The organism is Schaedlerella sp. (genome assembly GCF_056796775.1).
This window is the reverse complement of record NZ_JBQIKP010000033.1, coordinates 1-54,213: the sequence shown is the minus strand read 5'-3', so window position 1 is coordinate 54,213 and position 54,213 is coordinate 1. Positions and strand designations below refer to the sequence as shown.

The following is a 54,213-nucleotide window of genomic DNA, read 5'->3' as shown; positions in this document are numbered from 1 at the left end:
TTCACATACAACATTTATTTACAAGGAAAAATCCGATAACCCCAGTATTTATAAGGATTATCGGATTTTTTTAGTTCACAAGTGTCGAAAACGGGATTATAACCTATTTGCAGAAAAAATACAACTACTATCCTCAGAAATTCTTACAGGAATCCTGAGGATCCATGGTTAAAAAATCAATTTTTTCCAAAAATCCAGTTTGCGGACGCGAACCGTTCCTGCTCCCCCGCAATCGCCTTCTGGTCGAGCTCCTGCATTTCCATCCGTACTGCCCTCAGCCCATATATTTCTTCACATGCCTCCAGTACGTTTCTTTTCAGGCTACCTGTGGTCAGCTCCGGAACCAGGTCTTTCAGATTCATCACCCGCGCCCGAACCGAATCAATGCCTTTTAATCTCAGCTTCTCTTCAGATACCGTCAGGTAGCGGGACAATCGATCCAGATCCACACAGACCATCAGCGTCCCATGGTGATAACAGGAATCCCCGCATTCATAATACGCATGTCCGGAAAACTTTTTCCCTTCGGCAAGGATATCATTCCGTCCGGACTTGGAGGCATGGACGCCAAGCCGCTCCGACGCATTCAGAATCACCCGGGTCTGACGCTCCACATCATAATCCTCTCTTTTCATCAGAAACGTGAAGTTCAGATTTCCCAGATCCTGATAGACCGCGCCGCCCCCCGACAATCTGCGGGCCAGGCAGACATCCTCTTCCTCCAGCAGCTCAACCCGGCATTCCTTCCATACGTTCTGGTTTCTGCCCACCACTACGGTACACCGGTTCCTCCACAGGTACAGGATGCACTCCCCCTTCCGGCAGTGAAGGAGCAGATACTTCTCCAATGCCAGATTGTAATAGGGCGATATATCCCCGCTCTCAATATAAGTCAGCTTTTCCACCATACCGGCCTCCCGATCCGCGTCCCTTATCCCGGGACAAAAAACTCACACTTTTTTCCCATGCAGCCCTTATTTCCCGGGTAGAATGTACAGTCCAGCATGGCAGCAGGAAGCCGGCAGCCCATATACCGGTTCATTCCCTGTACCGCCTCGTATACGGAGATCCGCACGGCTCTTTTACAGCACCGCGGGCCCCCGTACTCTGCCAGCCGGCTCTGGATGTCTGCCGTAATCTGATTCACCGTTCGCAGGTCTCCCGCGGAAAATGGATGTGCTAAGAGAAGGATTCCGGCCGCAGCCCCTGCTCCCATCAATGCTCCGCAGCAGCCGTACATCGCACAGACTCCTACCGGGATGATATTGGTTCTGACATATGCCTTTACCAGAATGCTTTTCTTTTCCATATGATAAAAATTACAGTATGCCGTCAGGATCGCGGCCGCTGTCAGATAATGATGCTCCGGCCCGTGCATGCGGACCTCTTCCAGTTCCATGAGCCGGTCTGCAATACGCACCGCATCCGTGCTTTCACATCCCCTGCAGCAATCCGTGATCGCGTCTACGATCTCCCGGGGTATTACTCCTGCCATATTTCTACCGCCCTCCCGATCTCCTGGATATGCTTCTTTTCAAAACAAAATTTCCTCAGCGTCCCGGAGGGAAGCAGCTCGATCCGGGGGCGTTCCATGCCGCTCAGCTCCGGAAGCGTTTCCAGCCGTTCCATAAGCCGCTCTCTGACAGATTCGCTTTCCCTGCTGAGCTCTGCATACAGGACCAGCTGATTTCCGTCTATATAGGGCCTGTAATCCTCAATTTCATCGACGGAATAGATCACCTCTTCCAGCATGGCCGGATACACCAGGTTTCCCGCCTTCGTCTCGAACGCACCCTCAAGCCTTCTCATGATCGGTCCAATGACCCGCAGCCTCTGGCCGCATCCGGAGTCCCTGCAGTATGCCATATCCCCGCTTCGATAACGGATCAGCGGCATGGCATCTCTTCCGATGGTGGTATATGTCAATTCCCCTACTGTTCCGTCCTGGACCCTGCTTCCGGTTATCGGATCGATCACCTCCGTATAGACGTCCAGCTCATTGTAATGGTATCCGCCGCATCTCCCGCACTCAATGGCAAATCCCCAGCCCACCTCCGTCAGCCCGTAGTGGGCGATCACCTTACACGCAAATGTACGCTCCATATACATTCTCATGGGCTTCGATATATGTCCCATTGTCACAAACAGAAGCTTCATGCCCAGGCTTCCCAGATCTGCCTGATCCTCCATCTCTTTTGCGATGCGGTACATGGTCGTGATATCTCCGAACCAGACATTGCACCGATGGGAAACAGATAAGGCCAGCAAGTCCTCCGACGATGCCGCCATATCCCCCACGACCGCATCCATTCCCCGGGAACGCACACTCCTTGCAAAGAGCTCTGAGGCCCCTCTTCCCTCGGAATTTGTGATCATGCTCAGAATCCTGGTATTCTCCGTATCCGCAATGGTATTCATGGCTATTCCGATAAAGTCTGTAATATGCCGTATATCTGACTTCGAAAAATAGATCCTTTTCCGGATGCCGGTGGTGCCCGAGCTGTAAAATGTAACCGGACGTTCTACATCCCGCTGTGAAACGCACAGAAGGCCATAGCCCGATCCCCTTAGATCCTCCGGCCGGGTAAACGGAAGTCTTTCCAGATCCCGGAACTCCCGGATCTCATCCGGTATGATCCCATATCGGTCAAATTGTTTTCTGTAAAATGGACTGTGTTCATAGACATGCCGGATCGTCCTTTGAAGCTGAAATGTCCTGTATTCCTGAAATATGTTTTCATCCGCTTCACCGTCCCGGCCCGGATGGAGCCTCCGATACTCCTCATCCTGTCCGATCCTTCCGGCACAGAGCTCATACAGTCCTTGTTCAAATGTAATGATCATCTCTTTCTCCTTTAGCGCTCTCCCCAAAACTTCCCTGCCCCTGTCTTTGCAGATGGGTTTCCGGGAATACTCCTCTACGCAATCCCAGGACACAGCTTATTCCCGTATATATCGCTCAGATATTTTGTACAGAGCGGGCGCATCTGCCGATCCCTTCCAATGATCTGTACGGAACATCTTCTGATCCTCAGAAGATCCAGATTCCATGCGTCCTGAAACGCCATCCCCCCAATACTGATCATCCTCTGATCCCCTGGAAGCCACAGCAATTTCGTAGATTTTCGAATACTCCTGTATCCGTCCGTCCTTTTTTCCCGTCTCATCCTTCGGTTTAAAGAACGCATCCTTCCATCTCCGTCACACAGAAAGATTCCCTGGAAGGTGCATGCCGCATGTTCGTATGCCCCGGGCAGAAAGTCCTGGTTCTTCACCTCGCCTTCTGTCTGCGCTTCCAGCCTGCGGATCACTTCTGGGATCGTGATCCTGGGATTTTCCCCTTCCGGATAGATTCCAAAATAACTGACCGGCTGAAAATATACGCCCCGCACCGCAGGCATATAGCCTTTCGCAAAACGGATGATCTCTCCCAGCTGATCGTCATTGCTCCCCGGGATCACGCAGGGCACCAGCACCACCGCCAGCCCTGCTTTTGCACAGTTTTCAACGGCCCTTCTCTTTTCGTCAAACAGATTTCTTCCGTATTTCGTCGTATAAGCCCCTTCCCGAATCCCGTCAAAGCCAAGGTATACCGTTGTCACCCCGCTGTCCTTCAATACCTGGCAGTACTCCGTGCTTTCACTCAGCCGCAGCCCGTTCGTATTCAGCTGCACATAAGAAAAGCCCAGTGCCCTGGCCGCCTCCGCGATCTCCGGCAGGTCCTCCCGCACCGTAGGCTCCCCGCCGCAAAGCTCCACCAGCCCGTCCTCTCCTGCATGGGCCCGGTAAAACGCAAGCTGCGCTCTGCAAGCATCAACCGTGGGCTCATAGCATGGATCTCCTTTCTTTCTGGTAAAGCAGACCGGACAGTTCATATTGCAGCGGTTTGTGGTCATCAGAGCGGCGGAACAAGGCTGCACCTGAGCACATCCGGCAAACTCTCCCTCGCGCATCTGCTCATAGACTTCCTCCTCGGACCTGGGAAGGTCCTCCGTGCGGATTCCGCCGTCTTCCAGCCATTTCAGATAGTTTTCCGGGGAATCCTCCCAGATGAGCGTCTTCATGCTTCCGTGCTCCGGACAGGATTTCTCCATATAGACCGCCCCCTGCTCTGCTGTCATCTTCGCCGGGATCTCTTTCAGGCAGTAAGGACAGACACTGAGTGTATAACTCAATAGTTTACTCATTTTTATACAACCGCCTTCCTTTCAGGCTTGTCAGGTGAAATGCGCACAGCGGAACGGCCCGCCCGTCAGATGTGATCACATGCACGCAGCAGCCCTTCAGCCTTCCGATGTCGATATTATATGCGTCCTGAAATCCCATTCCGCTGATCGACAGTGTATAATGCTTCAGACGTCTGATAAAATCCTTCATGGATCTTCTCCCAGTCTGTCCCGGCGCCGCATCTGAGCTTCTGTCCGCAGGCAGTGATCCCTCATCCTGGAGCTTCCAGTGCTGATTCGTATATGCATTGGCCCTCCTGGCAAAATCGGTGCCCTCCGGAATCTGCTGATTCTGCACATTTTCCGTGATCGGCTTTAGCCGCCCATCCTCCTCCAGATAGTACAGTGCGCTGAATGCACAGTGTGCATCGTATCGTTTCCTCGGCACAAAATCCTTTTCCTTCATCTCACCGCCCGTCTGGCTGATCAGGCAGTGGAGCACATCCGACAGGTTCATGCGGTCCCAGATCAGGCTTCCATGATCGTTGGGATATCTTCCAAAATAACTGATGGGCTGGAAATGGACTCCTTTCACGATCGGCATATGCTTCCTGGCATACACGATCAGGTCTCCGGCCTCCCTGTCATTGAGCCCTTTTACCAGAACCGGCACCAGGATGACCCCGATGCTTGCCTGCTCACAATTGGCAACCGCCTGCAGCTTGACATCCAACAAATTTTTTCCCCGTATCTCCCGGTATACCTCATCCCTCAGGCTGTCAAACTGCAGATAGATCAAATCAGCGCCCGCTGCTTTCAACTCCCGCAGGTATTCCAGGTCTTTTGCGATCCGGATCCCGTTGGTATTCACCTGGATATGGGAAAATCCCATCCCTTTCCCCATCCGCAGGATCTCCGGGAGATCCGCTCTGACTGTAGGCTCCCCTCCGCTGAGCTGAATGGAGCAGTCCCCGCCGTTTCGGTATGCGGTCTCGTACATCCTTTTGATTTCCGCAAGCCCCGGTTCATACCTCGCCTTTTTTGTATCCGCAAAACAGACTTCGCATTCCATATTGCAGCGATACGTGATCTCCAATACAGCCGTGCAGGTCTTTCCTTCATGCTCCCTGCACAATCCGCAGTCCAGTGGGCAGTCCATTTTCATCTCCGGACCGGTTCGGCACGGTTCCGCATGTACGGACTGCTCCATCCATTCCCTGTACTGCTCTGCGTCGCTCCATACCAGCACCTGATAGCTTCCATGTTCCGGGCATTCCTTTTCCAGAAATACCTTCCCATCCTCTTCGATATGCCGGGCCGGAATTTTTCTCAGACATTCCGGGCACAGGCTCTGTGTCTCATTTATGATCGTTTTCATAACAGCCTTTTCATATCCTCTTATACGTCCCTGCTCAACACCAGTGTCTCAACCACGCTCTCCATCCTGTCTCCCGTGAAAACCTCCTGATTCCAGAAATCCGTTTCATACATCAGCACATGCTTCCCTGTCCGTTCTTCCACCACCTTCTGCAGGAGGTTCTGCAGCGCCCCCATCCAGCGGTCGAATGGAAACATGCCCAGGACCAGTCCGTCCAGGCTTTTTTTTTCAATGATCTCACAGATCTTTTCGGCTTCCTCCATAAGATCCTTTCCGATCAGCATCCCCATACATTCCATCGCCATGTCTTCCAGGGCATCCCTTCCCCGGATAGCCACCGCTGTACTTGCAAAAGCCGTATGGTTCAGAAGTCCGATCCCATAGTCCTCCATAAGTTTTGCGTATTCCGGATTGCATACCGGCGTATAATAAACCGCATACCGGTATTTCATGGGCCGACAGGCTTTCTTTGCGGATACGCTCTCCTGCATTTCCTTCAGAAGCTCCGCCAGAAGCTCCGCGATCTCTTCCATATCGGTTCTAAAAGATGCCAGAAGCAGAGTTTCGATCAGTCCTACCTCTTCGTTTCCGATCACAAACTCTGCCGTTCGATTGAGAGATCTTAAGATCTGCTCCCTGCGCATTGCCAGCATAAAGCGCTTCATTTTTATCTTCTTGTAGAGCGCTTCATTTTCCCCGATCGGATACCGCTCCCTGATCTGCGCAAATCCGTACTTCAGCTGCCGTTGCAGATGCTCCTTCTGGCATCCGCTTTTTGTGGGCTTTTGGATAAGGATATGCATGGTTTCCGGCTCCTCATCCTCCAGCATTGCATCCTGCTTGGGCGCCTCGTTGCACAGCAGGCCGTAGGACCAGCGGATATCCGGACGGGGAACCAGCTGTTTTTCACTCAAAAGCCCCCGCATCAGATTCACCCCGCAATGCCGGCAGCCGTTGGATACCGCCAGCTTTTCCTCCAGACCAATGATCCCGTACAGGACGACCATCACAACCAGATCCGGCGTACAGACTTCCGCCTGCAGCCCGGCCTCCCGCAGGGAATCTCTCAGCCAGTACATCCCCGTATTGGTCCCGGGGACATTATAATAGATTTTCACGCAAGGCTCCTCCCGCAGATGCTCATAGCCGATCCATTCCCTGACATACAGACGCAGAAGCGACCTGACGCCGGATAACTCCATGTGAAAATATTTTGGGAGATGCTCCTCACAGCACCTTCCAAGAGCCTCCTCTGTCACGCCGAACCTTTCGCATACCCGGACCAGATACGGCCGCTCCTTATCTGCGTCCGGGAACTGCAGCAGTGTTAAAAATTCCAGATAACGATCTTTTGTATCCATTTTGCTTTCCCCTTATCCGCCGGACAGGCCCGTCCTGGTTCTCTGCTCTTTCTCTTTTATTCCTGCCGCAGAATGTATCCCAGAATATCCTGATATCCTACAATGCTTTCGTCTTCATAACAGATTTCCCGCAGGATTCCCGTGCAGGGCGCATGAATCTCCAGCACCCTCTTCTGCACTTCAAAGGAGCACAATGTGTCCCCTTCCTCTACCAGATCCCCTTCCTCTGCATTCCAGAACACCATCAGGGATTCTGCCGCCGTGTCCACTGGACGGTTCTGACATTCACACTCGAATCCCGGAATCTTACAGGGCATCAATTCTCTTGGCACGACGATCGGTACCAGCATCCTGTGCCTCCTTTCTTCGAAAACGCATGTGCTGACACTCAAAAAAGCTTTCTATTGAGGGAAGAACGGACACGCTTCTTTCTTACAGTCCAGATTTCTGTCACTGTACCTGCAGCGGATCTGCTCCGGCATTGAAAGCCGGATCCCCAGCTTTTCCCGGGCGGTCTTCTGCGCGGAATACAGGGCCAGAAAGCAGCAGCGCTTACAGCAGCGCGGCCCTTCCACTCCTGCAATAGCGGCCAATGCGTCTGCCGTTGCCTGGTTGGCTGCTGCCCATCCCTCCTTGGCCAAGGGGGTGATCCCGCGAAAAACGCTGTAAAAGATTCCAACGCCTACGCCTGCCCCGCAGGCTCCGTAGAATCCGCAGAAGCCGCCCAGGATATTTCTGGCCCGCTGCTCTGCGGTATCCAGTCTTTTGACCAGCTCCTCACGCTCTCCTCCCACAGCCGTATGGCAGGCCGTGAGAAGGACCGCAGGCACAATATAATGATGGTAGGGATAATGCATCGGGATTTCCCTGATATCCATCAGCTCTGTGGCCATCTCGTATAGATCCGTCTTTTTTTCATCAAACAGGGCCAGACATTTTTCTTTGACTGCCCCGAAAATTTCATCCTTCAGTACGATATTTCCCATCTCCGCCATCCTCTGCTTTACTTGTGAAATGCCTTGCCCAACGCATTTTTACAGGTTTCCATGACGATCTCCGAAAGCGTCGGATGCGCATGGATGCTGTCCGCCACATCATCCAGGGTCAGTCCATTCTGGATCGCAGTCGCAATCTCCTCGATCAGGACAGAGGCATCCTCTCCGAAGATATGTCCTCCGATGATCTTATGATCCTCTTTTCTGGCGGTCACTTTGATCAGCCCTGTGGTCTTCTGCATCGCCATTGCCTTCTCATTGCTGGAAAACCGCATTTTCCCGACCAGGGTCTCGATTCCCTGCTCTTTTGCCTCATCCGCCGTGATCCCGACCATTGCGATCTCCGGATGGATAAAGATGGCCGAGGGGATCACATCGTACCGCATATGCGCGTCATTGCCTGCGATCACCTCCGCGGCGATCAATCCCTGTTTCTGCGCCTTATGGGACAGCTGCGGCCCTGCCGTGATGTCTCCCACCGCATAGATGCCGGGGACGGATGTGCGCATCTGATCGTCTGTTATGATCTGACCCCTGGGAGTCATTTCCACACCAAGCTCCTCCAGGTTCAGCTCCTTCGTATTCAGACTCCGCCCGATCGCGACCAGTGCCTTGTCCGCTTCAATCTTTTCTCCATTGGCAAGCTCGCAGCACACTCTTCCGTTCTCCAGTGTCTGGATCGTCTGGATGCCGGATCCGCATTTTAATGTAATTCTATTCTTTTCCATATATTTACTGACCGCACCGGTAATCTCGGAATCCTTCAGGGTCGGCACGACATGGGGCATCATTTCCACGATCGTGACCTTGGACCCAAAGGTGGAAAAAATATCCGCAAATTCCAGTCCCAGCGCCCCGGCTCCGACTATGATCAGTTCTTCCGGCATTTCCTGCAGATTCAGTGCCTCGTCGCTGGTGATAATGTTCTTTCTGTCAATATGAAACGCCGGGATCATGGCCGGCTCGCTTCCGGTGGCAATGATGATATTTTCCGCCGTAACGGTTTTCTTCTCCTCTCCGTTCACAAGCTCTACCGTGTGCGCGTCGATCAGCCTTGCCTTTCCCTGCAGCCTGTCAATGCCCCTTGGTTTGATCAGCATATTGTCCAGTCCGAATTTGAGGCTGTTGACAGCCATCATCTTTTTCTGATGGATCACCCTCATATCCGGTTTTGCGTCCGAGACGGCAATCCCATATTCCTTTGCCCCCAGGACCTCCGAATAGACCTTTGCCGACTGCAGCAATACCTTGGTCGGAATACACCCCCTGGATACACAAGTGCCTCCCGTTCCATTTTTGCGGTACTCTACCAGCCCTGTTTTCTTTCCCAAATCCGCGCTCCGCATCGCAGACGCACATCCCCCGGAACCAGCCCCAATACTTAACACATCATAGTCATACATCCCGCAGCCCTCCTTCTATTTTTGAAACTGCCCAGGATCGCAGACGGGTCTAAGGTCCGCTGTCCTGAGCCGTTATATTTTTTCATAGATCATCTGACAGTAAGACAGATCCGCCCTTTGAAAAAAGGTATCTGTCTTCTGCGCTGTTTCGCCGCATCCTCCGCATCCGGGTACCCCGCTGTGAAAATACGTACTGAGGTATCCGCCAATCTCCTCGACCCCCACCCCGTAGACCTTGCACAGCCACAGGGTGACCCGGATCAGCTCCCCGTATTCTTCCTGATAGCGGAGTCTCCGGAACCCTGCCCTCTGCATCATATCCTCGTAGCACTCTCTTGTCTGGACACCGGCAAAACAGGGGATATGCACCACCTCTTCCCTGAGAAGCTCCTCCCCGCCGTTTCGGATCACAAAATCGTGGATCAAAAGCCTCCCGCCCGGCCGCAATACCCGGCAGTATTCCCGCAGTGCTTCTCTCTTTTTCGGCACCGGTGAGAAAGCGGATTCACTGAACAGCCCGTCAAAACTCCCGTCCGCAAACGGGAGCTCTGCGGCATCCGCACAGAGAAACCTGAGCTTCCTGTTTTTTCCTCCTCCATGCTTCTCCTCTGCCTGGCGGATCAGTTCCCCGGAGATATCGAATGCCGTCATATCCAGTTTTTTTCCTGAAGCAAGATATGCCGACGCATCGCCCACAGAGCATCCTGCTTCCAATATTTTCATGCCCGGCTTCCATGCAGTATGCGGCAGCCCCTTTTCCAGAAGCCGGTACCTTTCGGGTCTGATTTCAAATGCTTTGGCAAGTGGCAGTTTGTGTTCCATCTTTATTTTCCTTCCAGCATCTGCTCTGCCGATGCCAGTTCATTTACCACATAATCCCCGTCCAGGTATTCCACACCGCACTGGGGGCATCTGAAGCCGGTTCCCGGAGGAAGGTCTACCTCCCCATAGATCAGCGCAATATCAAAGACTTCTTCCATATCTATATTACATTTACTACATTTCCAATGAGCCATGGTCCTTCCTCCTATTCCCCGTCTTCCGTAAGCTTCACTCTGTGGCTGTATGCATTCTCTACAGTGATCTTTCCGCTGTCGTCCTTTGTATACTCCGCATATACCGTAAATTCACCGAGCCGTTTCTTTCCAAGGCTGCGGCCGCTGTCATCATCATACAGCTTCTGCTCTGTCTCCGCATATTCCAGAACCTCTGTCACATCCGCCTCCTGGATTCCTCTTTCCTCCATCAGCGCTTTTACCTCATCATTGAACTCAATGGCCATATTTTTTTCCTCCATATGATTTTTAAATTCCTCACTACCCACCGGGAGGCAACCACACTGCATGCGGTTGCCTCCCCTTTCAGTAAATTCAGTATTATTTCATCTCTTTCTTCATATACAGAAGCTGAGAAATACTTTCGATACGGGTACGCAGCGCCTCTTCACTATAATCACGGTCATCCCAGAAATCGGATTCCATATAGAAATGCGGAACGCCGGTTTTCTTTTCTACCAGGTCTGCACACATCTTCTGGTGTGCCCCCAGCCATCTGTCAAAGTCAAAGAAGCCCATCAGCATTCCATCAGGCTGATTTGCATTTACCTTTTCCACCATGGATTCTACTTCGCATCCCATATTCTGTCCCATCGGGAACCGCAGCCACTCTTCCGCAAAGCTGGAGTAAATGTCCGTCGCATACTTATGCGGCGACATCTGGCTCTTGCTCGGAGTCATGGTCTCGCTGAATGTAGTCGCAACGCCGTTTTCACGGAACAGTCTGTCTACCCACGGAATACAGAACGGTACAAAATAGCTTCCTAGCTTCGGAGCGCCCTTCGGGGTCACGCCGTTGCCAGCCTTGATCTCTGCGCGGATCTCCTGCAGCAGAACATCGATTGCAGGCTCCATATAGGTATATCCGTTATTGAACGCGGTTACCATCGGCATTGCGAACTGGGTCAGCGCATTTCCTCCGATCGGAACCGGATCCGCCTTACATACAAGGGATACAAGCTGTCCGTATTTAAACGAATACTTCAGGTTCTTCGCCTGGGCATCCTTCAAAGCCGTTTCATTGATCTCGATTCCCGTAAGCTCGTGGATCTGGCGGATACCGTCTTTAAATACACCTGACAGATATTTGATTCGTTCCTCATCCTCATAGTCTGTCTCGTCGATCTTGGTATCATGGGCAATACGTGATACGACGGCTGTCCACTCTTCTCCCACCAGGCACTGGATAAATTCATCGGTCTTCGGTCCTTCATCGCAGTTCATTCCCCAGCTCCAGATGACATTCGGCGCTACCAGGATCTTTTTCGCAAACGCGGATACACGCATCTTGTTCAGCGGGCAGTGGCGGCATCCATATGTAAAACCGATCTCCTCCGCATAATTGATATACGGAGCCGCATTATGGAAGAAGGAATTGATGGTATTTACAAGCAGGAAATCCGGAAATCCCACATACATATCCGGACGTGCGGATTTCATGGTGTAATAGGAAAGGGGCACGCAGGGGATGATTCCATACACAACCGGCTTTCCTTCTTTCTTTTTCTCTCTCGCACCGACCACAAGATCCACGATCTCCCGCAAGAAAGCGCCGATCATCATCCGCAGGCCCTTGAACTTAATATCCCAGTTCGTCGGAATAAATTCATTGATCGCAAACTCTACATTTTCATCGGACAGTCCGATGATCTCTGTCGCTTCCATCCATCTGGGGAGAAATGCATCCAGCTCTTCCCCGTGAAACTCTGCAAGTTCCAAAAGCTTTTTATTCAGTTCTACACACTTAGACATTTATTTTCCCTCCTTAACACTTTCCACGAAGCTCTCAATTCTTGTTGTAAGAGGTCCTGTAGACTCTCTCGAATACTCATAAGAAGACTCCAGCTTGAGCATAGGAACCTTACTCTCCTCCAGCCATTTTGCAAGGCAGGTACATTCCATATCATAGATTTCATCAAAGCAGAGCTGATACCATACTACTCCTTCGATCCTGTAGTCTTCGATCATCTGTTTGAAATATGCGTACCTCTCCTTCCATCCGGGCTGCATTACGGACAGCGGCAGTGTATCTACATAGCGGTTCTTTGCAAAGTTATGCACCAGATCTCCTTCCATATCCACATCCTTCTGCAGTACACGGTAGCCCTCGTCAAAGTACTCTGCAACAATGGCTCCGCCGCTCTGCTCAAAGATTCTCGGAACCGTGTAATCCCCGATAGCAACCGCACGGCCGATAAACAGAAGCCTGGGCGCATTGGCGTCAAAGATGCCTTCCGCGTCGGCCAGCTTGCCGTAAATAGCCTCCAGCTTCTCCAGCATCACATCCGGATCCACGATAAAGGAATAGTGATGAAGATGGATCACATCATCCAGACCGATGGGCGGATTGTCTTTTTTCCGAAGGTCATTGATCTTCCTCAGCCATTCATTGATCTGATTGGACTTTTCAAAATTCGCCTTCGCCTCATCCCAGTCCACTTTCTTTCCTGTGATTTCCTCTACTTCCGCAATCATCTCACGCAGAGACCTCTCATAATAAGCGTCCGCACCGTCTGTTTTCCAGTCTGCCGGGATGCCAACCTTATTTACTTTGATTCCCTTAAATTCCAGCAACTCCGTAATACGTCCGATGTGATTGTCGGTCTGCTGTGTGACCAGCAGGTCGCTGATCGGCATGATCGGATCCAGCCCAAGCTGCATAAATCCGGCCAGTGACCGTGCCAGAGGATTCATGAAACGAAGCATATAGTCCAGAACCGCATCCGTAGGCTCCGGTTCCCCGCCTCTCAATGCGAGATAGGTCTGGGCGCCTGCCGCGCGGATGATTTCTTCCGGAATATAGGTTCCGTTGTACTCGATGATCTTCGCTCCGTCCTTCTTTGCCTGAATCAGTTCTTTTACTCTTCCTCTTGAAAGAGCGTCCAATTCTTTCATAATTTCTCTCACTTGTGTCTGCCTCCTTTTTCTTAAGTGATTTTATCGCCACGCAGAATCAACTGCGCAGGTTTCACATCTAACCGTACATGGCCCGAACCGAAAGAGCCTGTATTTGAATAATTCTCCGGTTACGCCTTCTGATACTCCTTGCGTGCACGAAGCGCTGCCCCCAGAGCCGCTGTGGACTGGGGCTTTTCGATTGCATGGACCTCTTTTTCCAGAAGCCTTGCAAAGATCCGCTCTATCCCCTTATTATTTGCGACTCCGCCGGAAAAAACGATGGGCTCCAGAAATGAGATTCTCGCCGCCTTGCCCTGAGCAATGATCCTTCTTGCAATAGACATCCCCGTTCCGGCCGCAATATCCTCAACCGGAATATTCTGGGACAGATGAGATATGATCTCCGACTCTGCGAAAATGGTACACATACTGCTGATCTCCACCGGCTTTGTTGCCTTCAGGATCAGATCGGAAAGCTCCTCCATCTCTACCCCCAGCAGCCGATGTGTCAGCACTTCAAAAAATCGTCCCGTTCCGGCCGCGCACTTGTCATTCATCCCGAACTTATCCACATTGCCGCCCGCGTCCAATTCAATGACCTTGCTGTCCTGTCCGCCAATATCTATGATCGTCCTGGCGCCGGGATATACATACTCGGTTCCCACCGCATGCGCAATGATCTCAGGAATATTTTTATCCGCCCGCTCAAATGCTTTTCTTCCATAGCCGGTGGACACGATATACGCAACGTCCTCTATGGAAGCGTCCGCCTTCTCCAATACGTCCTGCAGGACCTTCTCCCCGCTTGCATTGCGGTTGAACTCCGTCATGATCGTGGTAAACATCACTTCCCGGCCATCCTCATCTACAAGAGCGGCCTTTGAAGTGGTAGACCCTATATCAACTCCTGCGTACAGCATACTGTTCTCCTTTCCCATATATTTACATCGTAAATAATTCTGTAAAATAGAAGCACACCTCTGTGCGCTCATTTATTTACATCGTAAATTTTATAGTATAAAAATAACATGTATTGCACTTTTTGTCAATCAGCCACACATGTTCTTTTTATTTTTTGTGTATATTGCACAAAACCAAATATTCTCTTTTTCGTCTTTTACTGCCTGCAGCCGAATACACGCTCCACGCAAAACTCGACCTGATATAAGAACTCTTCCTTGGACAGAGGATTGATTCCGTTGATATATTTTTTCAGCTCGCTGTACAGCATATCCTCACAGATCCTACATGCTAGCTTGTAGTCCCGTTCTTTACTGTACTTATAATAAGACTGGAGCGGATTGACAAACAGCCGGAGCTCTGCGTCCGCATAAAACTTCGTATACCCTTCTCCCAGCATAAACTTCATTAAATTTCTGTGTTTTTCTCCGTATTCGTAAAACTGCTCTGCGTAAATCTTAATAAATGCGGCCACACCGCTTCTGTCCTTTTTCTCTTTCAGAGCCAGCTTCTGTATAATATTGTGAAACAGTTCATTGTATCCCCGGATCATCAGTTCACGCTTCACTTCATCAATATTGCTCACATAATTATACATGGTCATGGAGGAAACCCCAAGCTCGGAAGCGATCCGGCGTGCGGACAGCACTTCGATCCCCTCCTCTTCCACAATCATGACTGCAATATCTATAATCTGCTGTTTGTCATACAGAACCTTATTTCTTCCCATAGTCTGCCCTTACCATCTGACGAATTCTTGTATGGTAGGAGATATTCTGAATTCGAGACAGTCTGTCCTCCTTTGTAAATGTTGCGTCATTCCAGAAATTTCCTTCCAGATAATAGTGCGGAATTTCCGTACTCTCCTCGATGATCTGAATCGTAGTCTTATGCATACCCTCTATCCAGCAGTCAAAAGAGAAAAAGCCGTACAATACGCCGTCCACCGGTTTTTCATTCAAAATGCGGATCACCATGTTCGCCTCATCTCCGGAATTGACCGATGACGGATGGGACAGCCACTGCTTTGCCATGATCCTGTAAATATCCGAATCATCTTCCCACTGCTTCTGGATCGATGAGGTTGCAAAGTACATGTCATATGCAATATTGATCCCCTGACTTTCAAAAACCTGTCCCACCCACGGGATGCAATACGGCGTAAAAAAGCATGCAAACTTCGGCGCTCCTGCCGGAAGCCGTCCTTGCTTTCTCCTGATCCGCTCCCGCAGCTCTTCAAGGAATACATCAATGGCTTCCAGAAAATACGTCCACCCCGTATCAAACGGCGTATGCTGTATGGAGCTGAACAGCGTAAACTCATTGCAGGAAACCGGCTGCGGATCAGCCTCGTAGATCAGCCGGGTCATTTCCTCCAGCTTTGATACATATTCCTGATAGAGCTCCTCTGCTTTTAGAATATGCTGCTGATTCACAACAATACCAGTATAACCCGAAATCTCTTTTTGTGCAAATGCTATCCGCTCAGACAGATATGCGACCCTTTTGTCATCCAGCGCTTCCCGGACTCCCATTTTCACATCATGAGGCATGATAGTGACTACGGAATGTCCTTCCGACTCCATGTTCAGACACTTCATATACTCGTCTGTTTTGGGACCTTCATTGCAGAGCATCCCCCAATTCCATTCAACGGTCGGTGCCGCAATGATCCCCTCACACTGGGCATTGATCCTCATCCGGTTTTTTCCGCAATGCTGCCCGTTCTTATTCAGACAGGAAAAATCCTTTCCCTGCATCAATTCTGTCTTTCCAAATAATACCCGGATCACAGAGATCAGAAGAAAGTCGGGCTGTGAGATATGGATTCGATCTCCGCCTGCCACCTTATTTGCATAAACTGCTGCTGGATGCACAGGCAGGTTGCAGTATATGATCCGATCCCCCCCTTCCTTGAACTCCGCCAGCCTGGAAAACTGGATCAGCTCTCGGATATAGGCCCCGATACACTTTCTGACACCCTGAAGAGAGATGTCCCAGTATTGCGGAATCCATTGTTCCAATGAATAACGCACATCCTCCTCTGAAACATTGAGTAGATCACACACATGTTTCCAAAAAGGAAGGTTTTCCTCCGCTTCCTCCTCCGAAAATTCAAACGCCGCTAAATATTGCCTGTATATATCGCCCATCAAACATATCCCTTCCCGAATCCACATAAACTTTTTAGTATTATACATCACTTCCATTCATTTTTAAAGATATACACAGTAAATTTATTCAAATTGAATTTCAGGAGTTACTGTTCACGGTGCCTTACACACCGCTGCAAGGCATCCGGCCAATAAAGCTGCGGCTTCAGGCATCCAGCCCCTCGCTGTCAGGCGACTTTTTAATGGGCTGGATGCGTTACAGTTTGCGGCCGGTTAGGCCGTGAACTGTAACTTTCAGTTACATGTCACACACTGACCAATCACTACGCTGATTGGTCAGGAGGATGCACATAAAAGCTGGGATTCAGGCCGTCCATTGCCGTAGGCAATTTTAAATGACGGCCTGAGTTACAGGGCACGCCTGGTCAAGGTGTGACCTGTAACAACTTTCAGGAGTTTTTAAGGAAATCTCTCAGGATTCCAATGCAAATTCAATCGTTCCGTGTTATAATTAATTTAAATGCAAAATGGATAAAGGAGTTTTTACTTATGAAGATGAACGAATTAAAGCTGGTTTATTTCAGCCCCACAGGAACCACCCGGAAGGTCATTATGGAGGCAGCGGCAAATATCGACCTCAAGTCCGTCTCCTACGACCTGACGGTACATAAGGAAAAGAAACCTTCCCTGAAATTTAAGAGCAATGATCTTGTGCTCTTCGGGATCCCGGTCTATGCGGGCCGTGTGCCCGCCGTCTTCCTGGAATATTTCGAGACTCTGTCCGGGCAAGGAACGCCGGCGGCTCTGATCGCCACCTACGGCTGCCGGGAATACGAGGATGCGCTGCTGGAACTGAAAAATGAAGTAGAAAGCCGGGGCTTCAAGGTGATCGGCGCAGCCGCGTTTCCCACCGAGCACTCCATTGTCCGCTCCATTGGTCTCGGCCGTCCCAACAAGCAGGATCTGAAAGAGATCGCAGATTTCGGCAAGCAGCTGAGCCGCCGAATCCACACCGAATCTTCTTTTGAGCCATTCAATATCTCAGTTCCGGGCAATACCCCCTATCGGAAGGCCGGCGCGGCATCACTGACTCCAAAGGTTGATGTTACCATGTGTACGGAGTGCGGCGCCTGCGCCAAGAGCTGCCCGGCAGGGGCCATAGACACCAAGGATCCGAAAAAGACAAACAAAAAGAAATGTATCAGCTGCCAGAAATGCCTCCGAAGCTGTAAGCAGAAGGCCCGTTATGTCAGCTCAACAAAAATGAAGCTGCTGACCGGGAAGCTGAACAAAGTCTGTCAGAGCGACAAGAAGGCGGATATCTTTTTCTAAATCCCACAAAAAAACAGACTAATCTTTTCAGATAGTCTGTTTTTTCTTATTTAGCCATTCAGAATGAAATAAATCATCCTCCAAGCTGCCTTTTTTCTATATCCATTGAAACAGATTTTTTCTGTATCATAAATGTTTATTTTGTCAGCAGCATCATAATCTCGTTGCTTCTCTGCACAAACGCTGTCATTTCTTCCGGGTTCAGCGGCTTATGGGCGATCATCGCCAGGTCGTAAAGCTGCTTGCAGATCATGGAGGTATGTGTATCCTCCTTGTTCTCTGTCACAAACTTCACCAGCGGATGGTTTGCGTTCAGTACCAGCGTCGCCTGTCCGCCGAGTCCCATATCCATGCCGCCGCCCATGCTGTACATGCGCATCATTTCTTCCATACGCCTGGACTGCTCGGAAAGGACTGCCATGGAAGCAATGCTTTCGTCCTTAAGCTTCTCTACCTTCACTTCCAGCTTTTCATTGTTCAGCTCCTTGCGGAACAGCTCTACCAGTTCATCGGAAAGCTTCTGGAATTCTTCCTTGTCGCCCTCGTCCACTTCATCCTTCAGGGAATCATGCACCTCCGCATCGATCCTCTGGAACCTTACGTCCTCATTGCGCTGCTCCAGATAGGTGATAAACGCGGAATCAATGTTGTGCGTCAGGATCACCGCATCCTGTCCCTGTTCCTTGAACATCTTGATATACTGGCTCTGCTGCTGTTCGTCCGTCACATAGTAGACATTGAGAGGCTCTTTTTTCTTCTCTTCTCCATCGGAATCTTCCACGACCTCTGCTTCTACGGATTCCGCTTTGCTGTCCTCTGTCTCGTTGGAAGAGGCTTCTGCTTTGCTGTCTGCGGCATCGTCAGAACCGGCCTCTGCCTTCGCTTCCTCGTCTGCCGTTGTCTCTGCTTCTACGGTCTCCGGATTCTCCACAACCTCTACATTGTCCTCTTCCCCGGCAGCCTTCTTCGCATTCTCAATATATTCTTCCAGAGTCAGGTACTTATGCTCCAGGTTCTTATAGAGGATCGAGCCCTTGATCTTGTCTCCGAACTTCTCATCCTTTAAGCAGCCGAACTTGATGAAGGGGCTGATATCATCCCAGTACTTCTCGTAGTTTTCCTTGTCGGTCTTGAACATGCCGTTCAGCTTGTCCGCAACCTTCTTAGAAATATAGTCCGCAACCTTATTCACAAAGCCGTCGTTCTGCAGCGCGCTTCTGGATACGTTCAGCGGCAGGTCCGGACAGTCGATAACGCCCTTTAATACCATCAGAAATTCCGGGATCACTTCCTTGATATTGTCTGCGATAAATACCTGGTTGTTGTACAGCTTGATGGTTCCTTCGATGGAATCGTATTCCGTATTGATCTTCGGGAAATACAGGATTCCCTTCAAATTAAACGGATAGTCCATATTCAGGTGGATCCAGAACAACGGCTCCTTATAATCCAAAAATACCTTGCGGTAAAATTCAATATATTCTTCCTTCGTACAGTCGCTTGGGTTCTTGCCCCACAGCGGATGGGTATCACTGAGGGAAACCGGACGCTTCACGATCTTCGCCTTCTTCTTCGGCTCGCCCTCTTCGCCTTCCTTCGGCTCCTCCGTGATATGCTCTACCACTTCGTCTGTCTCCAGCACGTCCGCCTCGTCGATAGTCTCATACTCCGTCTCCGCATTCGCCTTGGACAGGAAGATCTCCACCGGCATGAAGGAACAGTACTTTTCCAGCACTTCTCTTGCGCGGTATTCATTGGCAAATTCCAGGCTGTCATCATTCAAGAACAGGGTGATCTCCGTCCCCACCTCCTGCTTGCTGCCGTCCTGCATCTCATACTCTGTGCCGCCGTTGCTGACCCAGTGTACCGGTACGGCATCCTTACGGTAGGACAGGGAATCAATGTGTACCTCATCGGCAACCATGAACGCGGAATAGAATCCCAGTCCGAAGTGTCCGATCATCTCATCTTCCGTCGTCTTATCCTTATACTTCTCCAGGAACTGGGTCGCTCCGGAGAACGCGATCTGCGTAATATACTCTTCTACTTCATCCGCGGTCATTCCAAGACCGTTGTCAATGAACTTTAATGTCTTCTCTTCCGGGTTGACGATCACCTGGATCTTCGCCTTGTAATCCTCCGGCATCTCATATTCGCCCATCATATCCAGCTTTTTCAGTTTCGTGATGGCGTCACATCCATTGGAGATCAGCTCTCTCATAAAAATATCATGGTCAGAATACACCCACTTCTTGATTATTGGAAATATATTCTCACTGTCAATGGATAAATTGCCTTTTTTTGTTCCCATGTAAAACACTCCTTTTCTATGATCTTTATGATTCGACATATACCTTGTGAACCTGTGTCCTTTTTCTTGACCTAGATGATATTCTAATACAGGAATTTTAAAAAGTCAACATAAAATTAGCACTCTTTTGAAGTGAGTGCTAATAAATTCATAAAGTAAATATAAAAACTATATAAAGCTGAACGTTCAGTCTCCGTCCTCCAGCATAAGCTGGAAAATCGCCTTTAATTCCTGCAATTCTTTATTATCCGGCGTAGCACTTAAAGCCCTTTCGATCTGAGCTAACGCAAGCCTGATAAATCCCTGAAATTGCTTATTCGTCATACCCATAGTAACACCTCCCTTTTAAGAATAGAAATCGTGTACGAGATATCCTCATTATATCAAAGGGGATTTTGAGTGTAAAGTCCTTATTTCATTATCAAAATAGCCTTGTTTTATCCCAGCATTTCCCGAAGCATCTGATTCACCATACCGGGATTGGCCTTTCCTTTCATCGCCTTCATTGTCTGTCCGACCAGAGCGCCCAGAGCCTTTTCCTTTCCGCCTCTGTAATCCGAGACCGCCTGCGGATTGTCCGCGATCACCTGTTCCAGCACCGCTTTCAGAGCGCCTTCGTCATGGACCGTTTTCAGCCCATGCTCCTCCACGTACTGCTCCGGATCCACATCCTCCGAAAAGACCTTCTCGAATACCTCTTTCGCCACGGAGCTATTGACCACCCCCGCATCAGCCAGATTGATCAGCTTCGCCAGGTTTTCCGGAGAAAATTTCAGATCCTCCGGCTCCATCCCATGTTCCTTCATCAGCCGCATGGTTTCCACCATCAGCCAGTTAGAGACCTTTTTCGGCTTTTTGCAGATTGAGGTGGCTGCTTCAAACAGATCCGCCATGCTCTTGGATTCCGTAATGATCTCCGCATCATACCGGGGAATGTCGAATTCTTTTTTATACCGTTCCAGCTTCTCCGCGCGCAGCTCCGGCTGGCGGCTTTTCACCGCTTCGATCCATTCATCGCTGATCACAATGGGCACCAGATCCGGCTCTGGAAAGTACCTGTAATCCTGGGCATCCTCCTTGGAGCGCATGGCATAGGAGCTTTCCTTATTGTCATCCCAGCGGCGGGTCTCCTGGATCACAGCCTTTCCTTCCTCCAGAAGCTCGATCTGCCGCTCCCGCTCTCCTTCGATCGCATGGGAGATTGCCTTGAAGGAGTTCAGATTCTTCATCTCCGTCCGGGTTCCGAACTGAGAACTTCCCGCTTCCCGCACGGACAGGTTCACATCCGCGCGCATGGAACCCTCCTGGAGCTTGCAGTCTGACGCCCCCAGATACTGGATAATCTGGCGGAGCTTCTCCAGGTATGCGATGACCTCTTCCGCAGAACGCATATCCGGCTCCGACACGATCTCTACCAGGGGCACACCGCTCCGGTTATAATCCACCAGAGAGGTATCATCCCATTCGTCGTGGATCAGCTTCCCCGCATCCTCCTCCATGTGCATCTCATGGATCCGCACCTTCTTTTTCGTATCTCCCGCTTCAATCTCCACATAGCCGTCTCTGGCAATGGGGAGATAGAGCTGGGAGATCTGGTAGTTCTGGGGATTATCCGGGTAAAAATAGTTTTTCCGGTCAAACTTACATACCCGGGTGATCCTGCAGTTTGTGGCAAGCCCGATCGCCATGGCATATTCTACCACCTGTCTATTGAGAACCGGAAGGGAACCCGGCATACCGGTGCATACCGGGCAGGTATGGGTATTGGGCGCGGCCCCGAAAGCCGTACTGCATCCGCAGAAAATCTTTGTCCTGGTAGCCAGCTCCACATGGACCTCAAGCCCGATCACTGTCTCATACTGTTTTGCCATCCCGCTTACGCCTCCCTTCCTGATTTTGCCTGTACATCCGGCATCTCTGATTTTTCCTGAAATGCCGAGTCCCCGGGGTCTCCGGTCTGCCTGCAGGCTCTGCCGCAATCTCCGGCCCGGCCGGCAGCCATTCCTGCTCCTGCCCTCACATCCGCCGACACCTCGAATTGCTTCTCTGTCGCGCATTCGTAGGTATATGCCGCCCGGATCAGCGTTTTCTCCTGAAAGCTGTTCCCGATCAGCTGCATGCCTACAGGAAGCCCTTTACGGTCCCTTCCAATCGGGACGCTCATCCCCGGCAATCCCGCCAGATTTACAGAAATCGTATAGATATCCCCCAAGTACATTTTCAGAGGATCCTGCAGGCTCTTTCCCAGCTCCGGCGCCGTAGTGGGCGCCGCCGGTCCCAGGATCAGATCATAGCTTTCAAACGCCCTGTCAAATGCCTGTTTGATCAGCGCCTTGACGCGCAGCGCTTTCAGATAATATGCATCATAATATCCGGAGCTGAGTACAAAGGAGCCCAGCATGATCCGGCGTTTCACCTCCGCTCCAAAACCTTCGGAACGGGTCTTTTTATACATATTGTGAAGTCCCTCATAGTCCGCCGCGCGGTAGCCATATTTGACACCGTCAAAGCGCTCCAGGTTTGAGCTGGCCTCTGCGGACGCAATCACATAATATGCCGGGATCGCGTATTTTACCAGGCTCAGATCAAATTCCTCAATCACGGCCCCCTGTTCCTCCAATACCCTAGCCGCTTTCCAGACAGCATCAGCCACCTCCGGATTCAGCCCTTCCCGCATATAATCCCTGGGAATCCCGATCTTCATTCCCTTCACGTCGCGCGCCAGCGCGGAGGTAAAATCATAATCCTTCCGCTGTATGGAGGTGCTGTCCTTCTCGTCATGAGACGCAATAGCCTCCAGGACGGCCGCGCAGTCCGATACATCCCTTGCCACCGGCCCGATCTGATCCAGGGAGGAGCCGTATGCGATCAGCCCGTAACGTGAAACCGTGCCGTAGGTTGGTTTCAATCCTACCACTCCGCAAAAGGAACTGGGCTGCCGGATGGAACCGCCTGTGTCAGACCCCAGCGCGTACCAGCATTCCTGAGCCGCCACCGCCGCACAGGAGCCTCCTGAGGAGCCCCCCGGCACATGCATCAGATTATGAGGATTTTTCGTCGGCCCATAGTAGGAAGTCTCCGTCGTGCTCCCCATGGCAAATTCATCCATATTGGTCTTTCCGACGATCACCGCCCCGGCTTTCTGCAGATTCTTGACTGCCTCCGCCGTAAATGCAGGATGAAAATTGGAAAGGATTTTTGAACTGCATGTAGTCAGCTTCCCTTCGATACACATGTTGTCTTTGACAGCCGCCGGAACGCCCGCCAGAGGCCCGGTCAATTCTCCGCTGTCGATCCGCTTCTGTACCGCCTCTGCCTGCATCAGCGCTCCCGCCTCATCTAGTGTTACATAGCTGTTGATCTCCGGTTCCATTTCCTTTGCCTGCTCCAAAACCGCTTTCACGGCCTCCGTCACGGACACTTCCCGGGTTTTAATCTTTCTGCCCAGCTCTATCGCTGTCAGGTGTAATAAATCCATTGCCTTCACCGCCCTTTATGTTTTAGTACAAACCAGCCTTTGCAGACTGCCTTCCGAATCATCCGATTGTCTTCGGCACTTCGAAGCTGTCCTCTTTCCTGAGAGGCGCGTTCGCCAGCGTCTGCTCCTTATTATCGCCGTTGGTGACCACATCCTCCCGGAACACATTGCAGACCGGAAATACATGGGACATGGGCTCCACCGCCGAAGTATCCAGCTCATTCAATGTATCGATATAGTCCAGCATCTTTTCCATATCCGCCTTTGCGGCCTCTTTTTCCTCCCCGGACAATTCCAGCTTCGCCAGAATCCCCACATACTCCATCGTTTCGTCAGATATTTGATTCGCCATATATACACCTCTTCTTTGTGATATATCTAATTGCATTAATAGTATTGATAATATTCTTCGTAGTCTCCGGTCCCGATCACCTCGCTGGGCGTCAGCTCGAACGAAATGTCCTCCGCCGTGATCTCCATGTCTTCCTTCAGATACAGATTCCGGTAAGTATCGTCCATTTCTTCCCCGCTCAGCCAGTACGACACTTCATAATACCCGTCCTCATAGGCATCGTCCGATATTCTGCACCGAAGGGTCCCCCAGTCGGCTTCCTCAGAAGTTACCGCATGAAGATCATACACTCCCGGGACAATGCCTTCTCCTGCTTCCAGGGTTTCATCCTTTTCAAGGGAAACGGATTCCGTCATCGGGTTCTCCACAAACTCCATATCTTCTGTCTGTCCGTTTTCCGTAGTCATTCTCAGGAGCATGGCGTCCTTAATCGTAACATGTGCCCCCTTATAAAGGCGGACATCCTCCAAAACCTGCAGCTCGTCATACTCTGCCTGGGTTCCGAAAGCCTGCCAGATATAGATTCCGTTTTCCATATCCTCCAGGCTCAGCCCGCCTCTGCCGTCCAGAAGCTCTGCGGTAAAACTTCCCTCCGGCAGATGGACTCCTACCAGGTATTCCCCCTGGCCAAGCTCTGTCTCATAGTGCTCCCCCGTCTCGGACAGCTCTCGCTCCACGTATTCATAGGGTCCCACATATTCCGGTTCTCCCAGGCCTCCAAAATGCCGGCCATTTTCATCGAAATAATTTTTGCCCACCTTGATCACAAAAAGCGCCAGCAGGAACAGCGTCACTCCCACCTTGGCTCTTCCGGATGTCAGTTTCCTCTGCGCCTTATTCCCGCCTGTATTCCTGAACTTTTTATTCGCAAACTGATAGCTGTATTTTTGCCCAGGGCTTCCCTTTCCCTGCCGCGAAATGTCTTTCTTATTGTCCTTTTTCTCCGTATCGAAACTGCTCTTATCCCAAGTGTCCTGACCGGCTTTATGATCACATGGATCCGTGGCCTGGCTTTCATCCCCGTTCATGCTCTCTACCGCATAGCTTTCATTCAGATGATAATGCTTCTTTCGGATCTTTGTATTATCCAGTCCGCAGTCAGGACAGTATCCGTCGCACAGCTTACCCCCGCACAAATAGCATTCATTTTTCTTTGCCATTCTTCCTCACCTTCGCTTTCCGAGCAGAAGCCTCCTCAGGGGCTGCATCCGGATATGCCGCCGAATCCTTTACGGTTCCAGTCTGCTCAAGTCTCTCGGGAACAATGTCGTCTCCCGCACATTGTCCTCATCCATCAGTTTCATGGTCAGACGCTCCATACCGATTCCCAGTCCGCCATGGGGAGGCATCCCGTGCTTGAAGGCGCTCAGATACTGCTCCATGCCTTCCCCGGTCATCCCCCTGGCTTCCATCTTTTCCAGCAGCCTGCTGTAATCATGGATCCTCTGGCCTCCGGTGGTGATCTCCATTCCCCGGAACAACAGATCAAAGCTCAGTGTAAAGGTGGGATTCTCCGGATCATCCATTGCATAGAACGGACGCTTTTTTGACGGATAATGTGTCACGAACACAAAATCCGCATCCCACTCTTCTTTTGCGTAGCGGCTGATCAGGCTTTCCTCTTCCGGCTCCAGATCGAACGGATTCTTTATCCTCCGGTCATATTTTTCGGACACCAGACGCTTGATCTCGTCAAACCTCACAGCCGGAATCCGGTCCATCCCCGGCAGTTCCACGTCCAGAAGCTTTAATTCCCCCGCATACTCCTGCTTCAAAAGCTTCATGGTATACTGCAGGAATCCGGTTTCCATGGCCATGATCTCTTCGAACCCGTCGATGTAGCCCATCTCAAAGTCCAGGCTGGTATATTCATTCAAATGCCGTTTCGTGTTGTGCTTTTCCGCACGGAATACCGGCGCTGTCTCGAATACCCGGTCATAGACCCCCACCATCATCTGCTTGTAGAACTGAGGGCTCTGCTGAAGGATCGCCGGCCTGTGGAAATAATCCAGCTTAAACACATTGGCCCCGCCTTCCGCGCTCTTTGCCCCGATCTTCGGCGTGTGGATCTCCGTAAATCCTTCTCCGTAGAGGAAATCTCGGAATCCTCTTACAATTCCCTCCTGGAGCTTGAACTTGGCACGCTCCCTGAGGTTTCTCAGGGCAATGGGGCGGTAGTTCAGTTTTGCCTCCAATGAGGTAGACAGCTTCCATTTCCCGATTGCCAGCGGCATCGGCTCCGCCGGTTCGCTTAAGACCTCCACGGCCGAAATCCGGATCTCGATTCCATGGGGCGCTTTCTCTGAACTGATCAATGTTCCTGTTACCTCTACTGTAGCCGCTTCTTTCAAATCTTTCAAGAAAAAGTTTGTAATTTCTTCATCTGATACACACTGTACAAGTCCCTCCCGTTTTCTGAGGATGATAAAAGCCACATTGCCCATGTCACGGATCGTATGGATGGCGCCGTTCACCTTTACAGTTTTCCCTGCCATATCTTCTGCCAGCAATTCACGCAATTCCAATGTTTCTTTTTCTTTGACTCCGGTTACAAATTCCATGCTCTTTCTCTCCTTTCATTCCTGCTACGGATCACGCAAAAAGTCCCGGGATGCCATCTGCGCATCCCGGGACGGAATTTATTTCGATATAAAATCCGCGGTACCACCCGCATTGAACAGTCCTGCCTGCCCCCTTGCAGCTCAGAACTATCCCTCTCAACAATGCATATAACGCCTGCCCCGCGTACCGGCCTACTCTTCCTTCAGCCGGTCAGCTCCCAAGTGTTCCCTTACGGAGCCGCCGGAATCAATCTCATCCGCGGCAGCTCCTGACCGTCTTCCCTGTCTGGCGCTCTCAGTCGGTGACGCCGCTTTCCTGTCAGGTTCTGATGATCAGAGTCTTGTTCTCTGCCTTTGCTAATTTCGCACTTCATTGCGCTAAAATTATTTTTCAATGATAGCACAATCTTTTCTCCTTTGCAAGGTCTTTTTTTCGAAATTTCCAACTAGCTCATTCATTCGAAAAAGCCGTGCTGTCACACTCTTATGCCCGCTAATGAAGCCGCACATCTGAAAATATCTCATTCCAGCTCCTTTCGGACCACTTCCAGAGCCTTGTCGAGCTGGTTATCCGCATCCTCATTCTCCTCGTCCCGCTCATATTCTACTTCCACATCCGGGACGATCCCCACTTCGTTGATGCTTCTCCCGGAAGGCAGAAAATACTCGGACGTAGTGAGCTTGATATAGGATCCGTCCAAAAGACTGATGACCTCCTGGACCACCCCTTTTCCGTAAGTGGTCGTCCCTACGATCTTCCCTTTTTTATAATCCTGTACCGCACCCGAGAAGATCTCAGACGCGCTGGCACTGTATCCGTTCACCAGGACAGCCAGCGGACGTTGAAATTCCTGCTTGCCGTCACAGATATACTCCTCGGCCTCGCCCTCTCTATCCTCCGTGGACACGATGGTCCCCTTCGGAAGGATCAGCCTCAGCATATCCAGAACCGTATCCAGATCCCCTCCGGGATTGCTCCGCAGATCAATCACCAGTCCCTGCATTCCCTGACTGTCCAATTCATCCAGCGCCTCACGGAACTGCTCAAGAGTAACCTTGTCAAATTCTGTCACCCGGATATATCCTACCTGGGAATCTTTCATCTCATACTCCACGGTCTGCGCTTCCACAATACCGCGTACCGCGATCAGTTCCAGTTCTTCGGAATCCCGGATCACATGGAGGGTCACTTCGGTTCCCTCCTCCCCTTTGATCCAGGCGACCACCTGATTCAGGTCTTCATCCGTGATCTCATGCTCATCCACCTGATAGAGAATATCACCGGACTTGACGCCGGCCTTTTCCGCCGGAGAATCCCGGAACACATTGGTAATCGTCACTGCTTTTGTCTCATAGCTCTGGGAAAGCACTGCTCCGACCCCCGAGTATTCCCCGGAGATTCCCTGTACCAGTTCCTTAGCCTCCTCTTCCGTAAAATAGACGGAATACGGATCTCCCAGGGCGCGCACATATCCTTCATACATGCCCTCCGTAAGGGCCGCTTCATCAATCTCGTCCTCCCGGAGATAGACACTGTCGATCACTGCCCGGATCCGTTTCAGCTTTTCCTCCGAAAACTTCCCGTCCCCGCTCTCCTCCTTCATCACCGAGAGCTGGGGCACAGCGCTGACCACCGTCTTTTTAATCCCGCTTACGGCCGTCATAATACATAACATAGCAAGGGCGCCGCACAGCGCCCCTTTTAAAAATCTATACTTTTCGTTCATTCTCCGCTCCATGTCTTTTTGCTGTGATCAAAGCAGCAGAACACAGTCCTGTCCGCCGTTTGAAATCATTTTCAATTCTTTCCGCCCGCACATCTGGAATAATTTTACAAATATATCTGCGGGTTTACAGGGGATCCGTTCATCTCCACCTGAAAATGGAGGTGCGGACCGCTGGAATACCCGGTAGAACCCACATATCCGACCTGCTGTCCCTTGCTCACCGACTGCCCGGCAGTCACTGCCAGCGCGGAATGATGCATATACTTTGTCACCATTCCATTGCCGTGATCTATGACGACCCAGTTTCCTGCGCTGTCGCTCCATCCCGCAATCAGCACGGTTCCCGAATCAGCCGCATATGTAGGCGCCCCGCTTGACGCCGCAAGATCCAGTCCGTTGTGGAAGGAGTTGTCGAATGTCCGGTATCCGAAGGTACTGGAAACGGATCCGCTGGGACATGGATTCGTAAGCTGCCCGTTTCCGCTTATCACAACATCAGTGCTCGGAATGTAGGTGCTTCCTCCGCCCAAACCCGCCGCAGCCGCCGCTGCCGCCGCTTCTTCTGCTGCCTTCGCCGCGGCCGCTGCAGCCGCGGCCGCCGCTGCCTGTTCCTCTTGCTTCCTCTTCTCTTCCTCCGCCTGCCGGATCAATTCCTCCAGAAGGGCCGCGTTTTCACCGATCTGTCCTTCCAGGTCCGCAATCTGCAGATTCTTATCTTCCAGTAACTGCTCAACTTCTGCCTGCTTTGCGATCAGGGCATCCTGAAGATTTCTCAGGACCACGTATTCTTCCTGCAGGGCCTTTTCCTTTTCTTCGACTTCTCTGCATATATTCTGGAAATCCACCAGCTTATCCCTGTCGTATTCGGAAAGCTGGTTGACATACTCCACATTATTCAGAAATTCCCCCATATTCTGGCTGTTCAGCAAGACCTCAATGAACTGGGTATTTCCCACCTCATACATGAAACGAATACGTTTTTTCATGCTTTGGTATTGTGTATTTTCATCTACCTTCGCCTTCACAAGATCATCCTCGGCCTGCCTGATCTCTTCCTGCTTTTGCGCCAGCTTTTCCTGCGCCACGTTCATCTCCCCGATGATCTGATTCAACTGTTCCGTCAGCGCATTCTTCTCTGCCTCCGCAGCTTCCTTCTCTTCATCAAGCTGATCCGCCTTTTCCTGTGCTTCTTCAATCGTAGTCGCATGTACATTTGTCACTGGTCCCATGCACAGCGCGACTGCAAGTACCCCACTTATTATACTCCTCTTACATTTTTTCATACAACCCACCTTATCATTTACATCTTTTGAGATCACACAGTGGTTACGGTTCACGGCCTGACCGGCCGCAAACTGTAACGCATACAGCCCATTGAAAAGTCGCCTGCCGGCGTGGGACTGGATGTCCGCCCCATCACTGAATTGGCCGGATGCCGCGCAGCAAGCGCACGACACCGTGTGAGCAGTAACCACAGTGCCGCGCGCTCGCCGCGTGGCTGCGTGGCACCATGAATCGTAACTTCAGACCTTCAGATGCTTGCGTACGGTAAAGTAACTTCCAAGGAAACCGATTCCTACTCCGAGCCCCAGTCCGATGGGCAGCAGATAGCGGTATACGGTGATCACAGGGAGGAAGTCGATAATATTCGTCAATATACTGAACTTCTCCATAATATATGCAACTGCCCTTCCATAAAGCACATACAGAAGCGCAAGCGGCAGCACCGCGCCTACCAGTCCGATGATCAGACCTTCGATCACGAACGGGGAACGGACCACGAAGTCCTTGGCGCCGATATATTTCATGATCGCGATCTCTTCCTTCCGAACCGTGATACCCATGGCAACCGTGTTGCTGATCAGGAAAATGGAAACTCCGAACAGCAGCAGGATAATCGCGACGGAAATGTACGCCACCAGCACATTCACACTGGAGAGCATATTCGCAACCAGGTCGGACTTCTTCACGCTTCGTACTCCGTCCAGGCTTCCCGCAAACCTTACCAGATCCTGCTGGGTAGAGGAAAGCGATTTGCCGCCGCCCATCAGGGTGATATCCTTGTCGTCATCCAGCGTCTTCATATAAACCTCGTAGTTGCTGGAATTTGCCAGAGGATTGTCATTGCGGAAGCCGTCCGCAAGTTCCTCATTCTCTCCGAAATACTTGGTTCTGAACTCTTCCCACGCATCATCCGCAGATACATACTTCACGTCGGACACATCGTCTCTCCCTCTCAACGCCTGTCCGATATTGTCAATCTGCGCCTGGGTAATGCCGTCTTCAAAGAATACGGTGATCGCTACCCCTTCTTCCGCGCTCTTGATAATATACTGAAAGTTGAATAATATCGAAAAAAACAGTCCAAACAAAAAAATACAAGCAGACATCGTGGCAATAGACGCAAGTGAAAACATCATGTTCCTTCCGATATTCTTAACCCCTTGTTTTATCACATATCCTATCGTACTAATCCTCATCTATATACCCACCTTTTTGTTCATCACTGACGATCACGCCATGCTTCATGGTGATCACCCGTTCATTCATCTCGTTAACGATCTCCTGGTTATGTGTTACCACAAGAACCGTAGTCCCCCTCTCATTGGCCTCCTTCAGAAGGCTCATGATCTCCCAGGAATTGGTCGGATCCAGGTTACCAGTCGGCTCATCGGCCAGCAGGATCGCCGGCTCGTTCACGATCGCCCTCGCGATCGCCACACGCTGCTGCTCCCCGCCCGATAATTCCTTGGGATGGGATTTGTACTTCTGGGCAAGCCCTACCAGTGAAAGCGCGGCAGGAACCTTCTTTTTGATCACTCTGGTCGGCGTCTCGGTAACACGCAGGGCAAACGCGATATTTTCATAGATATTCCGGTCCTTTAACAGGCGGAAATCCTGGAATACCACGCCCAGCCCTCTTCGGTACTTCGCAATGTGCCGATGCTTCATTCGGTTCAGGTTCCGGCCATTGACGATGATCGTCCCCTCTGTCGGATCCAGTTCCTTCATGATCAGACGGATCAATGTAGACTTGCCTGATCCGCTGTCTCCTACAATGAAAACAAATTCACCCTTTTCAATCTTGACGGATACTCCATTGAGGGCGGCATTGCCCTTTGTGTATTCCTTCGTTACGTTCTTTAGTTCAATCATATGCTCCTCCTGAACACCATACTTTATCGGACGTACTTTGTCCGCCTCGCCGGCTGTTTCTAATACTCCAGTGTTTCCATATACTTCATGTACTTCACGACCATCAGCGCGATCTTGAATGTAATTGCGTCCTCAAACACGCGCAGATCCAGCCCTGTACTCTTCTGCAGCTTATCAAGCCGGTAAACCAGAGTATTTCTGTGGATATAAAGCTGCCTGGACGTCTCTGATACATTCAGGCTGTTCTCAAAAAATTTATTGATCGTCGCAAGCGTCTCTTCATCAAATTCATCCGGAGACTTCCCTTCGAAAATCTCTTTTATGAACATCTTGCACAGCGGAAGCGGAAGCTGATAGATCAGACGCCCGATCCCCAGGCTGCTGTATGCCACAATATCCTTCTCCACATAAAATATCTTACCCACATCCAGCGCCAGCTTTGCCTCTTTGTAAGACTTGGAGACTTCCTTGATATCGTTCACGACCGTACCGTAGGCAATATGCATCTGCTCATCTCCGCTGTCCTCCCGCAGGATCGTCAGCATTTCCTTTGCCATCCTGGCAAGCTCCCTGCTGCCGTCCTTCTCAGACAACTCCTTTACGACGATGATATTCCTCTCATCCACAGCCGTAACAAAATCCTTTGCCTTTCCGCCCAGAAGGTTGCGCACATTATCCAGGGCAGCGCTGTCCTTCTCGTGCGAAGTCTCAATAATAAAGATAACACGTTTTACTTCTGTGTCAATATGTAATTTTTTGGCGCGGTTATAAATGTCCACCAGAAGCAGATTATCCATCAGCAGATTTTTTATAAAATTATCCTTGTCAAACCGCTCTTTATATGCCACCAGGAGATTCTGGATCTGGAACGCGGCGATCTTGCCCACCATATAGGCGTCATCGCTCTCCCCGCCTGCCAGCAGGATATATTCCAGCTGCTGCTCGTCGAAAATCTTGAAAAACTGGCAGCCCTGGATCACCTGGCTGTCCGCCGGAGAAGCACCAAATGATAAAATTGCATCCTCAAAATCTTTACTCTCGCCAAATGTACTTGCCAGCACCTTTGCTTCCGTGTCAAATACACAGAAATCAATTCTGGAAATACTCTTCAAACCCTCAATCGTATTCAGAAGCACCTGATTCGTTATCATAATTTATCTCCTCCGCTCATCTCCACTTGTCCATGTGCATTTTTCACAAATTCCGTTCTCCTGTTTCAAATAAGAACACACACATATCGTATATATGTTAATACAAAACGCCCAAAAAATAAAGAGGAAATCCATGATATTTATGCATTCCCCCATATATTTAACAAAAAATTCATTTTTTGCCGTTGTATCGTAATTATGCATTCTGCCGAATTTACAGATTTTTCCTTTTTTTCCTGCCGGCGCCCGCGGTGTTCACGGCAGCCCTTTTCCTATTCTTTTATGTGTCTGCTTTTCTGTTGATCGACCAGGTGGATGAATGCTCGTTTCAATAAAAACTTTTTCAGCTTCCCGGCAGGTTTCTTTTTCCTGTCCTCCTGCAGCAGAGACAGGCTGCAGCCGATCCAGACACGCGCATTCAAAAGCGCCTTTGCCTCAGAGATAAAATTCTCCTGTTCCGGATAGCCAAGCACGGACAGGATGCAGTCCGGTTCCACGCCGTTGATCTCGTTGATCACACTGTCCTTCCTGCCTCCGTCCGGCAGTACGGCCTGTCCTGCCGGCAAAAAGCCTTTTGCGCAGCTTCGGAGCTTCTCCAGAAGAAGAAGTAAGTCCGTCTCCTGTTCCGCCAGAAGAAAGACCTTCTTCCGGGTCCTCTGGAGATACTTGAAGAACATCTTTAAAAATACCCGCTTTTCCAGCTCCTTCATCAAATGTCCGTTGAGCTGGGAAGCCCCCTCCGAAAGCCCGGCCGCCTTCTCCGAAGCCTCCAGGATCTCCTTCTCCCCAGGCAGGACCAAATCCATCTTCTGCATCTTCTCCCGCCACTTTGGATCATCCTGCCCCTGTACCAGCAGTTCCAGGGTCACAATCTCAACGGTGCTGACCGTTTCACTTTCCATAAACTGTACGATTCTTTTGAGCGTGTCCTTCGCAGTCAGTGCATCGATGTCTATCTCAAAGATATCTATCTTGTTTTCCATGACAACTCACCCGTTTCTTTTCCCGATTCGTTACTGTCCGCCGCCTGTCAAGCCATGAACAGAAGCCCCGATTCGTACAATTGTATCAAAAATGTCCTCTTTTTTCAACCATCTGGATTTAATTTCACACTTTTATAACAGTTTGCCGGTCATGCAGGCAAACTCCCCGCGGGATATGCGCCTCTGGGCATCCTACCGTTTCATTCTGTTTCTTTACTGTGCTTCCGAAGCCTTCCCGCCGTTTTCCTCTGCCCGCATCCGCTTTCTGCGGGTGATCATTCCGCCGATCCGCCCCGTTTCCTTGGAGGACAGGGAACGCCATCCATCCTGCATGACCCGGTCAAGCAGCCCCAGCTCCTCCGCAATCTCATATTTTAACTTTTCCTCCGGCTCCAGATTCTTCAAGTCGATCTTCTTATTCTTCTTTCCAGACATGACAGCCTCCTTCTTTTATATAAAACATAATACGCTGGGTCCGCGCATCTTTACGCGCCGCGCTGATGCCGTTTCCCGCCGTACACAAGGAGTATTGCCAGAAAGTAAAAAGGCATTCACAAAAGAATGCCTTTTCTCAGCAGCCCGGGTATATGACTGTGAGCCGTAATTGAGTTTTACATTTCATCCGGTATGATCACTGCCGCAGCAAAATATGCCAGCCCGCAGGTGCCGAAGCTGCACACCCCGGCCAGCGCCACACCCAGCCGGATCAGCGTCGGATCGATATTAAAATATTCTCCCACGCCTCCGCACACTCCGCAGATCATCCGATTCTGCCTTGAACGATATAATTTCTTTCCATCCATGATTCATTTCTCCCTTCTGCTTCGATTGACTTTTTCATTGTTCTGAATCTAAAGGCAGGCATTCCGCCGGCTGCCGTCAGCCGTCAAAGGACACATCCACCACGCCGATGCCGCATTCGATCTCCATCTTTCTGCTTCCGCCGTTATTGATCTTGCGTTCGCTGCCCAGCCCGCTATAGGTATCGTCTCCCACAGTCACGGAGCCGATCCCGCATTCCACTTCATAATCATAATCCTCCCTGCTTCCCGCTGTCGAGTATCTGACGGTTCCTACCCCGCATTCGATCTTCACCTTTTTCAGGGCATCTCCGTACAGATCGGCTTCTCCGGCGCCGCATTCCAGATCCAGTTCGTTTGCCGTAAAGGAATCCAGATACACCTGTCCTGCTCCGACCTCAATCTTGAGTTCCTCTGCCTGAAAGTGATCGGCTGTCAGGCGGCCTTCCCCGACCATGACCGAAGCCTCCCGAAAACGCTGGCCCGCGGGAATCTGAATGAGCAGGGTTCCTTCGGGTTCATATACGCTGTACACCAGGTTTTCCCATTTCTTTTTATTTTTCAGTTCAATCTTAAGTTCCCCATCCTTGTGGGATATCTCCAGATCATCCAGGATATCCTGCTCCATATCACCGGTATCTACGAGGATTTCTCCGCCGTCCCATTCCAAGATCTCCACGTCCAGACGGGTCACATCAATCTCCAATTCCCGGATATCCGAAAATTGCTGTTCCGCCTGTGGAGCGGTGTGTTCTCTGTCATTTGCGTCATCATAACTCTCTGCTTCCCCATCATAGTCTTCGGAAAACTCTCTGTCTTCACGGACAGAGTTTTCATAATGATCCTCCAAAAAGCGCGCGTCCACATCCCGGAGACCGAATGCGCTCCGGACCGTTTCCATGGTCGCTCCCAGCAGCCATCCGGAAATGCACAGCGCGATCCCCAGGATGCCAAGAGAAACGCACATGATCCAAAATACCTTCCAACGTTTTTTCATCTTCTACACCCCTGCCTTTCTATGGAATGGCTTCCGGCAGATCCCCACCAGAAACCGGAACAATGCCGGATAGACCAGCATACACAGGCGTACCGCCGCCACTGCCGCCACCAGGCCGATCACAAAGATCAGAAGCCCGATCCCCGTTGTCAGAAGCGCCACGGAAGGCAGAAGGATCAGCTTGGAAAGCCCCACGCAGGTGATCACGATCCCGGCGATCACGACTGCCGCGGCGCCGATCACCAGCGCAAAGAATATGGATATCGCGGCAACGGCAATCCCGAAAATAACCGCGGCTACAGCAATCACAGCCGGAAATGCCACCGGCAGCGCGCAAAAGACGATCAGCACGACCAGCAGGATCTTTAGACCACGGTTCGTCCATGGCCCGCCTTTCTGCTGATAGGAAGTATTCCCCTGATTCCCGTTTCCATATGCATTTCCATACGTATCCTTTCCATTATTATATGCGCCGGCGCCGCTTTCATACGCCTTGCTTCCGTTTCCATAGGAATAGTCGCTTCCTTCCGGCTTCCCATATGCGCTCCCGCTATAGGAGCTTTTCTCCTGCCCCTGGTAGGAATACCTGTTCTGGGACTTCTTCTCCTTCTTCGGCTCCCGGCGCATCAGATCATCTTTCTTCGCAAAGCGTTCATCCGTGTATCCGTATTCCGTAAACTCTCCGCCGTCCATTCCGCCGTTTCTCAGGCCGGCCTTGATTAGCTCGGCAACCTTCCGCGGACTTCCAAGCTCCGAAAGCACCTGGTTCTCGTTCTCCCTGCCCGCATCCGCAAAGTAGTCCGAATAGTACTGCAGCGCCTCCTCCTTCTCTTCCTCCGGGACTCCTGCAAGCAGTCCTCCCAGTTCTTTCATAAATTCCTCATAGCTCATACAGTCATCCCTCCTTCAAATATATCCGAAATCTTTTTAGAATAATTCTTCCATTCTGTCTTGTACAGATTCAATTGTACCGCACCCTTTTCCGTCACCTTATAGTACCGTCTGTTTCTTCCGTCAAACTGCCTGTCGTAGACCTCCAGGCATTCATCCTTCTGCAGCCGCCTCAGAACGGGATACAGCGTCGATTCTGATACATCAATCGCCTTGCGCACGTCCTGCGTGATCCTATATCCGTAGGTCCCTTCCGCCTCCCGGGTCACCACCGCAAGGACGATCGCGTCCAACAGCGCCGCGCCAGTATTAAATACCATTCAATCACCTCTTTACTGTCTTAGAGCATTCTCGGAAACTCTTTGTGCCCAGATTTGCGAGAATGCTCTTTTAAGATTAGTATGAGATAAACTTTCACGGCTAATCCATATGATGATACACTCTTCACAATCCAAATAATATTACATTTTTCTTTATATTGTTTCTTTTTTCATATTATATTCAATATAATATTGTTTGTCAATATTATTTTATATTTTTTATGCAAAACGCGCGTAAGAACTTGTTTAGCAATTCTTTACGCGCGGCACATATCCGATCGTCAGCGAAATCCTTTTCCGCTTCGTTTTTCAAACCCGGATCTCTTCTCCTAATGTAAAAGAATAAATCAGCTTTTCCTTCACCTTTTTTCCAAGTAACAGCTCCAGCGCTTCCGCATAATATTCTAACTGGGCATGGTATTTTTCTTGCAGATCCTCGGCCCTTTTTACCTTGTCCGTCTTATAGTCCAGCACCACCAGCTCTCCGTCCTCTTCAAAGTATACGTCTATGATTCCCTGGATCAGGATTGCTTCCCCGCCGGTCTCCTCCGGGTAGATCTCTTTCGCGTCCACCCCCAGAACAAAGGGCTGTTCCCTGTAAAGCCGGGACTGCCGGGCAGCCCGGTGCATCCGCGCTCCGGAGGCGCAGCGCAGAAATCCAAGGATATCCCGGATCCGGATGCAGTCCGCCATTTCTTCGGACAGCTTATTTTCCTCACAGAGCCTTTTGATGACCTGCTTCAAGCTCTCTTCCTCATATTCTGCCGTAAAATCCAGAAGCTCCAGCAGCTTATGATACGCGCTTCCCCGGGAAGCCCCCGCAAGCTCCTCCTGTTCCTGCAGAAATTGGGGAATCAGAGGGATCACGTCCGGCTCCTCAAAAATCTGCTCCCCGCTCTCTTCTGAGAGGTAGGCCCGTTTTTTCAGCTCCGACACCGTGAATTTCATTTTCATCTTCCGGTCATTCTCATAGGGATAGGAAAATCCGGCCTGCTCCTCCAGGCGTGCCTTCAATTCCGGCGCATAGACCCGGCTGGTATCCCAGTGCTCCAGCACATCTCTTGCCAGCATGTCTCCTTTTTCCTCGGCCGCGTCCAGGAGCGCCGCGTCCCGGCTGCTTCGGATCTGGATGCGGATAGGAGCCTCTCTCCCGCAGACAGCCGGGAGCACCCAATCCAGACAGCATCTCGCGCCGGCCAGCCGGTAAAAGGGGAGCGCCCCTTCCCGGTTGGCTCCTTCCCCCTGCCGGGCAGCTTCTTCCAGCACCTTTTCCGCTTCCGGAAGCTGCCCGGTGAGGATCAGCTTTTCCTTTGCACGGGTCATGGCCACATAGAGCACCCGCAGCTCCTCCCCCAGATTTTCCAGCATGACCTCCCGCTGGATGATCTTTTTCAAAAGGGTGGGGATCCTGGTCCTCCGTTTCAGATCCACCGCGTCGATCCCTACGCCCCATTCCGGATGGATGATCATGCTGCCCCTCACATCCTGGGTGTTGAACCGCTTGCCCATGCCTGCCACAAACACGATCGGAAATTCCAGGCCCTTACTCTTATGGATGCTCATGATCCGCACCGTATCAGACTGTTCGTCCGCAATATTGGCCTCCCCGTAGTCCACATTGTATTTTTGAAGCTGCTCGATATAACGCACAAAATTGAACAGTCCTTTGTAGCTGCTCCCTTCAAATGCCGCCGCCTTTTCCACCAGCATCTCCAGGTTGGCCGAACGCTGTTCGCCCCCCGGCATTGCGGCAATATACAGACCGTACCCGGTGTCCTCCATGATCTTCCAGAGCAGCTCATGGATTGCCGTAAAGGGAACCATATCCCGAAAATGCTCCAGCTGCCGGTAAAATGCGTCCAGACGCCTCCACAGCTCCTGCCCCTGGTTTTCTTCCCCGGGATCCTGCATCCGCCCCGCATTCACATATTGCTCCGCGGCTTCATAAAATGTCCCTTCCGGAGCCGCCGCGCGGAGCTCCGCCATCTGCCCCGCGTCCAGACCCGCAAAAGGAGACGCCAGCACCGCCGCTAGGGGCACATCCTGTCTCTGGTTGTCCAGAAGCCGCAGGTAATCCAGCAGTACGCTGACCTCATAGGCCTCAAAATATCCCTCCCTGCTGCCTGCATAGGCCGGGATCCCTTCCTCCATCAGAACCGCCGAAAATACATCTGCCCAGCCCCGGATGCTCCGGGTGAGGATCACCATATCCTGATATCTGGCTTTCCGGTACTCCCCGGTCTTTTTATCTTTCACCTGCCCGTTCCGGACCAACTCATGGATCCGCTTTGCCACCATCCGGGCTTCCAGCTGCCGGTCCGTCCCTTTGGCATACTCTGCGCCGTCCTCTTCTTCCGGCAGTTCCGATTCCGAGGTATCCAGAAGAAGCAGCTCTGTTTCATTGACCGAAGTTCCATCCTCTCTGAGGAGAGGTTCAAAGTCCGCGCCGGGATAGAGCGCCGCCTGACCGTCATACACGATTCCGCCCAGCTCTTTGCGCATGATCCGCCGGAACACGTCATTTACACTGTCCAGCACCTCCGCCCTGCTTCGGAAATTCCGGTGCAGATCAATCCTCTGCCTGTCGCTGTCTCCGGTATCATAGGTATCATATTTTTCCATGAACAACTCCGGCCTGGACAGACGGAAGCGGTAGATGCTCTGCTTCACGTCCCCAACCATGAAAATGTTGTTCTTCCCCCGGCCCACCGTGGAAACGCTGGTCAAGATCGCCTCCTGGATCAGGTTGCTGTCCTGGTACTCATCAATCATGACCTCCGCGAACTGCTCCTGATATTCCCGGGCCGCCAGGGACGGAATCAGCTCCCCTTCCTGCTCCTCCGTCAGGATCCTCAGCGCAAACTGCTCCATATCGCTGAAATCGATCATATTTTTTCTCTGCTTTTGTTCCGCGAATGCCTCTCCGAACCGGATCACCAGCTCCGTAAACACCTTCATGACACCGTAGGAAGATTCCATGTCCTCCAGCAATTCCTCCGGTCTCTCATAGAAATAGGTTGCCGCCAGGTCCTTCACCAGCTTTTTCATCTGGTCCCGGAGCGCCTTAACCTGGTCCCGTTTTTCCGGAGACACGCTTTCGTCCTTTTTCGCAGACAGCCGTTTCCAATTGGCAGACAAGATCCGTTCATACAATCCGGCAAATGTATCCGCAGCCAGGATCCCCTCCAGCATCTCCCGGTCTGATTCCAGCATATCCCCATACATATAAGGCCCGTCCGGCTCCTCGCAGATCCGGATTCCCTGAGTCAGAAGCTCCCGGACATCCGCAAGATACTGCTTCACCTGCGCCATGGCTTTCCGGAAATACACCGGCTCCGGCGCGCCATTGCTCACGGCTTCCGCTGCATCCTGCGCGTCTGCCGCTTCTGATCTTTCCGGCGCGTCCTGCGCGTCTGCCGCATCCGGCGTGTTCGGTAGATTCTGCCCGCCTGCGCCTTCCGGCTGCCCCTGCGCGCAGGGCGCATACATCTGCGCGCACTGCCTAAGCCACTTCTCGGGCTGGGGATAGCTTCTGGAATACTCGTAGAGCTGCAGGATCAGTTCCTCCAGCTTCCGGTCATTTCTCCCGCTCCCCAGCTTTTCCACAAACTCCAGAAAACCTTCCGTCCTCTCCTCATAGCATTCCTCCAGCAGATCCTCCAGGACATCCTGCTTCAAAAGCTTTAATTCCCCCTCCTCCGCGATCCGAAACCCGGGATCAATGTCAATAACATGAAAATGCTCCCGAATCACCGAAAGGCAGAAGCTGTGGATGGTGGTGATCTGCGCGCTGTGGATCAGGGTCGCCTGACGCTGCAGATGCACGTCCTCCGGCCTGTTTTCCAGCTCCTTTTCAATGGCTCCCCGGATCCGTTCCTTCATCTCCGCGGCCGCGGCCTCTGTAAATGTAACGATCAGGAGACGGTCCACATCCACCGGATGGTCCGCATCTGTCAGGATCCGGATGATCCGCTCCACCAGCACCGCTGTTTTTCCCGAGCCTGCTGCCGCGGATACCAGGATATTCCGGTTCCGCAGTTCGATCACCTTTTTCTGTTCCTCGGTCCATTGTACTCCCATTTACAGCTCCCCTCCTTTCCCTGCATCCGCAATTATTTCTTCATTCTCCTCTTTCTGTAGCCGCCTTGCGCGGTATGTTTCCTCTGCTTCCTCCCGGATATGCTCCAGGACCTCTTCCTTTGAGTAATTCTCCAGGCTTCGGTAAGCATACCCGTCCAGCCGCGGATCAAAGCCGCAGATCCCGCGGTAGGCACAGTAATCGCAGCCTGTACTCCCGTTCAGCTCATAAGGCGCGGCCTCCGCATGTCCCTCTCCCATCCGGGCTTTCAGCTCCTGTTCCTTCTTCCTTGCAAAGGCCAGAAACAGCGCAAAGTCCTCCGGCGGCAGGGCGCGGGAGCTTTTGCTCAGGCTTCCGTCCTTATTTCTCCCCACCGGGATCAGATTGGAGCTGCCGCTCAACCCCCGTTCCAGATGTTCGATCACTGTATCATCCGCGTTCACCAGACCGTCCAGCCGGAGCTCCTTCAAAAGCTTCCCTTCCAGGACCCGGTCATTTGATTCCTTCTCCACAAAAGGATCCTGCATACGATAGTAAAAGATTCCCGCCGGAACCACTTCCTTCCCCGAATCCTTTCCCTTTTCGTTTTTCTTTTTTTCCAGCTCAAGGGCCGCGTTGAGATACACCGGAAGCTGCATCTGAAGTCCATGATAAAATGCAGTGATGTCAAAGCTTTTCATCCCGGTCTTATAATCCGTCACTTTGACATAGACATTTCCATCATCCTCGCAGGTATCAATCCTGTCAATCTTCCCGCTGCCGAATTTCAGCTCAAAACCGCTGGGACGGAAATCCCCCTGAGCCATCTGCTTCGTCAGCGCCCACACGGAGCGCCGGATCAGATTCGTGATCCGTGTGATCATATACTCATTGCGGGCGCTGCTGAACAGCACTGTATTGCCGTAGTCCGCAATGCTCTCCTCCACGCTCTCCCGAATCAGCCGCTCCCGAAGCTCCTCTGTCAGCTCCGTCCAGTCCATCCGGTACTCCTCCGCCTTCCGCGCAAACCGCTCCATGGACTGGTGGGCGATGTTTCCCAGATCCAGTGATTCGAACTGGTACTGCTCCCGCTCTGACAGTCGAAGCCCATAGGTCAGGAAATGAGCATAGGCGCAGGAGGCGAACTGCTCCAGCCGGGTCACGCTCACCCGGGAAGCCTCTCCGAACAGCCGATCCGCCGCTGCCTTTGCCAGAAGGTCCGGCTCCTTCCTGTAAAATGCCGCGTCCAGGATCCGATCCATTCCCTCCGGCTCCTGCTTCCGATACCAGGTATACAGCTCCTTCCATTCTCCGTCCAGTCCCTGCCTCCTGCCGCGAAGGCCCCTGGCAACAAAAGCCGCGCCCCTATCCCGGGTCAGTTCCTGTTCCGAAAGGGTGCGCATTTCCTCATCTGACACCGGAATCTCTGGGAACAGACGGCGGATATCCTGGATCAGATAGGCCGGCCGCAGAGCCTTTCCGTCGGAGGATACCTTGCTGAAAGAAAGATACAGCTTTTGAGACGGCTTCGTCAGATTCATATAGAGATAAAATTTCTGGATATAGGTCTTTTCCTTTGCTCCCGGAGACAGGGACAGCTTTTGTTTGGTAAATTTTTCCCTGTCCCGTTCCGACAGAAGTCCCCCCTGCCCCAGATTTCCCGGAAGGAAGGTGTCGTTGGCCCCCATGAAAAACAGGACCTTCAGGTTATTCAGCCGGGTCCTCTCCACATCCCCAATGACCACCTGGTCCAGGCTGGGAGGAATGACCCCCACCTTGGCCTCCTCCAGCCCGGCATCCAAAAGCTCCCGGTATTCCTGCAGGGACACCGGCTCCTCCCCCAAAAGCTCCACAAATTTGTCAAACAGCTCGATCACAATGCGGTAAACCTGGGAGTACTCCTTTGCCAGCGCCAGCTCTCCCATGGACTGGAACAAAAGCTCCTGCTTCCGGATCTGTTCCTGGAGCTTCTCCTGCACAAAATATTCATACACGGCAAGCGTAATGTCCCCCACCGTCTTCTTTCGTTTCCGCAAAATAAACAGCAGATTTTCCAGCTTTTCCACAAACCGGACCCGAAGGCTGTTGAGAAGCTGAAGCTCCTCCTCCGTGCATCCCCTGGCCGGCCTCAGCCAGGGCTCCTGCCACTTTTTATGGCCCCGGATCCCCAGTGCGATCACATAATTCTCCAGCCGGTCCGTCTCATCCCTTGTAAACCCGGATATCCCGGTGCGCAGAAAGCGGAATACGCTTTCATAGGAAAAATTTTCATCCGCCATTGCCAGAAGACTCCGCAAATACTCCACAAAGGCATTCAGGAGGATGCTTTTCTTGTGATCCATAAATTCCGGGATTCCAAAGGTATCGAATGCCTTTTCCAGATGCGCCGCATAGGTGTTCATATCGCTGGCGATTACCGCCACGTCCCGGTAGCGGTATCCATTTTCCCGCACCAGACGCCGAATCTGGGACGCCACAAATTCCGCTTCCTCTTTCGGGTTGCGCACAGCATGGAGGGAAACCGAGTCTGCCGCAAAATTCTTTCCACAGTCTGCAGATCCCATACCAGAGGTTCCATGCTTTTTTGCGTCTGCCGTCTCCGCGCTGCTGGTTCGATCTTTCCCTTCTTCCGCAGAAACTGCATCCAAAGCCGTCTTCCGTCCTTTCCCCGCATACCGAAACAGCCGTTCTTCCAGCAGCCCCAGCGCCGGATTTTCCTGAAAACGCCGCACCGGTTTCCCATACAGGTATACCGGATCCTCCACCATGGTCTTCTGCTCCCCTGCGATCTTCACCAGCCCGGTCACCATCTGCTTGCTGATGGCGAACAGCTGATAGGGATGCAGATACACAAACGGATCCTCCCTCTCATCCATGACAACCGTGACTACCACCTTTTTACACGCCTTCATCAATTCTCCCAGCAGCTTATTCTGCACTGGGGTAAATCCGGTGAATCCGTCCAATGCCACGACGCTGTTTTTCAAAAGGGCCGACTCCGGAACCAGATCGCTCAGGACGTCCAGCAATTCCTCCTTTGTGATATATTTGTCCGCCAGATACTCCTCAAAACCTTCGTATACCGTCCGGATATCCGATAATTTGTAATACAGATAGCTCTCCGGCTCCAGCGTTTCCAGAAACGCGTCCAGCTCCTCCAGCCCGATCCCATACTGGGTAAACTCGGAGATCACGGACTTCACCTCGCTGATATACCCCTGCTTTTTCAAATTCCCCTTCAGGATTTTCAGGTCTTTTTCAAACTTCCCAGCAATTTTACGCAGGATCAGATTCTTCCCCTCATCGTCCAGCACCCGGTGGTCCTCCTTCCCCAGCTCCTCAAAGATCCGGTGGGAAAGGCGTACAAAGCTGAGCACATCAATGTTCATGATCCCATGCCGGGGATGGGCCATGCACAGATCCTTCTGGGTCTGCATGGTAAACTGCTCCGGCACCAGCACCAGATAATTTGTTTCTGGGTGCTCTATGGAATCCTTTACGATCTGCTCATATAAATAGTGAGACTTCCCAGCCCCTGAATTTCCGAAAATAAACTGTAACGACATGATCATTCCCCCTTGCTTTCTGTTTGCGGCGAATCATTCAGCAGTGCTTTGATTAATTCATTTTTACTTTTCACATTGACCTTCGAATAAATATTGTGGGTATGCGTTTTCACCGTTCCCATAGATATATACAGCTCTTCACAGATTTCCGCGGTGCTTTTGTGGTCCGCCATGCATCTCAAGATTTCCGCCTCACGCGGGGTCAGCTTGTACCGTTGGGTAAATACCGGAACCCCTTCCCGAAGGTTCGTCCCGGCAAAGTCTGAGACCGTCGGCGGTATGGACGGCTCCTCCGGGGCTTCACGGACGGACGGCGCCTTATCAATCTGCGGAATGCATCTGCCCATGGAATAAATACAGAGAAACATCCACAAAAAATTCTCTGAAAAATTCCGTTCCGAGATATACGGGATATCCGACAAAAAGAAATCAATATGAGAAATGACCAGACTATCCTCCAGCAGGATGCAGATGTTCAGCAAAAATACTCCGAAAACAGGAAGGGTATGCCTGCCCATCTCTTCCCTTCTCTCAGGCTCCTGTTCCAGAAACAGGCAGATCCCGAACCAGGCACAATACCCCATCCTGTAAAACTGGCGTACGGAATAGAACAGCCAGACCACCAGCTCAGTCTGAGGCTGAAACACCAGATATATGCAGGCCGCAAGCATGGGCAGGATGGTCAGCACATCCCTGTTTTTCCATTTCCGCCCGGTGATCCAAAGCAGGATCAGCAAATCCAGCAGGAGGATTCCCGCGGAGATTCCGATTCTGAGTGCCGGATAGCTGATGTGGTTCAGATCCTCTGGGTGGATCAGACCTGTCGGAAGCCCGACAAATACGATGTAATGCAGTTCCACTAATTCGATCAGCCAGCAGACGAACAGCAGGATCAGATACAGGTATTGCGGTTTCTTTGTCCGCAGATAGAGAATCCCTGCCGGGGAGATGGATGCCGCGCAAACGCTGATCAATATTACACTGTAAAAAAATATCACCTTTTCCAAATCTTCTACCTCTTTTTATTGGAGAGCACTCACAGGAACTCCGTTGTGCAGCCGATTTCCGAGAATACTCCAGAAAAAATCAACGCTGCCATCTTCTGGATTGAATCCTCTATCTCGTCTTTGTCAGGGCACGGATCAATTCCTGCCTGCTTTTCACATTGGCCTTCATATAAATGTTATGGGTATGGGTTTTCACGGTTCCGGTTGAAATGTTCAGCTCTTCACAGATTTCCGCAGTTGTCTTATATTGAAGGATACAATCCAGAATCTGTATTTCACGGGGTGTAAACTTATACTCCTCCGACACAGTCGCCAGGTATCCGAACCTCGCCGCTTCCGATGCCATCCCTATACCGCTGTTTTGTTCGGCCCCTGCGGCCGCAGGCATCAATCCGGATGTGCGCCCAGGGCCGGATCTGCCTATAGCCCCGGATATCGGCACAGAAGCGGATATACCTGCGGCTCCGGGTGCCGGCATGGAATCGGATACTCGCATGCCTCCGGGTGCCGGCGCAGCACCGGATACTCCCATGCCTCCGGGTGCCGGCGCAGCACCGGATACTCGCGTGCCTCCGGGTGCCGGCGCAGCACCGGATACTCCCATGTCTCCGGGTGTCGGCACAGGACTGGATACTGCGGCAGACGTTCCGCCCTGTTCCAGCTCCCGGACACAGTAGACCATGGAACACAGCATGATAAAAAGCCAGAGGATATTTTCTGAAAAATTCCGCTCTGTTACGGAAAGCATGTCCGTAAAATACGTCTGGATGTGGGAGATCAGCAGGCTGTCCTCCAAAAGGATGGATACGCTCAGTAAAAACACACCCAGAACCAGAAAGGAACAGCGCTCCATTCTTTTGCGGACCGCCTCATCTTTTTCAAGTCCCCTGCGGATCAGGAAAAAAATACCGTATCCGAAATGGCAGATCTGACGCGGCATGTAAAACAGCCAGATCGTCAGAAGCGTCTGGGGCAGCCAGGCAGTATAAGCGCAGAACAGAGCCACAGCCGCGAAAAGTAGGAGACAGCTTTTATGGAATTTTAGATTCATGATCTGCAGCAGGATCAGCAGATCCAGAAGCAGGGTGGAAACTGTAGTAAAGATCCGCAGAACCGGGAAATGAATCAGGTTGAAATAACGGATATCCTCGGGAAGGCAGAAACGGGCTATGTAGAGCAGTTCAACCAGTTCGATCAGATAATTCGCCAACAGAAGGCAGATATATAAATGCAGAATTTTTTTCGTTTTCACATAAAGCAGGAGAGCCGGAGACAGCGCAAGAGCACATACGATGATCGTGCCCATCCCCAGATAAAACATCATAGACTCCATATTGTCCCCCTCCTTACCCGCTCTAGCAAATACAACAAAATAACAATAACAAAAAAGCGGAAAAAAGTCAAAATTTTTCCCGCCTCGGCCCTGTCCTCCCGTTCCGTGCAGAAGCACCGGAAGTGCTCTGTTTTTAAAGGGTTTAGAAGAGTTTAGAACAAAAGATGTAGAAAAATCAATCGGATTTCAGTCCATCGCTTTGCCGTTCCGTCCAGGGATTTCCGCATTCTACAATTACTTCGCATATCTCATGTCCCCGGTACGAAAATACCCGGCCCTCCCGCAGCTTCTTCACATTTCTGCTGAAGCTGACCAGATATCCCTCCCGAAGTCCTTTTACGTCAAGATAGTCCGCTAACTGATCATACCCTTTCTCTTCGTAAGCGGAACCTCGCCACACCTTTAACTCCACAACAAATTCTTCACTGCCGTAGAATACTTGAATATCCATCCGCCGATTTTTCCGGGTCTGCGGCTCTACTGCATAGTGCCCTGTCCCATTGATGATCGGCCGCAAAAAACTCAGAAACAACAGCCGTCCATGATTCTCTATAAACTTTCCGTTCTCCTCCCGGTATTCGGACTTCATGAATGCCGCAAACCGCCCGATCACTTTTTTCATATCCAGACGCCCGTTTCGGATATACTGGGATTTCTCTATATAGTCCGAATTTTCCAGGCTTGCCGTCCCTCGCACGGAGGTAAAATAGTTCAGGATCAGTGTTTCAAATATGACGTTTGAAACCACAGTCCTCCCATCCTGCTCCTTCAAGATCCCGAACATGACCCCCAGATCAATTGCCGGGTTCATGATCTCAAATACCACATTTGCCCCGTTGATCAGGATCTGTTCCACAAGACCCGAAAATTCCTGATGATTTCGGATATTTTTTATCACATCTTCGAACAGGGGATTTTTTTCTTTCAGCAGGTCGCGCACAGCTGTACGCAGGCTTTGTACCGTCCACTCCCTGTCATTTTCATCCATTTTTTTGCAAAGGCAGCTCACTAAAAACGGATATCCGCCCGTATACAGGTACAATTCCTCCGACATCTTCCGCAGATCCATCCCTGTTCGGTGATCGGCTTCATATTCCTCCAGCATGGTCAGGATATCCGCCGGATGAAAACTCATATTTACATCAAATGAGACTGCCACATTCCACGGACTGTTGTATCTGTGGATCTCTTCCGGCCGGATCTTCTGCTTCAGATTTTTTATGTCATAGACGCCTGCCAGGATCACGGAATGAAATGCTGCTGTCTCTTCTCTGCCGAGATAATACTCCCGAAGCTGCCCCAGAAAATCCAGAAAGACCTGGTTGTTGGATGCCTGATCCACCTCATCGATCATGAGGACAACTTTTTTCCGCGCCGCCCCGCATACCTCGCTGAGTCCTTCAAACAGCTCCGTCAGATCGAACCGCTCTCTTCCTTCGCCTTCCTTCCGGCTTTTTTCCAGATTTTGCAGAGCCTCGGCGCTCAACCCGGTTTCCCTTTCCGCTTTTTTCAGAAAGCCCCGGACAAATGCCTGTGAGAAAGCATATTCATCACGGAATTTTGCGGTGCTCATTTTCTGGAAGCTCATGGAGATCACCGCATAGTCCGGCCTGAGATATTCTTTTAGGGCGTGCAGTAACGTGGTCTTTCCATACTGGCGCGCTCTGTTGATCACAAAATATTCTCCCCGGTCTATCATTTTTTTGATCTCTCTTAGCCGTCCGCCCAGATCTACCATATAGTGCCTGTCCGGATAGCAAATTCCATGAATATTGAATGTTCTGACCCGTTCCATTTCAGACCTCCCAAAATATTGCCTTTTCTTTATATCGTATTCCTTAACATCCACCTTTCTATCATCCTATCATTTCCAGTCGGTTTTTTCAATACAACATGACGCTTAAAAAAATACAGTTCACTGACTGACCAGTGAACTGTAATCTGTCATTCATGCCCCCACCTGACACCGCTTCCAGATTCGTTTTCCTATGAGAAGCAACAATGCGGAAACCAAAATATACACCATCGGCGCCACCTGAAAGAGCGTCATATATTTCCCTAAAACTGAGAGTAGCCTGTCATCCCACAATTCCCACGTCATCAGCAGATTCGTCGGCAGCAATTCATAGACCTTGGAAACCGTGCCATAGGAATAAGGGATATCAATGAACAACGTAAAAATCATAATACCGAACGGCACAGCCATGGCGCCTGCGCTTTTTTTCAGCCATTCCGACAAGAACATGACTGTCATGCTGTACATCACAGATATGAGCAGCAGCAGGAGCATGCAGTTGATCATATTTGCCTGATTCCACAGATTCCCCCACCCTTCCATATACTCATAGGTAAAAGGTATCTTGAGTCCGGCGTCGTTCTTCTTCCAATACATCCGTTCATTTTGTGTCAGCATCTGGTCCCTGCGGTTCTGATCGATCAACCGCTGCCGCTCCGAATACGGCCCGGACGCATCCGCCGCATATATAGATTCATCATTTCCCATAATCCCAAAAGTCCAGCTATAGACCGGCATATATTTCTGCTGATCCACAAGCTTTGCTTCCATTCCATCTGCGCCATCTCGGGCAGCTTCCTCCCTGTCCGCACTGCCCCCGTCGGCCGCTGTAATCGTTGCCCCCGTCGCCCGGTCGATGACTCCCGTCACTTCTTCCCTCTCTTCTCCCTGATAAAACTCCTGCATTTCCCGGAGCAGCGCATCGTCTATTTCTCTTCCCGAAAGCTTCCTTGCGCATTCCCTTCTTATTTTCATCAGCTCATAGCCGGATATATTGATCTCTTCATCACCTTCACTGTAGCCAAACGACGTATTGATCAGATCCGCAAAGCTTAAGCACACACACAGCAAAAGCATTATACCGCTGGTAATCCATACGCTTCTCCTGTATATGATCTTCTTTAATTCATAGAGATATAATGTCCTGAACCCAGGCCCTTCCCATCGTTTCATATCGTTCCTCCCGTCACTCAAACTGCTCCAAATAAAATTCTTCCAGATTTCCCTGTCCTTCCTGCCACTCTCCCTGAAAGATCAGCTGGCCGTCCTTCATCATCAATACCTTGTCCGCAATATGCTCAATATCTGACACAATGTGGGTAGACAGGATCACGATCCCTTCCTTCCCTGCCTCCCCGATCAGATTCCGAAAACGGACCCTCTCTTTCGGATCCAGCCCGGCAGTCGGCTCATCCAGCACAAGAAGCTGCGGGCGGTTCAGAAGTGCCTGCGCAATTCCCAGCCGCTGCTTCATACCGCCGGAATAGGTCTTTATTTTTTTCTTCCCCATCTCCCCCAGGGAAACCAGCTCCAGAAGCTCTGCCGACCTGCGTCTTGCCTGGGACTTTGCCAGTCCTTTCAGCGTTGCTATATAAATGAGGAAATCCATTCCTGAAAACTCCGGGTAATAACCGAAATCCTGGGGCAGATATCCCAGCCTTGCGCGGTATTCCTCGGAAGATACATCCATTCCATCCAATGCGACCGTTCCACTGTCACACCTTAAGATCCCGCAAATCAGCCGCATCGGCGTAGTTTTTCCCGCCCCGTTGGTTCCCAGCAGCCCATACACCCCCGGATGCATTCTGAGCGAAATGCGGTCTACCGCGATTTTATTCTGATATTGCTTTGTCACTCTGTCTAAAATAAGCTCCATTTCAATTCCTCCGTTCGATTCTTAACCTGGATCAACCAGAAATGCAGGACGCAAATAGTTCCTAAAATCCCCCCGGCTTCTACTGATTCACGCACAGACAAGCTCCGAAAGCCGGTTCACATTCCATTTCCATTCTTTCACCGCGCATACGGCGGCCCCGGCCAGCAGCAGAACCCAGCCCAGGGTATACTCTATCCCGAAGAGAACTGGAAACAGTCTCTGTACCAGCAGGTTGAGACCGCTGACGCAAACTGCGATCCCCACACATGCATAAATGGCTTCCTGCCCCTGCGTCTTCCGCACCGCCCACAATCCGGCATCCGCGCTCAGCAGATAGGGCACCAGCAGATACAGTCCGGTCTGAAAAAGTGATGACGTGTGGAACCACGGCACAGGCCGGGATTAAAAAGAGCAGCAGGAGCAAATGTGAGATCCCTAAAATCCCAATCCGGGCAAGCGCCACGCTTTTCAAGGAAAAGCGCGCCGCCATTTCCAGCTCCGACATCTGAAATACATAGGACCGATGATGCTCCGATACAACGGATACTGCCGCAAACGGAAGCAATGCGGAGATCACCCACATCACATCCTGCCCCAAAACACAGGCCCCCAGATAAGCAACTCCAAACAGAACGCCGGAAATGCCCCATACTCGTTTCCGGATATATCCCGCCTGGGAAATCATAAAGGACAGGTTACTGATTCCCGGCTGCGGTACTGATCTTAAAAATGCTTCCTTCCGTTTCGGCGCAGGCGCTTCAAATGCATCCTGCAGTGCTTTTTTTAATTCCTGATCCATCCAAATTCCTCCCTTGATCTGTAACCAGTTTGTATACTCTGTGAAATGTCCGTATTGCCATAATAAACTGCCCTTGGATATAAGGAACTATCCCCCCGCCTGTCATAGTTTACAGTTTCCAGGCCTTATCCGAAATCTGCTTTATCCAGCAGATTCCGCAGCCTCTTCAATGCTTTTTGTATCTTTCGGTAAACCGCAAATCTCGACAGCTTCAAGATCCCGCAGATCTCCGCGATTGAAAGTTCGTTCACATACCGCAAGAGCAGAAGCTCCTGTTCCTCCTCTTCCAATTCTGACAGCGCCGCTTTTACCGCGATCCCTGTGAGCATCTGATCCTCCGGCGCTTCTTCTGTCGGCTCCGCCGGAATCTCATCCGATAATGGCTCTGCCTTCTTCCCACGGCACTCGTCTATACACAGGTTGCGCACAATGGTATAGAGATACCGCAGCTTCTTTCCCCTTTCACAATAATTTCCGCTTTCCAGAAAGCGAAGGAAGGTTTCCTGAGTGATATCTTCCGCCATCTGCTGATGGCGCAGCCTGAAATAACAATACCGGTATATTTTCTCGTACTGCTCTTCTAAATCCATGGATCTGAAACCTCCTTCCATTATGTATAACGTTTTCTCTCTGTGAAATGTGCGGCTCTTTAAAAAATTTATCAAAAAAAGATGCCCCTCTATTGAAAGGACATCCCTTACTCCGAATTTCATTCCTCTATACCGCTTTTCTCTCCGGTGGTCTACCAAATCCTTCCGGACTGCCTCATATGAAGGTACCGCTTGATGTCCCTCTCCGCCCCCTTGGGATAATCCAAAAGCTGACAGCCATAGCCATATCTCCCGTCCCGGAATATCTCTTCCCGCAGGATGCTGACCCGCATCCGGTACTCCGTCTCTACAAAACAGTAAGAAAATTCAGCCATATCTCCGCACTGCTGTCTCGTCCAGGTGATAAAATAAATTCCGCCCTCACCAATATTTTGAATGACACCCGTATATTCTTCCTGATTCGAACCCGTAAACACCGTCTCCTTCTCCATGCCTGACCGCAGGCTCCTCCGCCCCTCTACGATCTCAGTCACTTCTAGGATCTCGCAGTCCGCAAGCCACGGCGCCTGTATGGACGCGTCATAGTTCCTCCTGACAGCAAGCCCGCAGTACGCCTTGACACACCCGATCTGGCTGTCAAAAAAATCAATCCGGATCTTTGCCGTATCGGACAACTCCTGCTCCCGGTTCAAAAGCAGTAAGATCTGTCCCCCGTCGCATTTTACCGGGATCCTTTTCTGATCCCCCTGGTCTGACTCATAGACAGCACAGACCGTACAATGATTTAAAACCATCGGTTTTGCTCCTCCTTTTAACAGTAACATTATATCGAATCTTTCCACTCATTACAAGACGAAAAAGACACCAAAAATCCGAACTGAATTTTTGATGTCTTTCTATTAAAACTTATACTGATTTTAGTTTTTCGAAAACTCGGGCCAGTCTGCCGCTGCTCTCTTTTTGCTCTTCATAGTATGACGTAAAAACTGATTTTCAACATCCTTATGAGAAATCACATTCATGTCTGATAATTCTGCCAGCAGATTATAAAAATCACTTTTTGACATATTTTCTACATCATACTTTTCCCGCAGATATTGAATCTGATCCTCTGTAAGTTCGCTGGTGCCATCGGCATTCCAATTGATTTTCTTATCCAATTTGATGCCTAATATTTCCAGAAATGTTTTACTGATGGATTCATAATCATCTTCTTCCGCAGATGGCGCTGCCTCTCCTTTTTCCTCTATCTTATTTTCCAATGGATGATTTCTGCTACGCGAAAAAAGTTCCTGTTCCAGATGCATCTCGAATAGTTCTTCGGAACATTTCCTTGCCATACCGGATATCATCCTCTCCCTGACAGCACTGGAATATAGTTCCAGATTTCTTTTATTTTCTTCGGTAAAACCTTTAAGAATATCTGAATCCAATTTAAAACAGGTTCCAATCTGGTCCGCCCCGGTATGATTTTCCGTGAAACCAAGCACAAAATCCAAATCCTTTTTGTTCCACGCAGCCTCTTCCGATAAATGCAGCCTGTTACAGGACGCAAGCCTCTCCTGGGTTCTGGCGACATAATCAAACCGTTCATTGATCCCCGGCTCTTTCCCATAAAGATTGTAGGTGCTGATCGAATAATGCTCTCCCGGCCTGAAATATGACAGCGCATCTATTTCGAGAGGTGTGGTATTATAAGGATCAATCTGCTTCACGGCAATTTTTTCTTCAAACAGCTTTCCATGTTCATCTACACCTCTCGCAACCAATACCGGGTTCTCTTCTGTGGATTCGACCGCATGGAAAAATCTGTATTCAATCCCTGGAGCCTTCCAGTGCCATCCAATCGCTTTTTCATCCTTGAGCGCATACTTACATGGTATTTTATCCACCTCGGCACAGGTTTCAAAATTTCCTCTCGATACCGTTTTAATATAGCGCTCCTCATTGGGCACTTTTGTCCCAAATCCGCCTTTCCCACTGTATTTCCTGTTGCTATTTGCTGTCTGATATTTGCGCTGTCCTGCTGTCAAAAGAGCATTCCCATAAGAAATGCCAATCATTATAACATCCCCTCCTTAACACACTTATAATGCATAATCCAACCGGTCACATAAATAATTGTACCATATCATGTCAGAAAACCGGGAACATACTTCTTTAAAAATAGAACATGCGGTGATCGATCATTACTATTCAAGTAAAATGTCGATTTATTTTACACTCTCTTTCCCGCTCAAAAGAACTCCTTTAACCTACAGTCCGGTAATTCTTTCTGATATTGTCATGATTCATCACTCCTCGCTTTTCAAACTTATCATTCACAATAATTTCTAACTGTATTATCATATGAAACATACCTTTTCGCAATTGGAAATATGAGCAGATACAAGATAAAAATAACGCTTCCCGAAAGTGACATGATCAGCAAAAAATTTGTACTTTAATCAAGAGTATATTGTCTACGATAGGCATGACTATCACGATAGGTATCTGTATCCTTCCGTTTAAGTTCCTGAATTACCCGATTGAGTTCTACCTGTATATCTTTTTTCTGTTCTTCTGGTGCCGAATTCAATTTCTGTTCTAATTGTTGTTGCTGTTGTTTCAATTGTTTTATCTCCCTCTCAACAGCAGACAAATCTAAGGTTGTCACCACAACTATTGGCTTTTCACCACTCCCTTCATTATTTTTATTATCTTCTTCACTTTTATCAACATTCTCTATATTATCAGATACATCCTAAAATCCCGTTGAATTATACACAGGTCATACGGTGACCTGGTATAACTCAATAATCTCCCGTTGACGTTTGGTCGGTGTTGTTACAAGCTTTTTA

At 50.6% G+C, this 54,213-nt stretch carries 48 protein-coding genes; 1 reads left to right on the top strand and 47 read right to left on the bottom strand.

The genetic code is table 11. The features are described from left to right. Positions 1 to 176 precede the first annotated feature (176 nt). The 17 genes from lplA to ACTOY7_RS14615 form a co-directional block, all read right to left on the bottom strand. Entirely contained in the window at positions 177 to 908 is a 732-nt protein-coding gene (gene lplA, locus ACTOY7_RS14695) for a lipoate--protein ligase (protein WP_394682724.1), read from the bottom strand. 23 nt (positions 909 to 931) lie between these two features. Next, positions 932 to 1,495, bottom strand: a complete 564-nt coding sequence (locus ACTOY7_RS14690) for a DUF5714 domain-containing protein (protein ID WP_394682725.1) — start codon at positions 1,493 to 1,495, stop codon at positions 932 to 934. Further along, the gene (locus tag ACTOY7_RS14685; protein ID WP_482671834.1) at positions 1,483 to 2,844 is read right to left on the bottom strand and encodes a DVU_1553 family AMP-dependent CoA ligase; all 1,362 of its coding nucleotides are present in this window, start codon (positions 2,842 to 2,844) and stop codon (positions 1,483 to 1,485) included. The genes ACTOY7_RS14690 and ACTOY7_RS14685 overlap by 13 nt, the downstream gene beginning before the upstream one ends. A 74-nt stretch (positions 2,845 to 2,918) precedes the next feature. Continuing rightward, positions 2,919 to 4,187, bottom strand: a complete 1,269-nt coding sequence (locus ACTOY7_RS14680) for a radical SAM protein (protein WP_394682727.1) — start codon at positions 4,185 to 4,187, stop codon at positions 2,919 to 2,921. Continuing rightward, positions 4,180 to 5,544, bottom strand: a complete 1,365-nt coding sequence (gene trsS / locus ACTOY7_RS14675) for a radical SAM (seleno)protein TrsS (RefSeq protein WP_394682728.1) — start codon at positions 5,542 to 5,544, stop codon at positions 4,180 to 4,182. Before trsS ends, ACTOY7_RS14680 begins: the two co-directional genes overlap by 8 nt. Positions 5,545 to 5,564: 20 nt before the next feature. Continuing rightward, positions 5,565 to 6,905, bottom strand: a complete 1,341-nt coding sequence (locus tag ACTOY7_RS14670; protein WP_482671833.1) for a 2-hydroxyacyl-CoA dehydratase family protein — start codon at positions 6,903 to 6,905, stop codon at positions 5,565 to 5,567. Positions 6,906 to 6,961: 56 nt separating this feature from the next. Then, positions 6,962 to 7,255: a lipoyl domain-containing protein gene (locus ACTOY7_RS14665; RefSeq protein WP_394682730.1), complete on the bottom strand. Its 294-nt coding sequence runs from the start codon at positions 7,253 to 7,255 to the stop codon at positions 6,962 to 6,964. Positions 7,256 to 7,306: 51 nt separating this feature from the next. After that, the gene (locus ACTOY7_RS14660; RefSeq protein ID WP_394682731.1) at positions 7,307 to 7,891 is read right to left on the bottom strand and encodes a DUF5714 domain-containing protein; all 585 of its coding nucleotides are present in this window, start codon (positions 7,889 to 7,891) and stop codon (positions 7,307 to 7,309) included. Between the two features lie 17 nt (positions 7,892 to 7,908). Further along, a complete protein-coding gene (gene lpdA, locus ACTOY7_RS14655; protein ID WP_394682732.1) occupies positions 7,909 to 9,303 on the bottom strand; it encodes a dihydrolipoyl dehydrogenase in 1,395 nt (464 codons plus the stop codon). Between the two features lie 72 nt (positions 9,304 to 9,375). Beyond that, the gene (locus ACTOY7_RS14650) at positions 9,376 to 10,125 is read right to left on the bottom strand and encodes a class I SAM-dependent methyltransferase (protein WP_482671938.1); all 750 of its coding nucleotides are present in this window, start codon (positions 10,123 to 10,125) and stop codon (positions 9,376 to 9,378) included. Positions 10,126 to 10,127: 2 nt separating this feature from the next. Beyond that, the gene (locus ACTOY7_RS14645) at positions 10,128 to 10,319 is read right to left on the bottom strand and encodes a DUF7479 domain-containing protein (RefSeq protein WP_394683153.1); all 192 of its coding nucleotides are present in this window, start codon (positions 10,317 to 10,319) and stop codon (positions 10,128 to 10,130) included. An 11-nt stretch (positions 10,320 to 10,330) separates the two neighbouring features. Further along, the gene (locus tag ACTOY7_RS14640) at positions 10,331 to 10,648 is read right to left on the bottom strand and encodes a hypothetical protein (RefSeq protein WP_394683154.1); all 318 of its coding nucleotides are present in this window, start codon (positions 10,646 to 10,648) and stop codon (positions 10,331 to 10,333) included. A 31-nt stretch (positions 10,649 to 10,679) separates the two neighbouring features. Continuing rightward, positions 10,680 to 12,110: a 2-hydroxyacyl-CoA dehydratase gene (locus tag ACTOY7_RS14635; protein ID WP_394683155.1), complete on the bottom strand. Its 1,431-nt coding sequence runs from the start codon at positions 12,108 to 12,110 to the stop codon at positions 10,680 to 10,682. Further along, positions 12,111 to 13,265: a 2-hydroxyacyl-CoA dehydratase subunit D gene (locus ACTOY7_RS14630; RefSeq protein WP_482672205.1), complete on the bottom strand. Its 1,155-nt coding sequence runs from the start codon at positions 13,263 to 13,265 to the stop codon at positions 12,111 to 12,113. A gap of 119 nt (positions 13,266 to 13,384) precedes the next feature. Further along, a complete protein-coding gene (locus ACTOY7_RS14625) occupies positions 13,385 to 14,176 on the bottom strand; it encodes an acyl-CoA dehydratase activase (RefSeq protein ID WP_394683496.1) in 792 nt (263 codons plus the stop codon). 197 nt (positions 14,177 to 14,373) lie between these two features. Beyond that, positions 14,374 to 14,946, bottom strand: coding sequence for a TetR/AcrR family transcriptional regulator (locus tag ACTOY7_RS14620; protein ID WP_394683495.1), 573 nt, complete (start codon positions 14,944 to 14,946; stop codon positions 14,374 to 14,376). Then, positions 14,933 to 16,369, bottom strand: coding sequence for a 2-hydroxyacyl-CoA dehydratase family protein (locus tag ACTOY7_RS14615; protein WP_482670997.1), 1,437 nt, complete (start codon positions 16,367 to 16,369; stop codon positions 14,933 to 14,935). Before ACTOY7_RS14615 ends, ACTOY7_RS14620 begins: the two co-directional genes overlap by 14 nt. A 510-nt stretch (positions 16,370 to 16,879) precedes the next feature. On the opposite strand from ACTOY7_RS14615, the gene ACTOY7_RS14610 reads away from it, so the two are divergent. Then, entirely contained in the window at positions 16,880 to 17,662 is a 783-nt protein-coding gene (locus ACTOY7_RS14610) for an EFR1 family ferrodoxin (protein WP_482670983.1), read from the top strand. A 136-nt stretch (positions 17,663 to 17,798) separates the two neighbouring features. Here ACTOY7_RS14610 and htpG read toward each other — a convergent pair whose 3' ends face one another. The 30 genes from htpG to ACTOY7_RS14460 form a co-directional block, all read right to left on the bottom strand. Next, positions 17,799 to 19,973 carry a molecular chaperone HtpG gene (htpG, locus tag ACTOY7_RS14605; protein WP_300884174.1) on the bottom strand — a complete coding sequence of 725 codons (2,175 nt, stop codon included), beginning with the start codon at positions 19,971 to 19,973 and terminating at the stop codon, positions 17,799 to 17,801. Positions 19,974 to 20,159: 186 nt separating this feature from the next. Beyond that, positions 20,160 to 20,303, bottom strand: a complete 144-nt coding sequence (locus tag ACTOY7_RS14600; RefSeq protein ID WP_160284575.1) for a hypothetical protein — start codon at positions 20,301 to 20,303, stop codon at positions 20,160 to 20,162. Positions 20,304 to 20,410: 107 nt separating this feature from the next. After that, the gene (gene gatB / locus ACTOY7_RS14595; protein WP_160284574.1) at positions 20,411 to 21,844 is read right to left on the bottom strand and encodes an Asp-tRNA(Asn)/Glu-tRNA(Gln) amidotransferase subunit GatB; all 1,434 of its coding nucleotides are present in this window, start codon (positions 21,842 to 21,844) and stop codon (positions 20,411 to 20,413) included. Between the two features lie 5 nt (positions 21,845 to 21,849). Continuing rightward, entirely contained in the window at positions 21,850 to 23,451 is a 1,602-nt protein-coding gene (gatA, locus tag ACTOY7_RS14590; protein WP_482670984.1) for an Asp-tRNA(Asn)/Glu-tRNA(Gln) amidotransferase subunit GatA, read from the bottom strand. Between the two features lie 58 nt (positions 23,452 to 23,509). Then, a complete protein-coding gene (gene gatC / locus ACTOY7_RS14585; RefSeq protein WP_160284572.1) occupies positions 23,510 to 23,803 on the bottom strand; it encodes an Asp-tRNA(Asn)/Glu-tRNA(Gln) amidotransferase subunit GatC in 294 nt (97 codons plus the stop codon). 35 nt (positions 23,804 to 23,838) lie between these two features. Then, positions 23,839 to 24,963, bottom strand: coding sequence for a hypothetical protein (locus ACTOY7_RS14580; RefSeq protein ID WP_160284571.1), 1,125 nt, complete (start codon positions 24,961 to 24,963; stop codon positions 23,839 to 23,841). Between the two features lie 69 nt (positions 24,964 to 25,032). Further along, a complete protein-coding gene (gene aspS / locus ACTOY7_RS14575) occupies positions 25,033 to 26,364 on the bottom strand; it encodes an aspartate--tRNA(Asn) ligase (protein ID WP_482670985.1) in 1,332 nt (443 codons plus the stop codon). A 521-nt stretch (positions 26,365 to 26,885) separates the two neighbouring features. After that, positions 26,886 to 28,091, bottom strand: a complete 1,206-nt coding sequence (locus ACTOY7_RS14570) for a S41 family peptidase (RefSeq protein ID WP_160284569.1) — start codon at positions 28,089 to 28,091, stop codon at positions 26,886 to 26,888. Positions 28,092 to 28,195: 104 nt separating this feature from the next. Beyond that, positions 28,196 to 29,374: a murein hydrolase activator EnvC family protein gene (locus ACTOY7_RS14565; RefSeq protein ID WP_482670986.1), complete on the bottom strand. Its 1,179-nt coding sequence runs from the start codon at positions 29,372 to 29,374 to the stop codon at positions 28,196 to 28,198. 240 nt (positions 29,375 to 29,614) lie between these two features. Beyond that, positions 29,615 to 30,571 (bottom strand): permease-like cell division protein FtsX, encoded by a 957-nt coding sequence (locus ACTOY7_RS14560; protein WP_160284567.1) that lies wholly within the window; start codon positions 30,569 to 30,571, stop codon positions 29,615 to 29,617. Beyond that, the gene (gene ftsE / locus ACTOY7_RS14555; protein ID WP_160284566.1) at positions 30,561 to 31,247 is read right to left on the bottom strand and encodes a cell division ATP-binding protein FtsE; all 687 of its coding nucleotides are present in this window, start codon (positions 31,245 to 31,247) and stop codon (positions 30,561 to 30,563) included. The genes ACTOY7_RS14560 and ftsE overlap by 11 nt, the downstream gene beginning before the upstream one ends. Before the next feature lie 59 nt (positions 31,248 to 31,306). Continuing rightward, a complete protein-coding gene (locus ACTOY7_RS14550) occupies positions 31,307 to 32,398 on the bottom strand; it encodes a PucR family transcriptional regulator (protein ID WP_160284565.1) in 1,092 nt (363 codons plus the stop codon). A 272-nt stretch (positions 32,399 to 32,670) separates the two neighbouring features. Next, positions 32,671 to 33,381, bottom strand: coding sequence for a WecB/TagA/CpsF family glycosyltransferase (locus ACTOY7_RS14545; RefSeq protein WP_160284564.1), 711 nt, complete (start codon positions 33,379 to 33,381; stop codon positions 32,671 to 32,673). 213 nt (positions 33,382 to 33,594) lie between these two features. Beyond that, positions 33,595 to 33,816: an alpha/beta-type small acid-soluble spore protein gene (locus ACTOY7_RS14540; protein ID WP_160281572.1), complete on the bottom strand. Its 222-nt coding sequence runs from the start codon at positions 33,814 to 33,816 to the stop codon at positions 33,595 to 33,597. Between the two features lie 176 nt (positions 33,817 to 33,992). Beyond that, positions 33,993 to 34,184, bottom strand: a complete 192-nt coding sequence (locus ACTOY7_RS14535; RefSeq protein WP_160281573.1) for a PspC domain-containing protein — start codon at positions 34,182 to 34,184, stop codon at positions 33,993 to 33,995. 76 nt (positions 34,185 to 34,260) lie between these two features. Next, on the bottom strand, positions 34,261 to 35,178 hold the full coding sequence (locus ACTOY7_RS14530; RefSeq protein ID WP_482670987.1) for a DUF4097 family beta strand repeat-containing protein: 918 nt from the start codon (positions 35,176 to 35,178) through the stop codon (positions 34,261 to 34,263). Positions 35,179 to 35,181: 3 nt separating this feature from the next. Further along, positions 35,182 to 36,069 carry a DUF1700 domain-containing protein gene (locus tag ACTOY7_RS14525; RefSeq protein ID WP_482670988.1) on the bottom strand — a complete coding sequence of 296 codons (888 nt, stop codon included), beginning with the start codon at positions 36,067 to 36,069 and terminating at the stop codon, positions 35,182 to 35,184. Then, on the bottom strand, positions 36,066 to 36,389 hold the full coding sequence (locus ACTOY7_RS14520; RefSeq protein ID WP_160281576.1) for a PadR family transcriptional regulator: 324 nt from the start codon (positions 36,387 to 36,389) through the stop codon (positions 36,066 to 36,068). The genes ACTOY7_RS14525 and ACTOY7_RS14520 overlap by 4 nt, the downstream gene beginning before the upstream one ends. A gap of 309 nt (positions 36,390 to 36,698) precedes the next feature. After that, positions 36,699 to 40,469 carry a helicase-exonuclease AddAB subunit AddA gene (addA, locus tag ACTOY7_RS14515; protein ID WP_482670989.1) on the bottom strand — a complete coding sequence of 1,257 codons (3,771 nt, stop codon included), beginning with the start codon at positions 40,467 to 40,469 and terminating at the stop codon, positions 36,699 to 36,701. Next, positions 40,470 to 44,012 (bottom strand): PD-(D/E)XK nuclease family protein, encoded by a 3,543-nt coding sequence (locus ACTOY7_RS14510; protein ID WP_482670990.1) that lies wholly within the window; start codon positions 44,010 to 44,012, stop codon positions 40,470 to 40,472. It abuts the gene before it with no gap. Between the two features lie 2 nt (positions 44,013 to 44,014). After that, entirely contained in the window at positions 44,015 to 45,010 is a 996-nt protein-coding gene (locus tag ACTOY7_RS14505) for a helix-turn-helix transcriptional regulator (protein ID WP_394682570.1), read from the bottom strand. A 118-nt stretch (positions 45,011 to 45,128) separates the two neighbouring features. Beyond that, the gene (locus tag ACTOY7_RS14500; protein WP_482670991.1) at positions 45,129 to 46,352 is read right to left on the bottom strand and encodes a LuxR C-terminal-related transcriptional regulator; all 1,224 of its coding nucleotides are present in this window, start codon (positions 46,350 to 46,352) and stop codon (positions 45,129 to 45,131) included. Between the two features lie 175 nt (positions 46,353 to 46,527). Continuing rightward, a complete protein-coding gene (locus ACTOY7_RS14495; protein WP_482670992.1) occupies positions 46,528 to 48,147 on the bottom strand; it encodes an ATP-binding protein in 1,620 nt (539 codons plus the stop codon). Between the two features lie 153 nt (positions 48,148 to 48,300). Beyond that, a complete protein-coding gene (locus ACTOY7_RS14490; protein WP_482670993.1) occupies positions 48,301 to 49,320 on the bottom strand; it encodes a hypothetical protein in 1,020 nt (339 codons plus the stop codon). Positions 49,321 to 49,333: 13 nt separating this feature from the next. Then, positions 49,334 to 50,023: an ABC transporter ATP-binding protein gene (locus tag ACTOY7_RS14485; protein WP_482670994.1), complete on the bottom strand. Its 690-nt coding sequence runs from the start codon at positions 50,021 to 50,023 to the stop codon at positions 49,334 to 49,336. A gap of 79 nt (positions 50,024 to 50,102) precedes the next feature. After that, positions 50,103 to 50,822 carry a hypothetical protein gene (locus ACTOY7_RS14480; protein ID WP_482672206.1) on the bottom strand — a complete coding sequence of 240 codons (720 nt, stop codon included), beginning with the start codon at positions 50,820 to 50,822 and terminating at the stop codon, positions 50,103 to 50,105. Between the two features lie 125 nt (positions 50,823 to 50,947). After that, positions 50,948 to 51,412, bottom strand: coding sequence for an RNA polymerase sigma factor (locus ACTOY7_RS14475; RefSeq protein WP_482672207.1), 465 nt, complete (start codon positions 51,410 to 51,412; stop codon positions 50,948 to 50,950). A gap of 152 nt (positions 51,413 to 51,564) precedes the next feature. Then, entirely contained in the window at positions 51,565 to 52,167 is a 603-nt protein-coding gene (locus ACTOY7_RS14470) for a PilZ domain-containing protein (RefSeq protein WP_160281597.1), read from the bottom strand. Between the two features lie 123 nt (positions 52,168 to 52,290). After that, positions 52,291 to 53,436 carry a hypothetical protein gene (locus ACTOY7_RS14465; protein ID WP_482672208.1) on the bottom strand — a complete coding sequence of 382 codons (1,146 nt, stop codon included), beginning with the start codon at positions 53,434 to 53,436 and terminating at the stop codon, positions 52,291 to 52,293. Between the two features lie 380 nt (positions 53,437 to 53,816). Beyond that, the gene (locus tag ACTOY7_RS14460; protein WP_482672209.1) at positions 53,817 to 53,984 is read right to left on the bottom strand and encodes a hypothetical protein; all 168 of its coding nucleotides are present in this window, start codon (positions 53,982 to 53,984) and stop codon (positions 53,817 to 53,819) included. Between the last annotated feature and the right edge of the window lie 229 nt (positions 53,985 to 54,213).

What these genes read in the sequence shown, in the direction of transcription:
- ACTOY7_RS14665 (WP_394682730.1), bottom strand. Translation starts at nt 7,255, where the DNA reads ATGCTGGTACCGATCGTCGTGCCAAGAGAATTGATGCCCTGTAAGATT.
- ACTOY7_RS14510 (WP_482670990.1), bottom strand. Translation starts at nt 44,012, where the DNA reads ATGTCGTTACAGTTTATTTTCGGAAATTCAGGGGCTGGGAAGTCTCAC.
- ACTOY7_RS14685 (WP_482671834.1), bottom strand. Translation starts at nt 2,844, where the DNA reads ATGATCATTACATTTGAACAAGGACTGTATGAGCTCTGTGCCGGAAGG.
- ACTOY7_RS14465 (WP_482672208.1), bottom strand. Translation starts at nt 53,436, where the DNA reads ATGATTGGCATTTCTTATGGGAATGCTCTTTTGACAGCAGGACAGCGC.
- gatB (WP_160284574.1), bottom strand. Translation starts at nt 21,844, where the DNA reads ATGGCAAAACAGTATGAGACAGTGATCGGGCTTGAGGTCCATGTGGAG.
- ACTOY7_RS14470 (WP_160281597.1), bottom strand. Translation starts at nt 52,167, where the DNA reads ATGGTTTTAAATCATTGTACGGTCTGTGCTGTCTATGAGTCAGACCAG.
- htpG (WP_300884174.1), bottom strand. Translation starts at nt 19,973, where the DNA reads ATGGGAACAAAAAAAGGCAATTTATCCATTGACAGTGAGAATATATTT.
- ACTOY7_RS14485 (WP_482670994.1), bottom strand. Translation starts at nt 50,023, where the DNA reads ATGGAGCTTATTTTAGACAGAGTGACAAAGCAATATCAGAATAAAATC.
- ACTOY7_RS14490 (WP_482670993.1), bottom strand. Translation starts at nt 49,320, where the DNA reads ATGAAACGATGGGAAGGGCCTGGGTTCAGGACATTATATCTCTATGAA.
- ACTOY7_RS14690 (WP_394682725.1), bottom strand. Translation starts at nt 1,495, where the DNA reads ATGGCAGGAGTAATACCCCGGGAGATCGTAGACGCGATCACGGATTGC.
- trsS (WP_394682728.1), bottom strand. Translation starts at nt 5,544, where the DNA reads ATGAAAACGATCATAAATGAGACACAGAGCCTGTGCCCGGAATGTCTG.
- ftsE (WP_160284566.1), bottom strand. Translation starts at nt 31,247, where the DNA reads ATGATTGAACTAAAGAACGTAACGAAGGAATACACAAAGGGCAATGCC.
- aspS (WP_482670985.1), bottom strand. Translation starts at nt 26,364, where the DNA reads ATGGAATTTGTAACCGGAGTCAAAGAAAAAGAAACATTGGAATTGCGT.
- ACTOY7_RS14520 (WP_160281576.1), bottom strand. Translation starts at nt 36,389, where the DNA reads ATGGTATTTAATACTGGCGCGGCGCTGTTGGACGCGATCGTCCTTGCG.
- ACTOY7_RS14620 (WP_394683495.1), bottom strand. Translation starts at nt 14,946, where the DNA reads ATGGGAAGAAATAAGGTTCTGTATGACAAACAGCAGATTATAGATATT.
- ACTOY7_RS14670 (WP_482671833.1), bottom strand. Translation starts at nt 6,905, where the DNA reads ATGGATACAAAAGATCGTTATCTGGAATTTTTAACACTGCTGCAGTTC.
- ACTOY7_RS14610 (WP_482670983.1), top strand. Translation starts at nt 16,880, where the DNA reads ATGAAGATGAACGAATTAAAGCTGGTTTATTTCAGCCCCACAGGAACC.
- ACTOY7_RS14495 (WP_482670992.1), bottom strand. Translation starts at nt 48,147, where the DNA reads ATGGAACGGGTCAGAACATTCAATATTCATGGAATTTGCTATCCGGAC.
- ACTOY7_RS14545 (WP_160284564.1), bottom strand. Translation starts at nt 33,381, where the DNA reads ATGGAAAACAAGATAGATATCTTTGAGATAGACATCGATGCACTGACT.
- ACTOY7_RS14570 (WP_160284569.1), bottom strand. Translation starts at nt 28,091, where the DNA reads ATGAACGAAAAGTATAGATTTTTAAAAGGGGCGCTGTGCGGCGCCCTT.
- ACTOY7_RS14625 (WP_394683496.1), bottom strand. Translation starts at nt 14,176, where the DNA reads ATGCTGTACGCAGGAGTTGATATAGGGTCTACCACTTCAAAGGCCGCT.
- gatA (WP_482670984.1), bottom strand. Translation starts at nt 23,451, where the DNA reads ATGGATTTATTACACCTGACAGCGATAGAGCTGGGCAGAAAGATTAAA.
- ACTOY7_RS14540 (WP_160281572.1), bottom strand. Translation starts at nt 33,816, where the DNA reads ATGTCTGGAAAGAAGAATAAGAAGATCGACTTGAAGAATCTGGAGCCG.
- gatC (WP_160284572.1), bottom strand. Translation starts at nt 23,803, where the DNA reads ATGGCGAATCAAATATCTGACGAAACGATGGAGTATGTGGGGATTCTG.
- ACTOY7_RS14600 (WP_160284575.1), bottom strand. Translation starts at nt 20,303, where the DNA reads ATGGGTATGACGAATAAGCAATTTCAGGGATTTATCAGGCTTGCGTTA.
- ACTOY7_RS14660 (WP_394682731.1), bottom strand. Translation starts at nt 7,891, where the DNA reads ATGGGAAATATCGTACTGAAGGATGAAATTTTCGGGGCAGTCAAAGAA.
- addA (WP_482670989.1), bottom strand. Translation starts at nt 40,469, where the DNA reads ATGGGAGTACAATGGACCGAGGAACAGAAAAAGGTGATCGAACTGCGG.
- ACTOY7_RS14525 (WP_482670988.1), bottom strand. Translation starts at nt 36,069, where the DNA reads ATGAGCTATGAGGAATTTATGAAAGAACTGGGAGGACTGCTTGCAGGA.
- ACTOY7_RS14635 (WP_394683155.1), bottom strand. Translation starts at nt 12,110, where the DNA reads ATGTCTAAGTGTGTAGAACTGAATAAAAAGCTTTTGGAACTTGCAGAG.
- ACTOY7_RS14535 (WP_160281573.1), bottom strand. Translation starts at nt 34,184, where the DNA reads ATGGATGGAAAGAAATTATATCGTTCAAGGCAGAATCGGATGATCTGC.
- ACTOY7_RS14475 (WP_482672207.1), bottom strand. Translation starts at nt 51,412, where the DNA reads ATGGATTTAGAAGAGCAGTACGAGAAAATATACCGGTATTGTTATTTC.
- ACTOY7_RS14580 (WP_160284571.1), bottom strand. Translation starts at nt 24,963, where the DNA reads ATGGCAAAGAAAAATGAATGCTATTTGTGCGGGGGTAAGCTGTGCGAC.
- ACTOY7_RS14645 (WP_394683153.1), bottom strand. Translation starts at nt 10,319, where the DNA reads ATGGCTCATTGGAAATGTAGTAAATGTAATATAGATATGGAAGAAGTC.
- ACTOY7_RS14480 (WP_482672206.1), bottom strand. Translation starts at nt 50,822, where the DNA reads ATGGATCAGGAATTAAAAAAAGCACTGCAGGATGCATTTGAAGCGCCT.
- ACTOY7_RS14680 (WP_394682727.1), bottom strand. Translation starts at nt 4,187, where the DNA reads ATGAGTAAACTATTGAGTTATACACTCAGTGTCTGTCCTTACTGCCTG.
- lpdA (WP_394682732.1), bottom strand. Translation starts at nt 9,303, where the DNA reads ATGTATGACTATGATGTGTTAAGTATTGGGGCTGGTTCCGGGGGATGT.
- ACTOY7_RS14530 (WP_482670987.1), bottom strand. Translation starts at nt 35,178, where the DNA reads ATGAAAAAACGTTGGAAGGTATTTTGGATCATGTGCGTTTCTCTTGGC.
- ACTOY7_RS14640 (WP_394683154.1), bottom strand. Translation starts at nt 10,648, where the DNA reads ATGCAGTGTGGTTGCCTCCCGGTGGGTAGTGAGGAATTTAAAAATCAT.
- ACTOY7_RS14615 (WP_482670997.1), bottom strand. Translation starts at nt 16,369, where the DNA reads ATGGGCGATATATACAGGCAATATTTAGCGGCGTTTGAATTTTCGGAG.
- ACTOY7_RS14565 (WP_482670986.1), bottom strand. Translation starts at nt 29,374, where the DNA reads ATGAAAAAATGTAAGAGGAGTATAATAAGTGGGGTACTTGCAGTCGCG.
- ACTOY7_RS14650 (WP_482671938.1), bottom strand. Translation starts at nt 10,125, where the DNA reads ATGGAACACAAACTGCCACTTGCCAAAGCATTTGAAATCAGACCCGAA.
- lplA (WP_394682724.1), bottom strand. Translation starts at nt 908, where the DNA reads ATGGTGGAAAAGCTGACTTATATTGAGAGCGGGGATATATCGCCCTAT.
- ACTOY7_RS14550 (WP_160284565.1), bottom strand. Translation starts at nt 32,398, where the DNA reads ATGATAACGAATCAGGTGCTTCTGAATACGATTGAGGGTTTGAAGAGT.
- ACTOY7_RS14560 (WP_160284567.1), bottom strand. Translation starts at nt 30,571, where the DNA reads ATGAGGATTAGTACGATAGGATATGTGATAAAACAAGGGGTTAAGAAT.
- ACTOY7_RS14500 (WP_482670991.1), bottom strand. Translation starts at nt 46,352, where the DNA reads ATGGAGTCTATGATGTTTTATCTGGGGATGGGCACGATCATCGTATGT.